At 67.8% G+C, this 57,671-nt stretch carries 47 protein-coding genes and 2 tRNA genes (2 of these 49 cut by a window edge); 31 read left to right on the top strand and 18 right to left on the bottom strand.

Translation table 11 applies throughout. The features are described 5' to 3' along the window. Positions 1-2,285: the 3' portion of a DNA internalization-related competence protein ComEC/Rec2 gene (locus WC815_11385; protein ID MFA5909371.1), read on the top strand. Its footprint begins 211 nt before the window's first position; the window shows 2,285 of its 2,496 coding nt (coding positions 212-2,496); its start codon lies off the left edge, out of view; it ends in the stop codon at positions 2,283-2,285. A gap of 50 nt (positions 2,286-2,335) precedes the next feature. Here the strand turns inward: WC815_11385 and mazG are convergent, their stop codons facing one another. Continuing rightward, positions 2,336-3,190, bottom strand: a complete 855-nt coding sequence (gene mazG / locus WC815_11380) for a nucleoside triphosphate pyrophosphohydrolase (protein MFA5909370.1) — start codon at positions 3,188-3,190, stop codon at positions 2,336-2,338. 29 nt (positions 3,191-3,219) lie between these two features. Here mazG and WC815_11375 point away from each other — a divergent pair, with 29 nt between their 5' ends. From WC815_11375 to WC815_11335, 9 genes are all read left to right on the top strand, one after another. Continuing rightward, a complete protein-coding gene (locus WC815_11375; protein ID MFA5909369.1) occupies positions 3,220-4,011 on the top strand; it encodes an MBL fold metallo-hydrolase in 792 nt (263 codons plus the stop codon). After that, the gene (locus WC815_11370; GenBank protein MFA5909368.1) at positions 4,002-4,940 is read left to right on the top strand and encodes a bifunctional riboflavin kinase/FAD synthetase; all 939 of its coding nucleotides are present in this window, start codon (positions 4,002-4,004) and stop codon (positions 4,938-4,940) included. Before WC815_11375 ends, WC815_11370 begins: the two co-directional genes overlap by 10 nt. A 5-nt stretch (positions 4,941-4,945) precedes the next feature. After that, positions 4,946-5,218 carry a hypothetical protein gene (locus tag WC815_11365; protein ID MFA5909367.1) on the top strand — a complete coding sequence of 91 codons (273 nt, stop codon included), beginning with the start codon at positions 4,946-4,948 and terminating at the stop codon, positions 5,216-5,218. Positions 5,219-5,225: 7 nt separating this feature from the next. Continuing rightward, entirely contained in the window at positions 5,226-6,638 is a 1,413-nt protein-coding gene (cysS, locus tag WC815_11360) for a cysteine--tRNA ligase (protein MFA5909366.1), read from the top strand. Positions 6,639-6,677: 39 nt separating this feature from the next. Next, entirely contained in the window at positions 6,678-7,997 is a 1,320-nt protein-coding gene (locus tag WC815_11355) for an acetyl ornithine aminotransferase family protein (protein MFA5909365.1), read from the top strand. Between the two features lie 82 nt (positions 7,998-8,079). Beyond that, the gene (locus tag WC815_11350) at positions 8,080-8,448 is read left to right on the top strand and encodes a YraN family protein (GenBank protein ID MFA5909364.1); all 369 of its coding nucleotides are present in this window, start codon (positions 8,080-8,082) and stop codon (positions 8,446-8,448) included. Next, the gene (locus WC815_11345; protein ID MFA5909363.1) at positions 8,442-9,464 is read left to right on the top strand and encodes a hypothetical protein; all 1,023 of its coding nucleotides are present in this window, start codon (positions 8,442-8,444) and stop codon (positions 9,462-9,464) included. The genes WC815_11350 and WC815_11345 overlap by 7 nt, the downstream gene beginning before the upstream one ends. 91 nt (positions 9,465-9,555) lie before the next feature. Continuing rightward, positions 9,556-9,630 (top strand) — tRNA-Gly (locus tag WC815_11340). A gap of 165 nt (positions 9,631-9,795) precedes the next feature. After that, positions 9,796-9,869: transfer RNA gene (locus tag WC815_11335), tRNA-Cys, on the top strand. 226 nt (positions 9,870-10,095) lie between these two features. On the opposite strand, the gene WC815_11330 is transcribed toward WC815_11335, so the two are convergent. Then, a complete protein-coding gene (locus WC815_11330) occupies positions 10,096-11,277 on the bottom strand; it encodes a hypothetical protein (protein MFA5909362.1) in 1,182 nt (393 codons plus the stop codon). A 167-nt stretch (positions 11,278-11,444) separates the two neighbouring features. Here WC815_11330 and WC815_11325 point away from each other — a divergent pair, with 167 nt between their 5' ends. Beyond that, positions 11,445-11,939, top strand: a complete 495-nt coding sequence (locus tag WC815_11325; GenBank protein MFA5909361.1) for a hypothetical protein — start codon at positions 11,445-11,447, stop codon at positions 11,937-11,939. Between the two features lie 191 nt (positions 11,940-12,130). Beyond that, positions 12,131-12,982 (top strand): tetratricopeptide repeat protein, encoded by an 852-nt coding sequence (locus WC815_11320; GenBank protein MFA5909360.1) that lies wholly within the window; start codon positions 12,131-12,133, stop codon positions 12,980-12,982. A 10-nt stretch (positions 12,983-12,992) separates the two neighbouring features. On the opposite strand, the gene WC815_11315 is transcribed toward WC815_11320, so the two are convergent. The 5 genes from WC815_11315 to WC815_11295 form a co-directional block, all read right to left on the bottom strand. Then, positions 12,993-13,217: a hypothetical protein gene (locus tag WC815_11315; protein MFA5909359.1), complete on the bottom strand. Its 225-nt coding sequence runs from the start codon at positions 13,215-13,217 to the stop codon at positions 12,993-12,995. Positions 13,218-13,470: 253 nt separating this feature from the next. Further along, positions 13,471-14,718, bottom strand: a complete 1,248-nt coding sequence (locus WC815_11310) for a type II toxin-antitoxin system HipA family toxin (GenBank protein MFA5909358.1) — start codon at positions 14,716-14,718, stop codon at positions 13,471-13,473. Positions 14,719-15,126: 408 nt separating this feature from the next. Beyond that, the gene (locus WC815_11305; protein MFA5909357.1) at positions 15,127-16,074 is read right to left on the bottom strand and encodes a hypothetical protein; all 948 of its coding nucleotides are present in this window, start codon (positions 16,072-16,074) and stop codon (positions 15,127-15,129) included. A gap of 92 nt (positions 16,075-16,166) precedes the next feature. Then, positions 16,167-17,471: a HipA domain-containing protein gene (locus WC815_11300; protein ID MFA5909356.1), complete on the bottom strand. Its 1,305-nt coding sequence runs from the start codon at positions 17,469-17,471 to the stop codon at positions 16,167-16,169. Next, the gene (locus WC815_11295) at positions 17,468-17,824 is read right to left on the bottom strand and encodes a helix-turn-helix domain-containing protein (protein MFA5909355.1); all 357 of its coding nucleotides are present in this window, start codon (positions 17,822-17,824) and stop codon (positions 17,468-17,470) included. The genes WC815_11300 and WC815_11295 overlap by 4 nt, the downstream gene beginning before the upstream one ends. Positions 17,825-17,836: 12 nt before the next feature. On the opposite strand from WC815_11295, the gene WC815_11290 reads away from it, so the two are divergent. Beyond that, positions 17,837-20,425: an ABC transporter permease gene (locus WC815_11290; GenBank protein MFA5909354.1), complete on the top strand. Its 2,589-nt coding sequence runs from the start codon at positions 17,837-17,839 to the stop codon at positions 20,423-20,425. 3 nt (positions 20,426-20,428) lie between these two features. Here WC815_11290 and WC815_11285 read toward each other — a convergent pair whose 3' ends face one another. Then, positions 20,429-21,415 (bottom strand): aldo/keto reductase, encoded by a 987-nt coding sequence (locus WC815_11285; GenBank protein MFA5909353.1) that lies wholly within the window; start codon positions 21,413-21,415, stop codon positions 20,429-20,431. 21 nt (positions 21,416-21,436) lie between these two features. Beyond that, positions 21,437-23,602 carry a M20/M25/M40 family metallo-hydrolase gene (locus WC815_11280; GenBank protein MFA5909352.1) on the bottom strand — a complete coding sequence of 722 codons (2,166 nt, stop codon included), beginning with the start codon at positions 23,600-23,602 and terminating at the stop codon, positions 21,437-21,439. Positions 23,603-23,736: 134 nt separating this feature from the next. Between WC815_11280 and WC815_11275 the strand changes: the two genes are divergently transcribed. Then, positions 23,737-24,558, top strand: a complete 822-nt coding sequence (locus WC815_11275; GenBank protein MFA5909351.1) for an SPFH domain-containing protein — start codon at positions 23,737-23,739, stop codon at positions 24,556-24,558. Positions 24,559-24,580: 22 nt separating this feature from the next. Here WC815_11275 and WC815_11270 read toward each other — a convergent pair whose 3' ends face one another. Together WC815_11270 and WC815_11265 are read right to left on the bottom strand one after the other, a co-directional pair. Further along, positions 24,581-27,055 carry a helicase-related protein gene (locus tag WC815_11270; protein ID MFA5909350.1) on the bottom strand — a complete coding sequence of 825 codons (2,475 nt, stop codon included), beginning with the start codon at positions 27,053-27,055 and terminating at the stop codon, positions 24,581-24,583. Between the two features lie 99 nt (positions 27,056-27,154). Beyond that, positions 27,155-28,138: an acetamidase/formamidase family protein gene (locus WC815_11265; protein MFA5909349.1), complete on the bottom strand. Its 984-nt coding sequence runs from the start codon at positions 28,136-28,138 to the stop codon at positions 27,155-27,157. Between the two features lie 39 nt (positions 28,139-28,177). Between WC815_11265 and WC815_11260 the strand changes: the two genes are divergently transcribed. Next, a complete protein-coding gene (locus tag WC815_11260; GenBank protein ID MFA5909348.1) occupies positions 28,178-28,984 on the top strand; it encodes a hypothetical protein in 807 nt (268 codons plus the stop codon). A gap of 70 nt (positions 28,985-29,054) precedes the next feature. Next, positions 29,055-31,523 (top strand): HAD-IC family P-type ATPase, encoded by a 2,469-nt coding sequence (locus WC815_11255; protein ID MFA5909347.1) that lies wholly within the window; start codon positions 29,055-29,057, stop codon positions 31,521-31,523. Positions 31,524-31,562: 39 nt separating this feature from the next. Here WC815_11255 and WC815_11250 read toward each other — a convergent pair whose 3' ends face one another. Continuing rightward, a complete protein-coding gene (locus WC815_11250) occupies positions 31,563-32,504 on the bottom strand; it encodes a ribose-phosphate pyrophosphokinase (protein MFA5909346.1) in 942 nt (313 codons plus the stop codon). A 118-nt stretch (positions 32,505-32,622) separates the two neighbouring features. Between WC815_11250 and WC815_11245 the strand changes: the two genes are divergently transcribed. The 11 genes from WC815_11245 to WC815_11195 all read left to right on the top strand — a co-directional run bounded on the left by WC815_11245 (position 32,623) and on the right by WC815_11195 (position 44,102). After that, a complete protein-coding gene (locus WC815_11245; protein ID MFA5909345.1) occupies positions 32,623-33,336 on the top strand; it encodes a phosphoribosyltransferase family protein in 714 nt (237 codons plus the stop codon). After that, the gene (locus tag WC815_11240) at positions 33,333-34,400 is read left to right on the top strand and encodes a hypothetical protein (protein ID MFA5909344.1); all 1,068 of its coding nucleotides are present in this window, start codon (positions 33,333-33,335) and stop codon (positions 34,398-34,400) included. Before WC815_11245 ends, WC815_11240 begins: the two co-directional genes overlap by 4 nt. Before the next feature lie 73 nt (positions 34,401-34,473). Further along, positions 34,474-36,090, top strand: coding sequence for a chaperonin GroEL (groL, locus tag WC815_11235; protein MFA5909343.1), 1,617 nt, complete (start codon positions 34,474-34,476; stop codon positions 36,088-36,090). Between the two features lie 124 nt (positions 36,091-36,214). Beyond that, complete coding sequence (locus WC815_11230) at positions 36,215-36,904, top strand: phosphoribosyltransferase (GenBank protein MFA5909342.1); 690 nt, start codon at positions 36,215-36,217, stop codon at positions 36,902-36,904. Beyond that, positions 36,904-38,226: an erythromycin esterase family protein gene (locus WC815_11225; GenBank protein MFA5909341.1), complete on the top strand. Its 1,323-nt coding sequence runs from the start codon at positions 36,904-36,906 to the stop codon at positions 38,224-38,226. Before WC815_11230 ends, WC815_11225 begins: the two co-directional genes overlap by 1 nt. Before the next feature lies 1 nt (position 38,227). Beyond that, entirely contained in the window at positions 38,228-38,887 is a 660-nt protein-coding gene (locus WC815_11220) for a dienelactone hydrolase family protein (protein ID MFA5909340.1), read from the top strand. Positions 38,888-38,896: 9 nt separating this feature from the next. Then, positions 38,897-40,693 (top strand): acetate--CoA ligase, encoded by a 1,797-nt coding sequence (gene acsA / locus WC815_11215; GenBank protein ID MFA5909339.1) that lies wholly within the window; start codon positions 38,897-38,899, stop codon positions 40,691-40,693. Then, positions 40,690-41,685 (top strand): pyruvate dehydrogenase (acetyl-transferring) E1 component subunit alpha, encoded by a 996-nt coding sequence (gene pdhA / locus WC815_11210; protein ID MFA5909338.1) that lies wholly within the window; start codon positions 40,690-40,692, stop codon positions 41,683-41,685. Before acsA ends, pdhA begins: the two co-directional genes overlap by 4 nt. Further along, positions 41,678-42,682 carry an alpha-ketoacid dehydrogenase subunit beta gene (locus WC815_11205; GenBank protein ID MFA5909337.1) on the top strand — a complete coding sequence of 335 codons (1,005 nt, stop codon included), beginning with the start codon at positions 41,678-41,680 and terminating at the stop codon, positions 42,680-42,682. The genes pdhA and WC815_11205 overlap by 8 nt, the downstream gene beginning before the upstream one ends. Next, entirely contained in the window at positions 42,679-43,788 is a 1,110-nt protein-coding gene (locus tag WC815_11200) for a dihydrolipoamide acetyltransferase family protein (protein MFA5909336.1), read from the top strand. The genes WC815_11205 and WC815_11200 overlap by 4 nt, the downstream gene beginning before the upstream one ends. Further along, positions 43,785-44,102, top strand: a complete 318-nt coding sequence (locus tag WC815_11195; GenBank protein ID MFA5909335.1) for a phosphopantetheine-binding protein — start codon at positions 43,785-43,787, stop codon at positions 44,100-44,102. Before WC815_11200 ends, WC815_11195 begins: the two co-directional genes overlap by 4 nt. Here WC815_11195 and WC815_11190 read toward each other — a convergent pair. Further along, entirely contained in the window at positions 44,029-46,023 is a 1,995-nt protein-coding gene (locus tag WC815_11190) for a hypothetical protein (protein ID MFA5909334.1), read from the bottom strand. The two genes, WC815_11195 and WC815_11190, sit on opposite strands and share 74 nt — an antisense overlap. A 135-nt stretch (positions 46,024-46,158) precedes the next feature. On the opposite strand from WC815_11190, the gene WC815_11185 reads away from it, so the two are divergent. Next, on the top strand, positions 46,159-46,866 hold the full coding sequence (locus tag WC815_11185) for a hypothetical protein (protein MFA5909333.1): 708 nt from the start codon (positions 46,159-46,161) through the stop codon (positions 46,864-46,866). A 106-nt stretch (positions 46,867-46,972) separates the two neighbouring features. Here WC815_11185 and WC815_11180 read toward each other — a convergent pair whose 3' ends face one another. Further along, positions 46,973-47,866: a dienelactone hydrolase family protein gene (locus WC815_11180; protein MFA5909332.1), complete on the bottom strand. Its 894-nt coding sequence runs from the start codon at positions 47,864-47,866 to the stop codon at positions 46,973-46,975. Between the two features lie 89 nt (positions 47,867-47,955). Between WC815_11180 and WC815_11175 the strand changes: the two genes are divergently transcribed. Next, on the top strand, positions 47,956-49,452 hold the full coding sequence (locus tag WC815_11175; protein MFA5909331.1) for a fibronectin type III domain-containing protein: 1,497 nt from the start codon (positions 47,956-47,958) through the stop codon (positions 49,450-49,452). A 53-nt stretch (positions 49,453-49,505) separates the two neighbouring features. On the opposite strand, the gene WC815_11170 is transcribed toward WC815_11175, so the two are convergent. The 4 genes from WC815_11170 to WC815_11155 all read right to left on the bottom strand — a co-directional run bounded on the left by WC815_11170 (position 49,506) and on the right by WC815_11155 (position 53,562). Further along, positions 49,506-50,744, bottom strand: a complete 1,239-nt coding sequence (locus WC815_11170) for a PQQ-binding-like beta-propeller repeat protein (protein ID MFA5909330.1) — start codon at positions 50,742-50,744, stop codon at positions 49,506-49,508. Further along, a complete protein-coding gene (locus WC815_11165; protein ID MFA5909329.1) occupies positions 50,741-51,412 on the bottom strand; it encodes a peroxiredoxin in 672 nt (223 codons plus the stop codon). Before WC815_11165 ends, WC815_11170 begins: the two co-directional genes overlap by 4 nt. Positions 51,413-51,512: 100 nt before the next feature. Further along, positions 51,513-52,784 (bottom strand): hypothetical protein, encoded by a 1,272-nt coding sequence (locus tag WC815_11160; GenBank protein ID MFA5909328.1) that lies wholly within the window; start codon positions 52,782-52,784, stop codon positions 51,513-51,515. A 13-nt stretch (positions 52,785-52,797) separates the two neighbouring features. Next, on the bottom strand, positions 52,798-53,562 hold the full coding sequence (locus WC815_11155) for a hypothetical protein (GenBank protein MFA5909327.1): 765 nt from the start codon (positions 53,560-53,562) through the stop codon (positions 52,798-52,800). Positions 53,563-53,748: 186 nt separating this feature from the next. Here WC815_11155 and WC815_11150 point away from each other — a divergent pair, with 186 nt between their 5' ends. Beyond that, the gene (locus WC815_11150) at positions 53,749-56,700 is read left to right on the top strand and encodes an MHYT domain-containing protein (protein ID MFA5909326.1); all 2,952 of its coding nucleotides are present in this window, start codon (positions 53,749-53,751) and stop codon (positions 56,698-56,700) included. Next, positions 56,697-57,671, top strand: the 5' portion of a protein-coding gene (locus WC815_11145) for an ATP-binding protein (GenBank protein MFA5909325.1). 1,551 nt of this gene lie beyond the right edge of the window; the window shows 975 of its 2,526 coding nt (coding positions 1-975); its start codon is at positions 56,697-56,699; its stop codon lies beyond the right edge, outside the window. The genes WC815_11150 and WC815_11145 overlap by 4 nt, the downstream gene beginning before the upstream one ends.

The following is a 57,671-nucleotide window of genomic DNA, read 5'->3' as shown; positions in this document are numbered from 1 at the left end:
CGCACGATGCCGCGTTGCATCCGCCCCTTCGAACGTTGCTGGAAGAGCGCCTGGGCGGGTTCGCCATCGAAGGTGTTGATGCCCCCCGCAACGACACGCCCATCGTCGTGGAGGGGACGCTCTCCGCGGACGCCGCCCGGACCGAAGCCGGGGCGCTGCTGCGGCTGCAGGTGGAGCGGGTCTGGATTGGCCCATGCCCGGAGCCGGCGCCTGGCGGTGTGTCGCTCACGGTGTCTGGCGTGCTCGCCGCCGGCGCCGTGGAGCAATGGCGCGCCGGCCGCCGCCTCAAGGTACCGGCCCTGTTGCGTCGTCCCGCGCGTTACCTCGACGCCGGTGTTCCCGATCAGGAGCGGCTGCTGGCGAGGCGCGGGATGTCGCTGGTGGGTTCGATCAAGAGCGCCGCGCTCGTCGAGGTGACCGGCCGCGGCCACTGGTTCGGTGAAGCCGCCGCGTCGATGCGAGCCGCGGTGCGCGGCGCGATGACGCGGCACGTGGCGGTTCGCGATCCGCAATCGGCCGCCGTGGCGACGGCGATCCTGATTGGCGATCGCGGGTCGCTCGATGCGGACGTGGAGCGCCGCCTGCAGGAGGCGGGCACGTACCACGTGATTGCCATCTCCGGCGGCAACATCGCGATCCTGGCCGGGCTGATCCTCGCCGTGCTGTGGTGGCTGGGGATCCGCGGCGGCTGGGCGGCCGGCGCGGCGGTGGCACTGCTGGCGTGGTACGCGTTTGTCGCGGGCGGCGGACCATCGGTGACCCGCGCCACCGTGATGGCGGCCATTTACCTGTCGCTGCGCGTCATCGATCAACGCACCGCGCCGGCGCACGCGCTGGCGCTCACGGCGGCGGCCGTGCTGCTGGTGACGCCGCTGGCGGTGGCGGATGTCGGCTTCTGGCTGACGTTCGGCGCCACTGCAGCTATTGTGGCCGGCGCCTCGCGAATGACCTGGTTGGCGCTGCCGGGCTGGTGTCGCGGCCCGGTCCTGCTGATCGCCGCTTCCGCCTGCGTCGAGGTCGTGCTGATGCCGATCGGCGCGCTCGTGTTCCAGCGCGTCACGCTGGCGGGGCTGGTGCTGAATCTCGTCGCCGTGCCGTGCATGGCGGTCGTGCAGGTGGCGTCGATGGTCACGGCGGCACTGGATGCCGTCGGCGCCAACGGCCCCGCGCAGGTCGCCGGCTGGGTCACGCACCTGTCGGTGCGCGGACTGGTCGACAGCGCGGCGCTCGTGGCGTGGGCGCCGTGGCTCACGTGGCGCGTGCCTTCACCGTCCCTCTTAGTGATCACCGCGTACTACGCGTGTCTAGGGATCTGGCTTGTCACAATCCTTTACCACGAAGCACACGAAGGGAAACACGAACGTGTCCGTCGTGGTGGCTCTTCGTGTGCTTCGTGGTCCGCCTTTGTTCTGTTCATCTGGATCGCGGTCGCGCCGCCAACGCTGGCAACCACGTTCGGCGATGGCCGCCTGCACCTGACGATGATGGATGTGGGGCAGGGGGATGCCATGCTTGTGACGCTGCCCAATGGCCGCACGTTGATGATCGACGCCGGCGGCGTGTCGCTGCGCGGCGACTTCGACATCGGCGACCGCGTCCTCGGCCCGGCCCTGCGCGCGAAAGGCATTGTCGGTCTCGACTACCTGGCCATCACGCATGGCGATCCGGATCACATCGGCGGCGCGGTGTCGCTGGCAACGGACTTCGCGCCCAGCGAAGTGTGGGCCGGGACGTTCGTCGCCAATCACGAGCCGACGCTGAAGCTGCAGGCGGTCACGGGCCGCCGTCGCGCGACGTGGCGATGGCTGCAGAAGGGCGATCGCCTCGATCTGGGCGGCGTCGAGCTGCGCGTTCACCACCCGCCGTTGCCCGACTGGGAGCGGCAGAAGGTGAGAAATGACGACTCGCTCGTCATCGAGCTGCGCTACGGCCAGGTGTCGATGCTGCTGACCGGCGACATCGGCAGGGAGGTGGAGCAGGCGCTGATCCCGACGCTGGACCTGCTTCCGATCGTCGTCCTGAAGTCCCCGCACCACGGCAGCGGCACCTCGAGCTCACCGGAGTTCATCACCGCGGTGCAGCCGGACGTGGTGGTCATCAGCAGCGGCCGCGGCAATCCGTACGGCCACCCCGTGCCGTATGTGCTGGAGCGCTACCACTCCGCCGGCGCGCAGATCTTCAGGACGGATCAGGAGGGGCAGATTGAAGTGACAACCGATGGCACGTCACTAGCCATATCGACGTTCACTGGGCGGAATGTAGGGGCACTTTTGAGAACGAGGTAGCAGAGAGTGCGGTCCATTAGCTCATCTCATCCCTTTTCTCAAAAGGGCCCCTACATTCCGCCCTGTCTCTTGGTGGTGGTCTTGGCAATCTGCCAATGCGCCTCGAGCTGTTCCAGTGTCAGGTCGCGCATGCGCTGGCCCTTCGCGGTGACCTGCCGCTCGACATCGTCGAACCGCTTCTGGAACTTGTCGTTCGCCACGCGCAGCGCGGCTTCGGGCTCGACGCCCAGCTTCCTGGCAAGGTTCGCCACCGCGAACAGCAGATCGCCGAGTTCCTCCTCGGCCTCCGGCGACTTCGGGCCCAGCGTCTCGACCGCCTCGCGCAGCTCGCGCGTCTCTTCGTCGATCTTGTCGAGCACGTCGTCCGGTTTCACCCAGTCGAAGCCGACCGTGGCGGCGCGCGTGCTCAGCTCGTAGGCCCGCAGCAGCGACGGCATCGAGCGGGGAATACCGCTCAGCAGCGTCTTGTCGGGCTCGCCGGCGTCGCCACGTTCCTTCTTCTTGATGTCTTCCCACTGCTCCTTGACCTCGCGCGGGGTCAGGCTGGCCAGGCCCACCTCCGCTGAAGCTACGGTGGGCAAGCCGTCGGCGTCGAACACGTGCGGATGCCGCCGCACCAGCTTGTCGGCGATGGCCTGGAGGGAATCCGCGATCGAGAAGCGCCCTTCCTCCTCGCAAATCTGCGCCAGGAACACCGCCTCGAACAGGAAGTCGCCGAGCTCGGCCTTCAGCTCGTCGTAATCGTCGCGGTCGAGCGCGTCGAGCAGCTCGTAGGTTTCGCCCAGCACGAACGGCCGCAGCGTCTTCACCGTCTGCTGCCGATCCCACGCGCAGCCGTGCTCGGAGCGCAGCGTGCGCATGATGCCCACCAGTTGCTGAAAGCGCGCGCCGGCCAGTTCGCTCATGGCCCGTATGCTAACATTCCGTCTCTTAGATGAAGGCGAGTGTCACCTTCCTTGGGAGCGGCACGTCACACGGTGTGCCGATGATTGGCTGCACCTGCGAGGTGTGCCTGTCCACCGATCCGCGCGATCGACGGTCGCGCCCGTCGATCCACATTCGCGTGGACGGCGGGCCCTCGATCCTCGTCGACACCTCGACCGATCTGCGCCAGCAGGTGCTGGCCAACCGCATCGCCCGCGTCGACGCCATCCTGTTCACCCACAGCCACGCCGACCACGTCATGGGCCTGGACGACGTGCGGCGGTTCAACGTGATGCAGGGCGGATCGATCCCGGCCTATGCGGACGAGCGGACCGCCGGCGACCTGCGGCGGACCTTCTCCTACATCTTCAACCCGTCCACCGAAAAGGGCGGCGGCATCCCGCAGATCGCGCTGACGGCCATCACCGGGCCCTTCAACATCGGCGCCATTCGCATCCAGCCGGTGCCGCTGTTCCATGGGTCGCGGCCCATTCTCGGCTATCGGGTGGGAACGTTCGCCTACCTGACCGACTGCAACCGGCTGCCGGACGAAGCCTGGCCGCTGCTCGACGGGCTCGACGTGCTGGTGCTCGACGCCCTGCGCCACAAGGCGCATCCGACCCACTTCACCGTGGCCGAGGCGCTCGCTGTGGTCGAGCGCATCAAGCCACGCCACACCTATTTCACGCACATGTGCCACAAGCTGCCGCACGCCGCGACCAACGCGTCGCTGCCGGCCGCCGTGGAGCTGGCCTATGATGGCCTCGTGGTGCCGATCGACGCCGGGGACGCATGGACGTAATCCATTTCCCGGACGACCCGCGGCCCATCACCTGGCGGTCGCCGGTGCTCGCGCTCGGCAACTTCGACGGCCTGCATCGCGGGCACGTCAAGATCATCGAGCGCATCCAGCGCGGCGCCTCCGAGCGCGGCGGCACCAGCGTCGTGCTCACCTTCGACCCGCATCCCCCGCGCGTGCTGCGCCCCGACAAGGCCCCGCTCCTGCTGATGACCAAGGCCCAGAAGCTCGATGCGCTGGCCCGGGCCGGCGTGCAGGGCGCCGCCGTGGTGCGCTTCACGCACGAGATGTCGCAGTGGGAGCCCGACGCCTTCGTCCGCACCGTGCTGGTGGAGTGGTTGCGCGTCGCCGAGGTGTGGGTGGGCGCCGACTTCCTGTTCGGCCGCAATCGCAGCGGCAACTTCACGCTGCTGAAGTCGCTCGGCGCGCAGCACGGTTTCCGCGCCGAGAAGATCGATCCGGTCCGCTACAAGGACTTCGTGGTCTCGAGCACGCGGATCCGGCGGCTGGTGAGCGAGGGGCGGGTGGACGAGGCGGGCGCGCTGCTCGGCCACCACTACGCGCTGGACGGCGTGGTCGTGGAAGGCGCCAGGCGCGGGCGCGACATGGGCTTTCCGACCGCCAACCTGTCGACCGGCAACGAGCTGCTGCCGCCCAACGGCGTCTACGCCACCGCCGTCACGGTGGAGGGGGCGGTCTATCCCAGCGTGACCAACATCGGCCAGCGGCCAACCTTCGGCGACCAGTTGGCCACCACCATCGAGGCCCACCTGATTGGCCGGTCGATGGACCTCTACGGCAAGACCGTCAGGCTGGCGTTCGTGCAGCGGCTGCGGGACGAGCGCAAGTTCCCCGACATCGAGGCGCTCCAGGACCAGATCGCGGCGGATGTTCGCCGTGCGGCGCGATTGTTCGATAGACTATCGGTCTGAGTCGCATGTCCCCCAAAGCGTTCACGTTCAAACTGACTGTTCCCAAGGACCCCCAGGTCGTCGCCATCGTGGCCGACGTCGCCGCACACGCCGTGACGTATGCGGAATTGAACGCCGAGGCGGGCGCCGGCTTCGTGGAGCGCGTGCGCGCCGCCGCGGCCGCGGCCATGCAGGCGCCCGGCGGGCCGGCCTCGTGCCACATCGAGGTGACGAGCGACGCCACGTCGCTGACCTTCACCATCGGGACGGAATCGGTCTCCGCCCATCACTCGACGTAAGCGTCCCATGCGCCTGTACAACACCCTCACGCGCCAGGTTGAGCCGTTTGTCCCGGTCCGCGACAACACCGTCCGCATGTACACCTGCGGCCTCACGGTCTACGCCCGCGGCCACATCGGCAACTTCCGCACCTTCGTCAGCGTGGACGTGCTGCGCCGCGCGCTGAAGTACGTGGGCGGCTTCCAGATGCACCACGTCATGAACTTCACCGACGTCGACGACAAGACCATTGTCGGCGCCGAGAAGGCCGGCCTGCCGCTGCGCGAGTACACCGATCAGTACATCAAGGCGTTTCGCGAAGACGCGCTGGCGCTCGGCATCGAGCCGGTGGAAGAGACCCCGCGCGCCACCGACCCCGAGAACCTGCAGGCGATGGCCGACATGATCCACCAACTGGGTGAGCGCGGCCACACCTACCAGACCGACGGCTCGACCTACTTCAAAATCTCGTCGCTGCCCAGCTACGGCAAGCTGGCGCGGCTCGATCACGAGGGCATCCAGTCGGGCGCCCGTGTCGACTCCGACGAGTACGACAAGGAAAGCGCGCGCGACTTCGTGCTGTGGAAGGCGACCAAGCCCGGCGAGCCGACCTGGGACTGCGGCTGCGGCCCGGGCCGGCCCGGCTGGCACATCGAGTGCTCGGCCATGGCGCTAAGGCTGCTCGGCGAGGCGCCCATCGACATCCACACCGGCGGCGTCGACCTGGTGTTCCCGCACCACGAGAACGAGATCGCGCAGAGCGAAGGCGCCACCGGCAAGGAGTTCTCGAAGTTCTGGTTCCACATCGAGCACCTGCTCGTGGACAACCAGAAAATGTCGAAGTCGGTCGGCAACGTCTACACCGTGCAGGACGTGCTCGATCGCGGCTTCCGCCTGTCGGCGCTGCGCTACATCCTGCTGTCGGCGTACTACCGCAAGCAGTTGAACTTCACCTGGATCGGCCTCGAGCAGGCGGAAGAGGCGCTGCGGCGCATCACCGACTTCCTGGGACGCGTCGGCGGGCTCTCGGGAGGCGGCGCGCATGCGGAAGTGGCCGCCCGGGTCACCGCCGCGGTCGAGGCGTTCGACGCCGCGCTCAGCGACGACCTCAACACCGCGGCCGGCCTCGGCGAGGTGTTCGACCTGATCCGCGCGCTCAACATCGCGATGGACGCGAAGCAAGTGGGGGAGGCCGACGCACCGGGGATCACGGCGGCGTTCGATCACTTCGATGCGGTGCTCGGCGTGCTGTCGCTGCGTCATGCGGAAGAAGCGATGCCGCCGATCCCGCAGGACGAGATCGATGCCGGCATCCAGGCTCGCCAGGATGCCCGCCGCCGCCGCGACTTCGCGGCAGCCGACCGCATCCGCCAGGAATTGCTCGACAAGGGGGTCATCCTCGAAGACGGCCCGAAGGGCACGCGCTGGAAGCGTAAGTAACTCCGGCTCCCGGTTCCCGGTTCCCGGTATGATCAGACCATGGACTCGCCGCTGATCAAGACCGCCCTGCCGGGACCCAAGGCCAAAGCCATCATCGAGCGAGACGGCAAGGTCGTCTCGACCTCCTACACCCGTGGCTATCCCTTCGTGATGGCCCGCGGCGCCGGCGCCACGGTCGAAGACGTGGACGGCAATCTCTTCCTCGATTGCGCCGCCGGCATCGCCGTCAACTCCACCGGGCACTCCCACCCCGCCGTGGTCGCGGCCATCGTCGATCAGGCATCGAAGTTCCTGCACATGTCGGGGACCGATTTCTACTACGAGGGGCAGGTCGCGATCGGCGAGGCGTTCAACGAGATTGCGCCGTTCAGCGGGCCGAAGCGGTCCTTCTTCTCCAACTCGGGCACCGAGGCCATGGAAGCGGCGATCAAGCTGGCGCGGTATTCGACCGGGCGCTACGGGATGATCGCGTTCCTCGGCAGCTTTCACGGCCGCACGCTCGGCTCGCTGGCCCTGACGTCGAGCAGGTCGATCCAGCGCAAGGGCTTCGGGCCCATGCAGGCCGGCACGTTCCACACGCCGTACGGCAATTGCTACCGCTGCCCGGTGGGTCTCAAGCCCGAGTCGTGCCAGTCGGAGTGCCTCGACTTCCTGGAGCACGAGGTGCTGGTGCACCTGATCTCGCCAGACGAGGTCGCCGGCGTCGTCGTCGAGCCAATCCAGGGGGAGGGCGGCTATGTCGTGCCCCCGGCGAAGTTCCACCAGCGGCTGCGGGACCTCACCAGGAAGCACGGCATCCTGTTGATTGCCGACGAAGTGCAATCGGGCATGGGCCGCACGGGGAAGATGTTCGCCATGGAGCATTTCGGCGTCGAGCCGGACATGATCACCGTGGCCAAGGGCGTGGCCTCTGGGCTGCCGCTGGGTGTGACCACCGCGCGGGCCGACGTGATGGACTGGCCGCCCGGCACGCACGCCAGCACGTTTGGCGGCAACCCGGTGTCGTGCGCCGCGGCGCTGGCCACCATCACGCTGCTGAAAGACTCGCTGATGAAGAACGCGGCCGAGGTCGGCGCGTTCATGATGGACCGCCTGAAGGAAGTGCAGCAGAAGCACGCCATCATCGGCGACGTCCGCGGGCGCGGGCTGATGATCGGCATTGAACTGGTGAAGGATCGCGTCACCAAGGAGCGGGCGATCGCCGAACGCGACAAGGTGGTGGAGGCCTGCTTCGCGCGCGGCCTGCTGGTGCTGGGCGCCGGCAAGAACGCGATTCGCCTGTCGCCGCCGCTGGTGCTGACCAAGGCCCAGGCGGCGACGGCCGTGGACATCCTCGACCAGGCGCTCTCCACGGTGTAGGGCACCCCTTTAGGGGTGCCGCGGAGGCCGGGGGTGCCGCGGAGGCCGGGAGCGCCGGAACGGCCCTTGCTCCGCGTCTCGTATGACCTTTGCGCGACAGCGGCTGGGCCTCGAAGGCGAGCAAATGGCGGCCACCGAGCTCGAGCGCCTCGGGTATCAAATTCTCGACCGCCGCTACCGTTCCCGTTTCGGCGAGATCGACCTCATCGCCCGCGACGGCGGCACGGTAGTATTTGTGGAAGTGAAGACCAAGACCGATAGCAGATTTGGCGATCCGGTCGAGATGGTGACCTCGCAGAAACAGCGACGCCTGGTCTCGATGGCCGAGGAATACGTTTCGAACCACGCCCTCCACCACACTCCCTGCCGCTTCGACGTGGTGGCCATCGATGCCTCGATCGCGCCGGCGAAGATCACCGTCTACCAGGACGCGTTCAGGCCCGGATGGTAACCACCGAACTCAGGCGCGACCCGGTCACCGGCCGTTCGGTGGTGATCGAACTCGAGCCGCAGAAGCGCCCGGACGACTTCCTCCGGGAGCCCGTGCGCCTCGAGGTTGCGCCCTCGGCGTGCCCGTTCTGCGAGGGCAGGGAAGGCGACACCGGGCCGGAGTTGCTGGCGTGGCGGGAGGGCGGTCCGGCCAACACGCCGGGGTGGTCGGTGCGGGTGGTGGCCAACCGCTATCCCATGCTCAGGATCGAGGGCCGCGAGGAGCGCCGCATGGACGGGGTGTTCGAGACCCGCGACGGCCTCGGCGCGCACGAAGTGGTGATCGAGACACCGATCCACGATCAGCCGTTGCATCACCTGGGCGCGGACCGGTTGTGGCGGGTGCTGTGGGCGTGGCGGACGCGACTGCAGGATCTGAAGCGGGACGCAAGATTTGCCGCGGCGGTGGTGTTCAAGAACCACGGGCGGGCAGCAGGTTCCCGCCTGGACCACGCCCACTCCCAAATCGCGGCGTACCCGATCGTTCCCGCTGCCCTCAACGAGAAGGTCCGAGGGGCCGCGGATCACCTGGTCCACACTGGCCGTTGCATTTTTTGCGACATCACCGCGCAGGAATTACAGGATCGCCGTCGCGTGGTGTCGGACACCTTGCCAGTAATTGCGATCGCGCCGTTCGCGTCCCGGGTGCCGTTTGAGACCTGGCTGGTGCCGCGCGACCATGCGCCGCGGTTCGAGGAGGCGTCGGACGCGGTGCTCGAGGCCGCGGCGGCGGTGCTCAAGGACGTGATGGCCAGGGTGGATTGGGCGCTGGAGCGGCCGGCCTATAACCTGGTGCTGCACACGGCGCCGTTCGGCGGCGGGGCGGACCAGGCGTTTCACTGGCACCTGGAGGTCATTCCGCGCGTGACCCGCTGGAGCGGGGTGGACTGGGGTAGTGGCATCCCCCGCAACCCGGTGTCCCCGGAGGAGGCGGCCAGGGTCCTGAGAGGGGCAAATCCGGGGGGCCTGACCCCTTAACCCCCGTAGGGGCGGGTCTTTAGACCCGTCTGGAGGCTCGGATTGCTTGCCTGACTACTACCCATCTGTTAGAGTAAGTTGTTCTCGGCGAGCGGGAATAACTCAGTGGTAGAGTGCGACCTTGCCAAGGTCGAAGTCGCGGGTTCGAATCCCGTTTCCCGCTCCAACTTTTGCTTTGGATCCTTGGCAAAAGTTGTCTCGCCGAAGCTCGCGTAGCGAGCGAAGGCGGACCACACGGTTGGCAAGCGATTACTGACTGATGTCCCCAATCGTCGAATGACCCCCCAGTCGACCCCACGCACCATTCTCAACTAGCATTAGCTTTCCGAGCGGCGCCGTCGCCAAGTGGTAAGGCAGAGGTCTGCAAAACCTCCATCCCCGGTTCAAATCCGGGCGGCGCCTCCAACCTTCGCTCAGGAATGTAGGCGAAGGTTGTCCCGCCATAGCTCGCCAAGAGGTGCGCGAGCGAAGGCGGACCGCGCCGCACTTCCCTGAGCTTCGGTTGGTAAACGAAATCCCCTGAATGCAGGCGACGGTGGTTCCGCCATAGCTCGCCAAGAGGTGCGCGAGCGAAGCCGGACCGCGGCGTCGCCGGCGCGCTTCGCGTGGCAGTCCGGTCCATGCCGGCGCCTCACGCTTGCGCAACGGTAACGGCGATCGACAGATAGCTCAGTTCAGGCAGTATCCCCTCCGCCTCATCAAACACCCTGAGTCCCTTTGTACCTTGCGGCACGATCAGCCCCTCCGGGGAAAGCTCCCAGGGCTTGCCGTTGGCCGCCACGCTGTCGAGCAGGTGCAGTTGGCGTTCGCTGACGGCGATGTAGCGGCCTGACCGGAGCGGCAGGTGACCCTCCCGGAACGTGCTCTTGGTCGTGGACACGCGCATCGACTGTCCCCTGAATAACCACTCGCTCACGTCCGAAGCTTGCATGGCGCCGAGGATCAAGTCGAGATCAGCCAAGGCGGTCGCCGCATAGGCCGGCATCGCGAAAGCGAGGGCAACTGGTGCGCTGACCTTGCGCGCGAGGTCGAGGAATGTGCTCCAGCGGCTGCTCTTCTTCTGCAGGAAGAAGTTCCACCTCCAGAGGCCGTCGCCCCCCGGGAGCTTCACGGCCTTGGACTGTCCCCACGCCGTACTCGGATCGAACTTGAGTTCCTGGACGCTGGGCAGTTTCCCCTTCGCATCCGGATACAGCCCGGCAATCGTCGTCCAGGCGAGCCTTTCGGCCAGATCGGGCAGCGGCTGGTTCTGCACCAGATCGATGCGAAGCGACCCGCCCTTGAGGTTGTCGAACTTGGTCCGATCGGCGATCGAGGGCCTGACGCGTTGAACATCGATCGTGACAGTGGTGTCGCCCTTGTCGACCAATCCGTCCTTGCCCATCCTGGTGACAGGCTGAAAGCCTGACTTGTCATCGTAGAAAACGAAAGCCGCCTGCGAACTCGAGTTGGCAATCGTGGTTGTCTTGACGATGTCCTGGGAGGACGCCATGGTGGCGGGCTTGGCACTGCCGCCCGTGACTTTGGTCTTCGTGCCGATGGCGTCGGACGCATTCTGTCCGCCCGCCGGCATCTGGCTGATGACGGTGGGCAGGCCGTCCGGGAGACTCTCGAGGGGCTCCCGAGCCGTGGACGTCCAGAAAGCCATGGTCGCGGCGTCGAGATAGGACTCCTCGGGTGGGACTTTCGCTTGACCGTCGGCGGTGGCATCGGCCTGTGGCGGCCTGGATATGCAGGCCGCCGACGACAGTAACGACAGCCCGGCCGCGCCGTGTAGCCCGGTGTTCAGGAGATCACGCCTGGATAACCGCATCTCTTCCCCCCAATTCTGTGCCCCGTAGGCTCGCGCACGTAACTTGTCGCGTACTCTCGGTGCCCCCGTCAATGCAGGCAGGGCGAATGGAACCTCCGAAGCCGTCCTGCCGTCTCCTCCGTATCATCGACCAGCTGTCACCAAGGCAATCGCCCAATGCCAACGCCATGTCGCAGGCACGGCGGCTGGCGGCCGAGAGCGCGCGCTACAACCTCGGCCGCGTCCACCGCACCACCAACCTGCCCGACTCGGCGCTTGTGTATCTGCAGGCGGCGTCGGCGTCGAGCATGAAATTCGACGCCCCGCGCGCGTCAGCACCGGTGGACGGCGCCGAGACCGTCGTCATCCGCTTCCGCGAAACCGGCCGCCCCACGATCGTGACGGCCCGTCGCGGTGCGAACGTGCCGGCATCAGGGCAAGTGTGGGTCCATGCGGCCACCGGGGCGATCGTCAAGACCGAGTTCAAGTTGTCGGATTTGTCGACCGATGGGGTGTTCGTTGTCGAGTTCGCGGTTGACGAGCGGTCGGGACTGCGCTTTCCCGCGAAGATGACCGAGCACTATACGAGCCCGGGTGAAGAGGTTCGCGCCACCGCGCAGTACAGCAACGTGCGGCGGTTCAACGTTTCGACCAACGAGACGCTGCGAAAGCCGCCAGGTTAGCCGCGGTCAGGTGTCTTGCTGCGTGCCTGTGCCTGCTTGTCTTGATCGAGACAGACTGGGGCTCGGTCTCTTCGTCAATTCTCCAGCTTGGGAACTCCGCGCTTCTCCTGAGCTACGGTTGGCAGGCCGTGTCGCTGAGATTTCGAGCTTCGGGTGGCAGGCCCTGTCACCTAACCTGTAGAATCCCGGCCATGCCATTCAGAGACATTCGTCTTGCCGCATTGGCGTCGATCATCGCAGCGATCACCCTGGGGCCGGCGCTCGATGCGAGCCAGGCAGGCGTGCAACCGGTGCAATACCGATCACCCGAGGGCGTCGAGTATCGCTCGCTTCCCGATACCGACGCCGTCAGGACGGCGCGAGCCGCTCTCGACGCCAACCCGAAAGACATTGCTCGCATCATCGACCTCGGCGTGGCCCAGTCCGGTGCGCGGCAGTTTCGCGAAGCGATCGCGACGTTCACGCGCGGTCTCGAGATCGAGCCGAACAACGCTTTGCTCCTCCGATGGCGCGGGCATCGCTATCTTTCCGTGCGTGAATTCGATCGCGCGTTCGCCGATCTCACGCGCGGCGGAAAAATCGACGGCACGATCTACGGCATCTGGTATCACCTCGGGGTCGTCCAGTACCTGCGCGGGGACTTTGCCGATGCGGCCGCCTCGTTCGCCAAGGCGCAGCCAATCGCACCGGACGCCGGCGAACTCGCGGGTTCCACGGACTGGTTGTGGATGTCGCTCAGCCGGGCCGGACGGGGCGCGGAAGCGAAGGCGATGCTCGACGGTCGGCCGGAGAAGGCGGTGACCAACGCGTACACGCGGCGCCTGCAGCTCTATCGTGGCGAGATCGGTCCGGAAGCCGTGATTGCAGCGGCGGATACTGACGAAGTGCAGGTCGCCACGCTCGCCTACGGCCTTGGCAACTGGTACCTCGTGCGGGGCGACAAGGCGCAGGCGCGCAGGTGGTTCGAGCGATCGATCCAGTCGGGCGGTTGGCCCGGGTTCGGCTTCATCGTCTCGGAGGTGGAACTCCGCCGGCTTCGGTGAAGTCACACAATCAGCCATGGGGCGGAGCCCCCGACGGTGCGGCATCAGGTGAGGGTTTCGGCGTCTTCCACCACTCCTTGCGCTCGCGCCGCGGGCCGTGTTGCTTCCAATTGCCCCCACCGCGACCAAAGCCGCCGAACAGGATCCGGCACAGCGCCAGCAGGCCGAGCGCTTCCCAGAAGCCGAGCTGACGCAGGCCGAACAGGCCGGGCACCAGCCAGTTCCATAGCCACATGACGATCGCGCCGCCGATGAAGATGAAAAACAGGAACCCGAAGAAGGTTCCATGCGAAGGTTGTCCACCGTAGCTGGCTCAGAATGCAGGCCAGCGAAGGTGGACCGCGCCGCACTTCCCTGAGCTTCGGTTGGTAAACCAACTCCCCTGGATGCATGGCGAAGGTTGTCCCGCCATAGCTCGCCAGAGGGTGCGCGAGCGAAGGCGGACCACACAACTCCGCTCAGGAAACCGTGGCCGACTCAGGATTGTGCTAGACCATCTTCGTTAGACGCTGGGCTCGTGCAGTGATTAGAGCAGCGTAGGCGCCCAACGCCCCATTATCCAGGCCGGGTAGTGCGTCCGCGATGCGCGGAGCGGTCGATTGCGTGGCGTCAGCGAGTTGCTTGACGCGCCGACGGACGAAGGGAGCTGTCATTCCGATCTCCGTTGCGAAGGCCTCCCACGTGCCGCCGTCGATCTCTTCCAGCGTGGCCCGCTTTGCGATCTTCATGGCGAGCTTCGGTGACAGATCGGTGTAGGCAATCGTCGAGAGCAGGTCGTAGAGCGGAGCGAGGCTGACGGTCCCGGCGTCGTAGAGCAGGCTGAAGTTCTTTCCGTGGGCGTCGGCGTTTCCGACAACAAGGTTGAAGATCGCCGCGTCGAGGAGCGTCAGTGTGGCAATGGCCGGGCGAGTGGTCGCGCGGCGGAGCAGTTCGAAACTGGTCTTGAACGTAGGGCCGCCTTCGGCCGCGTATTTGTGTTCTGGCGGGATGCCAAGCGCCTGGCAGAAATCCTCTTGATGCAGCCGGTGCGCCCGGCCAGCCCCATCGAGGCGTCGATCGTATCGGGTGATGAGCAGGTATGGCCGGCCGAGCGTGGTGCGCGGTTCGACGGGCGCGGCGGGGAGGCCGAGCGCGGCCGCCAACTGCATCACGAGGGCTTCGTTCTCCGTGGTGGTGGGGAAGCGCGCGATCGGTGGCTTCAGGATATGCGTCGTCGGTTGCCCGGGTGCCGGCAACGCAACCCTGCCATCAACGAGGACGACGGGAAGTTTTGATTGAGCGCCGGCAAGAGACAGGCGCAGTCCCTCACGTCCTGCGAGCAGCGGTCGCGTCGGGAGTGTATCGAGGATCGCGACGACTTCGTCATCATTGAGGGCTCGCGGCTGTCCGCTCGGATCACCGGCGGGCGGTGTGTCGCCCTCAGGCCAGATGGTCAAGGCTCCAGCCACATCTCCGCCAAGGGCTTCGAGCAGGCCAAAGTCATTGCCCTTCGAGATCCCAAGCGCGCCAGCGACCGCGTCACGCTGCGCCTCCTCCGGCAAGAGTCCTGCGAAGAACGGACGACAGTCGCGCCGTTTGAACGGTTCCGCTCTCTTGGGCAACGAGAAGGACACGGCGGGACGGGACGAGTCGGCGAGCCAGTCCGGCGCGTAGGCGAAACTCATCTCGCCGTGCTGATTGACTCGGAGAGAGCCGACGATCGCGCCGTCCCACCAGACCGACAGCGTCCGAGTCATGAGCCGTTACTGTTCGGCGGCTTGGGCGGATGCGTGATCTTCAGGCGGCAGCCCAGAGCGTCCAGTACGGCCAACGTCTTCCCGAGATGGACTGACGGCTTACCGCGCTCCAATTCGATCACGAAACGCACGCCTACCCGTGCGGCCGCGGCCAACTGATCTTGGCGAAGGCCTTGAGAGATCCGTGCGAGGCGGACGACGGCTCCGATTTGTTCAGTGGTCACGGTGGATCTTCCCGATCGGGAAGATTATGCACCTTTTGTGGGCAGAAGTCGATTGATATTCCCGATCGGGAAGATCGTCTCGAGAACCAGGTATAACCCGCGTCGGTATTCCCGATCGGGAAGATGCGCTGGCATGGATGTAAGTATTGCAGTGGAAGGACTTACCTCGACGATTGCTCTACCACTACCACCATAGACCGACCCGGACGCCGACGGTGTCGCGCGAAATCATCGGCCACACAAACGCCCGCTGCTCCGCCTCGGGGTAGACGACCGTCGTCCTGTGCACGAGTGCCCCCGCGACAAGTCCGAGGCCCGCGCCAAGAGCGCCGGCCATGATTGGAGCGTCCGCGCATTCTTCCCGTGCCGGGCCCGTGCATGCGGCTATTGCGCCCGCGACCGCACCCACACCGGCCCCGGTGAGCACAGCCATGCGGAATGGATGGTGGCGCACGGCGATTTGGCGAACGGTCTCCCGCGTGAAACGCTTCTCGCCGGCGCCGGTGTCGATTGTGATCTCATCTGCCGTGAGCCGGGTCAGGCGACCGGTGGTCCTGGCCCCCGACGGGTCCTCGACCCGGAGTTGATCGTCGAGGTTGACCCGGAGGGAAAGGTTCTCGAGCAGGCTGTTTGGAGCACCGCCGGCAACGCGCGACGGGGGAACGGAAGCGCGGCCCTCTGGTGCACGAAATACAGTCCTCATCCGAGGGATGAGAGCCCCCATCACCAGGCCGACGCCCGCGCCGATGGGGGTGGCGCCGAGCGACCCGAGGATGGCGCAGTCCCCGCCGCCATCGTGCGAGCAGACGGCCACCGCGCCAAGGACCGCGAATACCCCGGCCCCAACGAGGGCGGCCCGGCGAAACGAGTGGCCGCGCACGGCGACCTCGCGAACGGTGTCGCTCGTGAAACGCCTCTCGCCGGCTTCGGTCTGGATCGCGAATTCCTCGCGCGTGATGCGCGTGAGGCGCCCAGTGGTCCTGACTCCCGCTTGATCCTCAACCCGAACCTGATCGCCGAGGTTGACCCGTAGCGCCAGGTCTTCGACAGACGGGAGTCCCTGAGCCGAACCTGGAGACGGCGCCAGCAGCAGGAGGGCAAACAACGCGACAACCGTTCGGCGGATCCTCACTGGTTCCCTTCGCTTCATTCGTCGGTCTTACGAGCAATTGACCTGTGAGAATCCTACACCCGCTTGCGGGTAAGGGCTGACGGAGCACCCGGTCAATCCGTTCGCAGTTCGAGCCGATGCACTCTCCGGATCTTCTCGATCACGTCGCCGCCCAGCTTCGCCTTGGCCGCGAACTCCTGCCAGCGGACAACTGCAGCCCGAACTTCCTCGTAGAGCGTGTCGGCGCGCCCGCGCTTTAGTCCCGCGCTCTTCGCCACGGCGCGCACGTCTCCCATCGCAAACCCATCGCGCTTGCCGTTGACCGTCATCTGGTGCGTCGCCGTCCAGTCTCCCGACGGGTTGTAGCTGTAGGTGACGTCGAATGCCGGCGCCAGCATCCACCGCCCATCCCGGTCCATCAGGAACGCGATGTTCTTGACGTGGTCGTCCTGGTTGCGCGCGACGATGTTGAAGAGCATGCGGCGGAATTGTTCCTCCACCGCGGCCATCGGGAGCTCGAGTTGGCGGATCGCCAACAACGCCTGCTCGTACGAGTAGGCGCCAGGTTGGTTGTAGTCGAAGTGGGCGAGGGCGCCGAGCGACTGCATGTGCAGCTTGCCGCCGTCCGCCAGGCGGTCGAAGCGCCTGGTCATGAAGTGACGACGGCCGTGCTCCTCGAGGAGGCGGCACTCGCTCATCGTGATGCCCGCCGCGCCCGCCATCAGCGAGTAGGCGTATTCGATGGCGCCGTAGCCCTGCGGATCCTCGAGTTCCTTGTCCCTGTTGCCGGCGACGCCATCGAACTTCAGCAGCCAGTAGGTGAAGCCGGACCCGGCGTCCACCTGACCCGAGCGCACCTCGTTGGTTTTGCGATTCCACGCGATCACCGCCTTGGCCCGCGCGCCGCCAGCCGAGGTGCCGACCTTCAGGATGTCGGCCAGCGCCTTCTTGCGGCCCGCGGCCGACAGCTTGCCCTTGAGGTTGCGCCGCTCGGTCAGGATGTCGGAGGCCAGCGTGACCAGCGCGTCGATGTCGATCTTCGTGGCCTTGCGTGGCTTAGGCCCCAGGACCGGAGCAAATTCCAGCGCGCCCATGCCGCGGGCACCCGTGTAGCAGAGGCGTTCGATCGGACTGAAGCTGTCGGGCGTGCGCCCGGTCGTGGCGAGCCACGCATCGATCAGCGCGTTGCCGAAGCGGTCGGGGAGGGAGTCGGCGAGCAGGCCTGGCAAGCCGTGGAACGTGCGGCGTGGAAGTTCCGGAAATTCGTAGACCCGGCGGCTGAGCGGCAGCATCAGCGGCGCGACCTCGATGCCGCTGTCCGCGAACTCCGCGGTGTACTGGAATGCCGCGTGGCCGTGCTGGTCGTCCATCGACACGGCTCCGATGGTGCGTCCCCAGAGGCGGACTTCGGCAATCACGAGCCGTCACCCCAGGTCCACTTCCGCGGCCGGCTGGCGGGGGGCTGGCGTGGCGCCGAGGCGCGCTGGCGGGCGCGGCCGGCCAGCTTCAACTGTTCGACCGGTCCGGGCCTGGCCGGCGGGACGAGCGCGTCAAGGCGGTCGATGAGCCCGAGCACGCGACAGACACGCACCAGTCCAGACAACCGCGACGCCACTTCGCCCGACTCCAGACGCTCGACCGTGCGCTTGGAGACTCCCGCCTCCAGGGCCAGCGCCGCTTGGGTGAGGTTGCCCGCCAGCCGCGCGGCCGCCAGCCGGCTGCCCAGTTCCTGGAGGATGGCCTCATCGGAGAGCTGTTTAGAAATCCTCATAACTCGTCAAACATGACGAATTGTAGCATATATATGACTCAGATCGTCAAATATGGCGAATTGTTAGGATGTCATGGCGGCCCTGCCGCCCGGCCAGGCGCGGAACCTTCGAGCCCGCCTTGCCGTCTCCTCCGTATCATCGACCAGCTGTCACGCGATCTCAGGTACGCCGTGCGGCGCCTCATTCACGACTGGAGGTTCACGGCGTCGGCCGTCCTGATCCTGGGCCTTGGCGTCGGTGCCAACACCGCCATCTTCAGCCTCGTGAACACCGTGCTCTTTCGCACGCAGCCAGGGGTCCAGGCCGACGGGCTGGTGAACATCTATCAGAACGTCGGTGAGGAAGGGCGTCCGGAGGCCAACTCGTACCCGGCTTATCTGGACATGGCCGCGTACACGGACGTCTTCGCCGGCACCGCCGCGGCGTCGTTCCCAACCGGCGTGGACTACAAGGCCGACGGTGGCGTGCGCACGGCGCTCGGTGCGTTCACGACCTCCACCTACTTGTCGGTCATCGGCCTGCGCCCGTCGCTGGGCCGCTGGTTCGACGCCTCCGAAGAGACGCCCGGCGCGGAGATTGTGGCCGTGCTCGGTCACCAGACGTGGAGGACGCGGTTCGGCGCGAGTCCATCGGTCATTGGCCGCACCATTCGCGTCAACGGCGCACCGGTCATCATCATCGGGGTCGCTCCCGAGGGCCACAACAACTCCTTCAACGCCGGCATCGTCACCGACTTCTGGCTGCCCATCTCGTCGATCGCAACGCTGGGAGGTCCGCCGCGCATCCTTCAGCGGCGGCCCGACGAAATGGGCTTCCTGGTGAAGGCGCGGCTGCGCGACGGCGTGACGGTGGCACAGGCCAGAGCCGCCATGGACGGATTGGGCAAGCGACTGGCGGCGGAGTACCCGGCCGAGGACCCCGGCCGCGGCATCAGCGTGTTCGCGGCCGCCGACGTTCGCGTCCACCCCCAGGCGGATCCGGTGCTGGCGGCGGGAGGCTCCGTGCTGCTCATCGTGGTGGCGCTGGTGCTGGCGATCGCGTGCAGCAACCTCGCCACCTTGTTGCTCGTGCGAGGGGCGTCGCGCGCGAAGGAAGTGTCGGTGCGGCTCGCGCTGGGCGCGACCCGTGGCCAGATTGTTCGCCACCTCATGGCCGAGAGTCTCCTGGTCGCCCTCGCCGGCGGCGTTGCGGGCTGCCTCCTGGCGTGGTGGGCGGTTAACGCATTGGGTGCGATCAACCTGCCGATCATCGTTGACCTGACGCTCGACTACCGTGTGTTCGCCTTCGCGCTCGCGGCCTCGCTGGCGAGTGGATTGGCGTTCGGCCTGGCGCCGGCACTCAGGGCCACGAGGCCCGACGTGCTGCCCAGCCTGAAAGAGGAGGGCGACGGCGTCTCGCCGGATCATCGCTGGCTCAGCCTGAAGAACGCGCTCATCGTGTTCCAGGTGGTCGTGTCGTTCGTGCTCCTGGCTGGCACCGGCCTCTTCGTGCGGATGCTGATCGAGATGAGGACGCAGGACCTTGGCTATGCCATCGACGGCGTCGCTTACCTCCAGACCGACGCACGCTATGCCGGCTACACGCCGGCGCAAGCCACGGCGGTCTACGAGGATCTTCGACGACGGGTCGCTGCCGTCCCCGGCGTGGAGTCGGCGGTGCTGAGTCGAGGGCTGCCGATGGGCACGACCGGCTTCACGCTGGTCGTCGACGGAGCCGACGCCGCCGCCGGTCCGATCGTTAACCTGTCGTCGATCTGGGCCGGGCCCGGGTACTTCGAAACGCTTCGCATCCCGATTCTCCACGGCCGCGGCTTCGACCAGACCGACAGGAGGCAGACGCCCAGGGTCGCGGTGATCAACGAGACCATGGCCCGGCGCCATTTCGGGACGGTCTACGCGGTGGGACGCCGCTTCCGGTACGAGAACGACGCGAACTCGTGGCTCGAGGTCGTGGGTGTGGCACGAGACACCGGAACCGCCGACCTCGACGAGCCCTTGCCGCAGCCGCTCTTCTACGTTGCCTTTTCGCAGTCGGATCAGCCTCCGACGACGGTGCTGGCGCGGACATCGCTGGGTGCGCCCGGCCTGCTCAGTGCCATGCAGCGGGAACTCCGCGCGATTGACCCGGCCCTGCCGGTGATCGCCGCCGCGACCATGGAGCAGCGTCTGCAGGACTCTTTGTACGGACTCAGGGTCGCCACCACGTTCATGGGTGGACTCGGAGCGCTGGGATTGAGCCTGGCGAGCGTCGGGCTCTACGCGATTGTCGCGTTCTCGGTGTCGCGACGTTCGCGCGAGGTCGGCATCCGCATGGCGCTCGGCGCGCGCAAACAGCAAGTGGTCTGGGTCGTCGCCCGGGACGTCGCCATTCTGGTAGGCATCGGGACCGCGGTTGGCCTGGCTTTGTCGGTGATCGGGATCCAGGCCATCCGGGCTGGGGTGGGGCCGACGCCGGCCAACCTGCTATTCAGGCCGAGCGTCGATCCCGTCGCGTTGCTCTTGATCGCGGCGCTGATGGGAGCAACGGCGTTCGTGGCCGCCTGGTTACCGGCACGACGAGCGGCGAAGATGGATCCGCTCGTCGCGCTCCGGCACAGTTGAGTCCTAGCCGTTCAACATCTTCATCCCGGCTTCCGTATACCGCGTGCCCGCCGCCACTCCCGGCGGAAACAGCGCGTCGATCTCCCGCAGTTCCTCGTCGCTGATCACGATGGCAGCCGCGGCCGCGTTTTCCTCGAGGCGTTCCCGCCGCTTCGATCCCGGAATGGCGGTGACGTCATCGCCCTGCCGCAACACCCACGCGAGGGCGAGCTGGGCGGGCGTGCAGCCCTTGCGCGCGGCGAGTGCCGTCACGTGCGCGACCAGTTCGAGGTTGCGCGTGAAGTTCTCTCCCTGGAAGCGCGGGTTGTTGTGGCGCCAGTCGTCGGCGGGCAAGTCGGCCGGGGACTGAAACCTCCCGGTGAGGAAGCCGCGGCCCAGCGGGCTGTAGGCGACGAAGCCGATGCCCAGCTCACGGCAGGTCGGCAGAATCGCCTCCTCGGGGTCGCGCGTCCAGAGCGAGTATTCCGTCTGCAGCGCCGAGATCGGATGCACCGCGTTCGCGCGACGGATGGTGGCCGGACCCGCTTCCGACATGCCCAGGTACCGCACCTTGCCCTGGGTGACCAGGGCGGCCATGGCGCCAATGGTGTCTTCGATCGGCACCTTGGGATCCACGCGATGCTGGTAGTACAGGTCGATGGTGTCTACGCCCAGCCGCTTCAGCGACGCATCGCACGCCTGCTGCACGTATGCGGGTGCTCCGTTCACGCCGAGAAACGCCCCGTCCTCGGCGCGCATGTTGCCGAACTTGGTCGCCAGCACGACCTGGTCGCGCCGATCGTGGATGGCGCGGCCGAGCAGGCGCTCGTTCTCGAACGGGCCGTACATGTCGGCAGTGTCGAAGAAGTTGATCCCGAGGTCGATGGCGCGATGGATGGTCGCCATCGACTCCGCATCGTCCCGGCCCGCGTAGAACTCCGACATGCCCATGCAGCCGAGGCCGAGGGCGGATACGGTGAGGCCACCACGGCCCAGGTGACGTTGTTGCATGCTTTGGATTATGTCACCGCCTCACCGATCGCCGGCGGAAGCAACCGCCGCGACCAGCCTGGCCAGCATGTCGAGGTCCCGCAGGTCGAGCACCTCGCCTGGCGAGTGACTGTAGCGGCCCGGCCACGACAGGCCCTGGTTCGGCGCGCCCCAATAGGTGAAGCTCGAGCCGTCGGTGCCGCCCTGGGTGAGACCGATCTGCAGCGGAATACCGGCGGCCTGCGCCGCGCGAATCACGCGCGCCCGCTCGCGGTCCGGCGACACGCTCGAGTTCTCGATCGCGCGCAGCACGGGGCCTTTGCCCAGCGGGGCGTAGGCGAAATGCGGCGATTCGAGCGGCGTGTCTGACGACACGAACGTGTCGAGTGAGTAGATCCGGGTGGTGGTGCGGCCGAAGCGGCGCGCCATGGCGTTCGCCCCGCGCAGGCCGCCTTCTTCGTGCACCGACCACGTGAAGATCACCCGGCCGGGCAGCCGGCTGGGATCGATCTTGTTGATGGCACGCACGAGCGCCGTGGTCCCGGCGCGGTCGTCAAGCGCCCTCGACACGTAACGCGTGCGCCCCATGCGCAGTCCTTCCTTGTGGCTGGTGACCTGCATGCCGACCTTGACGCCACGTGCGGCCAGGCCGTCCGCATCCAGACCGAACCACGCCTGCAACGCACCAGGGTCTTTCCGATCAGCGGCCGCTCGAATCCGAAACACGCCGCGCAGCGGCGGGGGAGCGGTGGCGACGAGCGACTGCGCCTTCCATCGTGGGTCGATGTCGTTGCCCGATCCCGTGACGGTGCTGGGCGCGCCCTGCGGATCAAAATGAACCAGCGCCGTCTGGCCCTCCCAGGCCGACGCCACCGCGCCGCCTTGCGCGGTCAGTGCCACGGTGCCGTCGCGGGCGATCGACTCGATCACATACCCGACCTCGTCCATGTGCGCCATGAAGACCGTCGCGTTGCCCTGGGGCCCGGCCTCCACCATGATGTTGCCGATATCGTCCACGACCGCGCGCTCGCGCGCCCAGGCCGGCAGCGCCGCCAGCACCGCCCGGCGCACGGACCATTCGTGTCCTGACACGGCGGGGCGCTCGACGAGATCGGTGAGCGTGGCGGCCGGCTCCGCAAGCGTGGCGTCAACGTGGTTGGTTCGCAGCGGCGTCCGCGCCGGTGCCGCGATCCAGGCGGGGTTCGGGGCCATGGCCACGCCGGCAGCCTTCGCTGCAGCCTCGAGCAGCCACTGCGCCTCGCTCTCACGCACGACCTCCATGTGTGAGCCCGCTTGCTCCACCTTGGGCGCCAGCCACTTCACCGTCTTCAACCCGGCCGCCGCCAAGACGTTGCCGAAGTTAGAGAGCGAATCCGCAGCCCGGTCGGTCTCTGCCCGCGCCTCCTCGCCCGGCGCCAGGATCGTCACCTGATCGACGCGGTCCGCGCGGGCGACGAGCGACGACAGGCCCACCCATCCAGTTGCTTCTTGCGCACTCAGGACAAAGGTCGTGCGGCCAGGCGCCTTGCCCGCGCGCGTCGCCGCGGCCAGGGTGACGACCGCGGCGCATCCGGTGCGGCGACCGGCGTCGGGGCCGGCGACGCCGCCGGCCATGGGCCACGGCGGCAGGTGGCGTCCAACCGGATCGAGCAGTGCGATCCCGAGCTTCTCGACGTCCGCGCGCGACTCCGCGCCGACGTCGAGCCACAAGTCATCAGCGGTCACAAGCGCGGTTTCGCGGCGATGTTGTTGCGCAAAGTGGCCATTGGACCGGCCCACGACCCCCGCAACCGGGCCCGTGGCGGTCAACACCCGCACCTGCTGCGCCTCGAACTGCTGATCCCACAGTGGATGTCGCGACCCGCGGCCAATGCGATGGAGCCGCAAGTAGCCCTCGTCTGTGATCTGCGAGACGGCGTAGCTGGGGCGATCGAGCGCGCACGCGACGATGTGATGCGGTGAGCCCGAGCCGACCGTGGCGACCACGTTGCCCCACGGGTCGGCGGTCCAGTTGCCAAGTGCCGAGGCGAGCGCCGGGGCAACGCGCCCCTCGTAGCCTGTGGCCGCGTCCACGGCCACCCACGAGGCGATGGCGTCGAGATTGCGGTCGGCGCTTTGGGCGCTCAGCGACGAAGACCTGGGCGAGTGGAGACCGGCAACAAGAACGAGCGCGACGACGGCGCGCCGCACGTGGAGGGGGCTGCTCATGGTCGGACATCGTATCCGAGTCGCGCATCTTGCGGTCACATCCTTGCGCAACGCGGCTGTATTACCTCAACCCGGCGGGCGCTTCCTGATCAACACTGAACTGGACAACGCCGTGACCCAGCCAGGAAAATGCGATGAAAAAACTGATTGTATTGCCCGTACTCTTCCTCGTGGGGTTGGCCGTCGGCTGCAGAACAGTACAGCCCGATGCCGGCCACGAAGCGGTGCTCGTGCGCAAGCCCCTGTTCTTTGGCAGTGGCGGCGTGGACGAGACACCCGTGAAGACCGGCCTCAAGTATGTGGCGTTCACGACCACTGGTATCGACGTCAACATGCAGCCGTTGCGGATCGACGTTGAATTCAGTGACCTGATGACGACCGACGGCGTGCCGATCGATTTTCATTCCGTGCTGACCCTTCAAGTCACCGACAGCGTGAAGTTGGTGCGCGACTTCGGGCAGGACATCGTCGGCGACAAGCCCGGGTTCTGGGTGCGAAATCTCGATCAACCGTACCGGACGGCAGTCCGTGATGCCGTGAAGGCACACGGGATGAATGAGATGGCCATTCAAGCCACGGCCGCTGAAGCGGTCGACAAAGTGGTCACGGAACACCTGCTAACCATCATCAAGGACACAGGCGTGCCGGTGCGGGTGCTGGACATGTCGTTGGGTCGCGCCAACCCTCCCGATGCGATCCTGCACCAGCGCGTCGAGACGGCCGCGCAGGAGCAACGGATCAATACGGAAAAGCAGAAGAAGCTTGCCGAGGATCAGCGGAAGATGGCGGAGGAGAGCCGGGCGGCCGCCGACCAGGCGTACAACCAGAAGATGGGATTGAACTCCGAGCAGTACGTGGCCCTCCAAGCCATCCAGATGCAGCGCGAGGTGTGCTCAAAAGGCGGCTGCACGTTTCTCTACGGGGGCAATGCCGTCCCGCTGATCAACATGAAATAGCGCGCCTGCCGTTGCCCGTCGATCAACGGGTGGGGGCAGGCCGCACCACGATGGCGGCGACTGCGTGCAGACGACGGGTGGCGTCGAGTTGCGCGCCCAGGCGGCGAATCATGCCTCGCCAGTCGTGGTCCTCGGCCTTCTTGCCGAGCACCGCGCGCGCCAGGATCGGCCGCTGACAGATCGCCGCCGCCCAGTCCAGGCGCGTGTCGCCGTCGGCGTCGAGCGCGACCACCTCGAAGGCCGGGCCGTCCTTGTAGATGGCCACGAGCCCCTCGCCGAGGTCTCCACCGATTGCCATCTCGAACCGCACGACGCGGCCGAGCGGGCCTTCCTCGTAGTGGGCGAAGATGCCCTCGACGAGCGGATGGCCGGAGGCGTAGAAGTCGATGAACTCGTTGGCGACGGCTTCCTCCCGGTCGAACGTGCCGACGTAGCTCGCGCCCGCCGGAACGCCCGGCAAGCCGTCCACGCGGGAGCCGCTGCCGAGTTCGATCGAGAACACCCGGTGGCCTGGCGGATGTGCGATGGTGAACCCCAGGCCGATGGAGGCGGTGATGACCACCTCCTCATTCAGCGCGTCGAGTTCCTTGGGGACCCGCGCCAGGATGCCGGCGCCCATCCCGGCGCGATACGGATCGCGATGGAGCTGCTGGTAGGCCGCTTCGCGGATGCGCGTCCGGGCCGCCTGCGCTTCGGCGACGAGCGCCTCGAAGCGTTGGTCTGAAAGCGACGCGTCCGGATCGAGCGCGATCTCTTCGAGCGCGCCTTCGACGTGGGCGAGTTGCGGTTCGAGGCCGGCGAGCGGCTCGCGAAACAACCCCAGCGCTTCGAAGAGCCTCACCACATCGCGGCCAATGCCGCCGGGCGGTCGAAAGTAGACGACCTCCACCGGGATGCGGCGGCCGATCCGGTCGAGCCGGCCGATGCGCTGTTCCACCACCGACGGCTTCCATGGCAGGTCGAACAGCACGAGGCGGCGGCAGAACTCGAAGTTGCGGCCTTCACCGCCGCACTCGGTGGACACCAGCAGGCTGGGGCCGTCCAACTCGCGAAACCGCGCGACCTCGGTGTCACGGCGCGCCGACGAGAGTTCCTCGTGAAAGACGCCGGTCGCCAGTTGCGCGCGCTGGCTCAAGGCGGTGCGCAGCATCTCGAGCGTCTCGCGATGGGCAACGAAGACCAGCGTCTTCTCGCCGGCCTTGCGCCAGAGTGGCGCCTGCGAGACCAGCCACGCGACGCGGGCATCCTTGGCGTCCATGGCCTCGGCTTCTTTTCGCAGCGTGGCTTCGTCCGGGCCCAACACGGCGCTGAGTGCGGCGCCGGACGCGAGCGCGCGGCGGACGCGATCGACCTTGGCGCGTTCGGCGACGGCATTGGGTGCGACCGTGCTCCGCACCGTTTTCTCAACGGCGTCCCGCAACGTCGCGCTCTTGGGGTCGGTGAGCCCGATCGGGATCCCCACTCGCGGCGGCAGGCCGCCAATGTCGGCTCGGCGGGTTGAGCTGGTGCAGGCGGGCAGTGGCGTGCCTTGAGCGAGACGTGCCTCGAAGCTCGTGTCCTCCGGAAACTCTTCCGGACGCAGCAGCTGGAGCAGCCGAAAGAACCCGTGCGCGTCGTCTTCAAGTGGCGTGGCGCTCAGCAGCAGCACGTGACGGCCCAGGCCGGCGATGGGCGCGACGGCACGCCAGCCCGCTTCGCCTGGGTGCCCGGGCGGACGCCGGAGGTGCTGCGCTTCGTCCACCACGAGCAGGTCGATGCCCGCCTGGACCGCCTGCGCGGTCAGGTGCGGGCGGGCGATCAGCATCTCGAGCGAGATCACCGACCGGCGGTGGAGTTCGAAGGGGTTGAAGCCGTCACCAAAGTCGTGGGCCACGTCGCCGAGGCGCTCCGAGTCGAGCAGGGTGAACACCTGGTGATACTTGCGCCACAGTTCGCCGAGCCACTGGACGGTCAAGGTCTCCGGTGCCACCACGAGGCAGCGCGTGACCTTGCCGGCGTGGACGAGCTTGTTGAGGATGAGCGAGGCCTCGATGGTCTTGCCGAGGCCGACCTCGTCGGCGAGCAGCCAGCGCACGGGATCGGTCGCGGTGGCCCGCTCCGCCACGTGGAGCTGATGCGGGAACAGCCGGACGCGCCCGCCAAGGAACGATCCGAGGCCGTCGGCTTCGCGAATGGCCAGGAGATGCAGGATGTTCATCCGCGTGACGAAGTCTTCGACGTCGTCGATCTCGCCGAGTGCGAGGCGCTCGAGGAGCGCGCCCTCGAGTTCCAACGGCCACAGCGCGTGTGCCGGCTCCTTGCGCCCGTTCGCCAGCTGCAGGGTGCCGTCAGGCAGGCGGGCCGTGATCGTCGTTTCTTTTTGGGTAGCGGTGATGCGGACTGGGCGTCCCGGGCTCAGATCGACCGGGACCAGCACGTCGGCGCCGGCGGCCAGCCGAAGCGTGGTGCCCGAGCGTGGAAACTCCACGACCAGCGCGCGCGCCTCGATGGCGGTCACTCGTCCAATCCCCAGTTCGGGATTGAAGCGGTGGGTGAGATAGGACCCCGTGGTCCAGCTGGGTTTGTTGGTGTGAATCGTCAGGACTACGACGTTACCTCAACGGAGCCCGGCCAGCACCGACTTGCGGATCTTCGCCACCACGGTGAACCGGGGATCGACGACGTTGGCCACTTCGTATTCGAGGGTCTGGCCCATCAGCAGAGAGGCGCCGCGCTCCGACAGCTTGTAGTCGGCCATCAGCCAGCGGTGCATCTCGCTGGTGGCATGCTGCAGCGCTTCGATCAGCGAGCGCTCGCTGCCGAGCACCATTACGTGCGTGTCGTTCTCGAGCCGCGGCCAGGCAATGGTGGCCTTCTTCACGAGCTGCACCGAGAACTCGACATCCATCGACGTTTCGAGGCCGGTGCCGACGACCTCACCCTCACCTTGCAGTGCGTGGCCGTCGCCGATGAAGAGCAGCGCGCCGGGTTCGTTCACCGGCAGCATCACCTTCACGCCGGCGTTGAGGCCGGCGTAGTCCAGGTTGCCGCCGAACGCGCCGGGCGAGCTGGTGGTGATCGCCTCCTTGCGCGCGGGCGCCACGCCGATGCAGCCGAGCATCGGCCGGAGCTTGAGTTCGATGCCGCCGAGGTCGGTGCCGTCGAGCCGTGCCGTGCCCTTGGCCTTGTCGAGAAGCCAGCTCGCGCGCGGCGCCTGGCGCTCGGTGCGGGCGAGCAGCGCCGCCGGATCGACGGCGTAGGGCGCCAGCGCGCCTCCCGAGTAGGCCGTGGCGCGATTGAGCTCCAGCTTTTCGATCGACACAATGATCATGTCGCCCGGTTCGGCGCCTTCGATGAAGAACGGACCGGTCTGCGGGTTCGGGCCGGGCGCCACCGGCTTGCCGTTCCAGTCGGTGCCGCCGGCATCAATGGTCTTGGTCACGACGCGATCGCCCGGCTTGATCCGGAGTGCGGGTGGGTGCGCAAACGAGAACGTGTTGTAGAACCGCTCGGGCATGAAGGTGTGGGTGGTGGGCGTCTGCGCGCTGAGGGCGACGGACGCGAGGGTCACCACAACGGCGACGGCACGAGCGAGATTCATCTGGCCTCCGGAAGAAAATGAAATACTAGGATAGTGGAAGTGGACACGCAGATCGATCAGCTTTACCAGCTGCCGCTCGACCAGTTCACGCCTGCCCGCAACGCGCTCGCCAAGCATGCCGGCGCGAGGGCGCCCGAGATCAAGCGCCTCGAGAAACCCAACCTCGCCGCGTGGGCGGTCAACCAGCTGTTCTGGCGCGAGCGGCCGATCTACGACGAGCTGATCGACGCGTCACAGCAACTGCGCACTGCCTATCGGGAGCAGCTGGCCGGCCAGTCGCCGGATGTGCGCGGCGCCGAGGCCAACCATCGCGCGGCCGTGAAGCGCGCCACGCAGACCGCGCGCGAGATTCTCGAAGCCGACGGCGGCAAGGCCACGGCTGCCGTGATCGACGCAGTTCGCGAGACGCTCGACATCCTGCCTAGCAACGATCCGCCGGGACGAATGACCAGGCCGCTGAAGCGGACCGGATTCGAGGCGCTCGAGGGCTTCACGATTGCGGCGAAGCCCAGGCCTCAGCCGACAAAGCTGGAGCCGAAGACCGACGCCTCCAGGCCGCGTCCGACTGAAACCGAGAAACGGGCCAACGAGGCGGCCCGGCGTGAGCTCGACATGACACGGGAGCGGTTGCGGTTTGCCGAAGCGACCGAGCGCGAGGCCGAGGCCACGCTCGACCGCGCCCGCCGCGCCGTCGAACGCGCCGAGCGGACGCGTCAACGGATTGAGCGCGAACTGGCTGAGGCGTCGAAAACGGAGAAGGGCGTGCTGACGGAGCAAGCCACCGCCCAGGCCGCGTACGACAACGCCGTGGCCGAACGCGCGCGGCTGACGAAGAAGCTGCTGTAAATACACCACCCCCTTACGCAGAATGTCCGCGCGGTGCCGAAGCGTGCCTAAGATGATGGCGAGGGCACCTGTGACCGGACTGTCCACCGCCGACGCCACGGAGCGACGCGCCCGCGCCGGGCCCAACGCCCTGCCCGGACGCGTTCCCGATCCCCTATGGCGCCGCTTCCTCAGGCAGTTCGCCAGCCCGCTCATCTTCATCCTGCTGTTCGCCCTGACCTTCGACCTGGGCGTGTGGTTGTACGAGGGCCGCGGTGGCTGGCCGGCTGAGGCCATCGCCATCGGCCTCATCCTCGTCCTGAACGCCGCCCTGGGCCTTTACCAGGAACAGCGGTCCGAAGCGGCGCTGTCGCATCTGAAGGCACTCGCCGGCGCGCACGCGTGGGTGCTCCGCGACGACCGCCTGGTCCGCCTGCCAACGGAGGCGCTGGTCCCCGGCGACCGAGTGCGCCTCGATGCCGGTGATCGCGTGCCAGCTGACGGCGTGCTCGCGGATGCCCACGGCGTGATGCTCGACGAATCCGTCCTCACCGGTGAGTCGGCGCCCGTGGACAAGTCGGATCGGGACGAGGCCTTCAGTGGCACGCTGTTCGTGCGCGGCAAGGCGTTTCTCGACGTGTCGCGGACCGGTGCGGCCAGCGCGATGGGCCGGCTCGCGTCCATGCTCGCCGGCATCAAGGTGTCGAAGACGCCGCTGGAAGTGCGCGTCAACGCGCTCGGCGGCCAGATCGCGCGCTGGGTGCTGACGCTGGCCGCAGTGCTGGGCGTGGCCGGCGTGATGGCGGAAGGACCCGGGCGCGCATCGGAATTGATCATCTTCGCCGTGGCGCTGGCCGTGGCCGCGGTGCCGGAGGGCCTGCCGGCGGTGCTCACGGTGGCGCTGGCCCTCGGCGTGGAACGCATGGCCCGGCATCGCGCCGTGGTGCGCCGGCTGGCGGCGGTCGAGGCGCTCGGCTCGGTCACCGTCATCGCCACCGACAAGACCGGCACGCTGACCGAGGGCCGCATGGACGTGCGGTCGCTCGACGCGCCCGACCCGGCCCGGGCGCTGACGGCGGTGGTGCTCGCCAACGACGCGGACCTGGCCACCGGCGCTGGTGATCCGCTCGACCTCGGACTCTTGCGCTACGCGACGCTGCACGGCGTGGACGTGGTCCGCACCAGGCGCGAGCATCCGAAGGTGGACGAACGGCCGTTCGACAGCGCGTGGAAGTATGCCCGCGTCACCGTGCAGGAAGATGGGCGGCCGGTGAGCTTCCTGAAGGGCGCGCCCGAAGTGATCCTCGGCCGCTGCGTGCTGTCGGCCGCGGATCGCGAGTCGTGGGGCGAGAAAGCCGACGCGTATGCGCGCGAGGGCTATCGCGTGCTGGCGGTGGCCTGGGCCGACGGCGCCACCGAGGAATCACTGGCGCTGCTCGGCCTGGTGTTGTTCTGGGATCCGCCGCGGGCCGAAGTGCCCGACGCCATTCGCATCGCGCAAGCCGCCGGCATCCGCGTGATCATGATCACCGGCGACCACCCGGCCACGGCGCTCGCGGTCGCGCAACAGATCGGCATTCCCGGCGTGCGCGTCCTGACCGGAGAAGACCTCGCGGAATTCGGGGACGCCGCGTTGCAGGACGCGCTCGCCGAAACCAACGTCTTCGCGCGGGTTCGGGCCGAACAGAAGCTGCGGATCGTCGAGACCCTGCGCGCGCAAGGCCAGGTCGTGGCCATGACCGGCGACGGCGTCAACGACGCGCCGGCGCTCAAGCGCTCCGACGTCGGTGTGGCGATGGGGCAGCGCGGCTCCGACGTCACGCGCGAAGTCGCCGACCTCGTGCTCCTCGACGACAACTTCGCCACCATTGTCGGCGCAGTCGAAGAAGGCCGGGGCATCTACGAGAACATCCAGAAGTTCCTCCGCTTCCTGTTCACCACGAACCTGTCGGAAGTGCTGCTGGTGGCGGGCGGGGCGGTGGTGGCGTTCTCGCTCGAGCTGCGTGACGCGGCCGGCGGCCTGCTGCTGCCGCTCACCGCCGCGCAGATCCTCTGGATCAACCTGACGACCGACGGGCTTCCGGCGCTGGCGCTGGCGTTCGATCGCACGCCGGGCGTCATGCGAGACCGGCCCCGGCCCTCCCGGTCACCGCTCCTCGACCGTCCGTCGCTGCGGTTCATCGTCACCGCCGGCACTATGAAGGCGTTGCTCGCGCTCCTGGTGCTCGGCGTGGTGCCGCGGCTCGGTTACGACCTCGACCTGACGCGAGCGGCCGCGTTTCATTTCATGGCCATCGGGCAGTTGCTGCTGACGTATCCATCCAGGCACACGCGCAATTTCCCGCTGCCCAACCTCTACCTGCATGCGGCCGTGGCGGCGGGCATCGCCATCCAGGTGGGCGCGTCGTTCCTGCCGTTCACCGCCATCCTCCTCGGGAACGCGACCATCCCGGTGGAACTCTGGGCTCTCGTGTTCGGGGCGGCGGCGCTGGCGTGGGCTTTGGCCGAGGCGCTCTCCCGCTTGGCCTGGCGGTCCGAACCGTCCCGCCGGCCGGCCTGATCAAATGTCCGCAGCTGGCGAGGCTCGATGAATCGTGCGTCAGTCGGGCGTCCGCAGGTCGGCGAGCGATTCGTCGCGATGGTCGCGTCGAATGGCGTCGGCGATGAGGGGCGCCACACTGGAGACCTCAAGGTGCGGGACCTCCGGCGGTTCGATGGCCACCGTGTCGCCCGCGATTAACCGCTCGATGGGCAGGGTCCGCAGCAGGTCGCGCGCGTGGCCCACGACGAGCGCGTGGGTGACCGCGACCGTGATCGGGTCCGAGGCGCCGGCCGCGCGGAGGGCGTCGATCGCGGCCTTCAGCGTGGCGCCGGTGCTCAGCATGTCGTCGACGATGAGCGGCCGCCGGTTGCGCACCTCGCCAATCACACCATGCGTCTCGACCTCGTCACCGTCCAGCCGGGTTTTATGGATGAAGGCGATCGGCAGCTGTAGCAGGCGCCCGTAGGTACGCGCCCGCTTCACGGCGCCGAGGTCGGGCGCCACCACCACGGTGTTGTCGCGAATCGATGGCGCCGCGGCGCGCGCGAGGATTGGAATGGCGGTCAGGTGGTCGATGGGCAGGCCGAAGAACCCTTCCAGGGACGGTGTGTGGGCGTCGATGAGCATCAGCCGATCGAAGCGTGCGGTGCCGATAAGGTCGGCCGCGACGCGGGCGCCCAGCGATCGCCGCCCAGCGCGATGTTCCTGCCGGGCGTAGCCAAAGTAGGGAATGATCGCGGTCAGGCGGCGTGCGCCGGCACGGCGGCAGGCATCCGCGAGGAGCAGCAACTCCATCAGATGCTGCTCGACCGGCGGACTGGTGGATTGCACGATGAACACGTCGTCACCGCGCACCGATCCCCCGAGCTCCATCTGGGTTTCGCCGTCCGGGAAGCGCTGGCACTCGTAGACGGCCGGGGTGGTCAGCAGGATCTCGCAGACCTCGCCTCCCAAGCGCTGGCTGGCCGGCCCTGCAAATACGGTGGTCCGCTCATCCATGGGGATTCTGCTCCGCGTTTGCTAGTCAGTGCAGGACGCGCGCCAAGGTGGCGAGGCGCGGACTCTGCACTGGCAGGAGCCTTGCTTTCACTACGGGCGCAGCCGCAGGAGGCCTGCCATGCAATTCCAGAACCGTGAGGACGCCGCCGTGCGTCTGGTTGACCGACTGGCCGCCTACCGGGCCGAGCACCCGCTCGTCGTCGGCATACCGAGGGGGGCGGTCCCGATGGCGCGCATCATTGCCGACGCCCTCGGCGCCGACCTGGACGTGGTCCTGGTGCGGAAGCTGAGGGCCCCCGCACAGCCGGAACTCGCGATTGGCGCCGTGGATGAGTCGGGCGCGGTGCTGGAAGGCGAGTATTTCGGAAGTGCCTCCGCGAGCCAGGTGCGCGAGGAAGTCCGCACTCAACGGGAAATCCTCCGCAAGCGGCGGGAGCTCTATACCAAGGCGCAGCCGCCGCTCGATCCCGCCGGGAGGGTCGTCATCATCGTGGACGACGGCGTGGCCACCGGCTCATCCATGCTCGCGGCCATCCGCTCGATCCGGGCCCGCCGGCCGAAGAAGATCGTGGTCGCCCTGGGCGTGGCGCCGCCGTCTTCGCTCGACGCGCTTCGCGCCGAAGCGGATGATGTGATCTGCCTGCATGCGCCGGAACCGTTCCTCGCGGTGGGCCGGTTCTTCGAGGACTTTTCCGAGGTCACCGACGACATGGTGGTGGCGGCGTTGCAGCGGCCCCGTGCCACGGCGGACCAGGCAGCGGTGGGCGGAGCCGGTCACAGCACGGGCGCAAGGCCGGCTGGCATCCGCGGGCGAGGCCAAGGCCGAGCATGACTGTCGATCGCCTCTTCGCGAAGGCTGCCGTCGCGGCGGCGGTCGTTGGCGTCGTGTGTTGGGGCGGCGCTGCCAGCACGAGTGCCTCAGGCGCCGGTGGCCCGTTCCGGTGGCTCGAGCCCGAGGTCACGCTCACCAGTGCCGACCTCCGAGGACTCGACTGGGGCGGCGTCGTCAAGACGCTACCGTCGAGGAAGGGAGAACTGGCCGTGTTCACGGCCACGCGGCTCAACGCGTCGCCCGACGTGTTCGTGGAATGGACACGCCGGATTGAGGCCTTGAAGCGCGGCCCGGCCATCCCCGCGGTCGGTCGCTTCTCGGACCCGCCGAAGCTGGACGACCTCGACGGCCTCGTCCTCGATCGGCGCGACCTCGACGCGATTCGCCAGTGCCGGCCTGGCGACTGCAAGGTCAAGCTGTCCGCGGACGAGATCGAGGCCTTCCGCCCCGTTGTGGCCGAGGGCCGTGACGACGCGATCCACGTGGCGTTTCGGCGAATGCTGCTCGCGCGGCTGAATGCCTACCGTGCCGGTGGCCTCGAGACGGCGCCGGCTCCGGCCACCAGGAGCGACGCACCCAAGCCCTCAGACGTGTTCGCGGCGCTGGTCACCAACTCGCCGTACATCGGCCGGTCCGATCCGCGCCTGCTCGCCTGGCTGGAGAACCCGAACGACGTCAGCCGCGCGAACGTGGAATCCTTCTTCTACTGGTCGAAGGAGTACTACGCCTCCGGCAAGCCCGTCGTCAGCCTGATCCACGTGGGCATCACGCGCCAAACGCCCGGTGGTGAGGGGCCGGAAGTGCTGGTGGCCGGCAAGAATCTGTACTCGACGCGCTACATGAACGGCACGCTCACGCTGACCGCCCTGGTCCGCGACCCCGCCAGCGGCTCGCTCTATCTCACGTACGTCCACCGCACACAACTCGACATGCTGAACAGGTTCTTCGGCGGCATCGCGCGGGCGATCGTGCAGAGCCGGATCGTGGACGGCGGGCCGGAGTTGCTCCGAATCTTGCGAACCAGGGTTGAGGGCGGTCCGCCCCCTGCTGCGGACCGAGAATGAGGCCGGACGCTGGCCACTGGCCTTCAACTTGCTTTAGCGCGTAATCGAAGCGTCACCGGGGAGGGTTGGTTCCATGCCTCACAAGCAGTTGCTCTTCCGCTCGGAAGCCCGCGAGAAGGTGCTTCGCGGCGCCGCCGCCATTGCCGACGCCGTGCGCGTCACGCTGGGCCCGAAATCGCGTTGCGTGCTCATCGAGAAGAAGTGGGGCCAGCCGATTGTGTGCAACGACGGCGTCACCATCGCCAAGGAGTTCAGCCTGAAGGATCCCGTCGAGAATCTCGGCGCGCAGATCTTGCGCGGCGCCGCGGAGCGCACCGGCGATGCGGTGGGGGATGGCACCACGACATCGACCATCCTCGCGCACACCATCGTCGCGGATGGCATGCGGAACATAGCCGCCGGCGCCAGCGCGATCGATCTCAAGCGAGGGCTGGACCGCGGCGTTCGCGTCGCCATCGACGCCCTGCGTGCCCAGTCAAGGCCCGTTGTCAGCCTGCGCGAGAAGGAGCAAGTGGCGACGGTGTCGGCGCATAACGACGCCGCGATCGGCGAGCTGGTGGCCCGCGCCATCGAGAAGGTCGGCGCCGAAGGGGCGGTCACCGTCGAGGAAGCGAAAGGCACCGAAACGGCCATGGAAGTCGTGGAAGGCCTGCAGTTCGATCGCGGATTCCTGTCGCCCTATTTCGTGACCGACCCCGAGAAGATGGAGGTGGTGCTCGAGGACGCGCGGATCCTGCTGTACGAAGGCAAGATCAGCAACATCAAAGACTTCGTGCCCATCCTGGAGCCGATCGCCAAGCAAGGGGCGGCCCTCCTGGTGATTGCCGAAGACGTGGAAGGCGAAGCGCTGGCCACGCTCGTCGTCAACCGCCTGCGCGGCGTGCTGGCGAATGTTGCCGTGAAGGCGCCAGGCTTTGGCGATCGGCGAAAGGCCATGCTGCAGGACATTGCGATCGTCACCGGCGGCCAGCTGATCGCGGAGGAGCTGGGGATCAAGCTCGAGAACGTGACGCTGGAACACCTGGGCCGCGCGACGCGCGTCGTGGTCGATCGCGATCACACGACCATCGTCGGCGGCAAGGGCGACAAGCGCGCGATCGACGGCCGCTGCCAGGAATTGCGGCGGCAGATTGCCGACACGACGTCGGACTACGACCGGGAGAAACTCGAAGAACGGCTGGCCAAGCTGTCAGGCGGCGTCGCGGTGATTCGCGTCGGTGCGCCGGCCGAAGCGGAGATGAAGAGCCGGCACGAGGCCTTCGACGATGCGATCCACGCGACGCGGGCGGCCATTGCGGAAGGCGTCGTGCCGGGCGCCGGTCTCGCCCTGCTGCGGACCATCGCCGCGGTTGAAGCCGAAGCCGCTAAGGTGGATGGCGACGAGCGCGCCGGCGTGTTGATCCTGCGCCGGGCCCTGGAGACGCCGGCCCGCCAGATTGCCGACAACTCCGGCGCCGATGACGGCGTGGTGGTGGAGAAGATGCGCGGGGGAAGCGGCAACTTCGGCTTCGACGCGGCGACCGGCAAGTACGTGGACCTGGTGGAGGCCGGCATCATCGATCCCACGAAGGTCGTGCGGCTGGCACTCGAGAATGCCGCGTCCGCCGCCGGCGTGCTGCTTCTGACCGAGGCGACGATGACCGAGGTGCCCGAGCCAAGGCCGGAGCCGCCGGCGCTCGACGCCGGATGAGAACCGAGGGGTTGAAAAACCCTCGGACATGGGAAAGATTTCGCAGGTCCCGGGTTCGTTTCCGCCGCGCGCCTAGCGCGTGACCGGTACTCGAATTGCATCGAAATCACGCGGCAAGGCGGTCATGAACAAGCACTTTCCGGGATCCAGGCCGCGGTACGCCGATCGGCAGGAGGCCGGCAAGGCCCTCGCCACCGAACTCCAACGCTACGCCGATCGTGAGGATGTCGTAGTGCTCGGCCTGCCGCGCGGCGGCGTGCCGGTGGCCCACGAGGTCGCCCAATCCCTGCACGCGCCGCTCGACGTGTTCGTGGTCCGCAAGCTCGGCGTGCCCGGTCACGAAGAGCTGGCCATGGGCGCCATCGCCAGCGGCGGCGTCCGCGTGCTCAATGAAGACGTCGTGCGGTGGTACCAGCTCTCCGACACGACCATCGAGACCGTGGCCCGCGTCGAGGGCGCGGAGCTGGAGCGGCGTGAACGCGCGTATCGCGACGGCCGGGCGCCGGAGCCTCTGAAGGGACGCGTCGTCATCATCGTGGACGACGGCCTGGCGACGGGGTCGTCCATGCGGGCGGCGGTGCAGGCGGCCCGCGACCTGAAGCCGTCCCGCATCATCGTCGCCGTGCCGGTGGGCGCGTCCGAGACGTGCCGGGCCCTGGAGCAGGTCGCCGACGAGGTGGTGTGCGCGTACACACCGGACCCGTTCACGGCCGTTGGACTGTGGTACGACGACTTCTCGCAGACCACCGACGAGGAAGTGCGCCGGCTCCTCGCCGCGTCCGCAAGCCGCTCGGTCACGAAACGGAGCGCGTAATGCCTAATACGGTTGACGTCGTTCGCCGGCACGCCGTGCGCTTCGACGAGGACACCGCGGCCGAGAGGTTGATCGAGGTCATTCCGCCCGACGCGCCCGTGGTGCTGATTGGCGAGGCGTCGCACGGCACGCAGGAGTTCTATCGCATCCGCGCCGACCTGACGCGCGCGCTTATCGAGCAGCGCGGCTACACCATCGTCGCCGTCGAAGCGGACTGGCCCGACGCCTACCGCGCGAATCGATGGGTCCGCGGGCTGGGAGCGGACGACACCGCCGAAGCGGCCTTATCGGACTTCACGCGGTTCCCGCGCTGGATGTGGCGCAACCGCGAGGTCGTGCGGTTCTTGCGGTGGCTGCGAGCGGAAAACGCCGAGCGCGGCCCCGACACGCGCGCCGGCTTCTACGGGCTCGATCTTTATAGCCTCCATAGCTCGATGGCCTGCGTCATCGACTACCTGGACAAGGTGGACCCGCCCGCGGCGAACCAGGCGCGCCGCCAGTACGCGTGCTTCGACATGTTCGGCGAGGACCCGCAGGCCTACGGTTACGCCGCCGCGATCAACGTCAGCCGCTCCTGTGAAGACGAGGCCGTGAATCAGCTGCTGGACCTGCGGCGCCGCGGCCCGGACTACCTGAGTCTCGACGGGCGCGTGGCGGCCGACGATCTGTTTGCGGCGCAGCAGAACGCCAGCGTGGTCCGCGACGCGGAGGCGTACTACCGCTCGATGTTCCGCGGCCGCGCCGAGTCGTGGAACCTTCGCGACCGGCACATGATGTCAACCCTGGACGCGCTGCTGGCCTTCGACAAGGCGGCGGGCGGCCCTGGCAAGGCCGTGGTGTGGGCGCACAACTCCCACCTCGGTGACGCGCGGGCCACGGCCATGGCCTCGACCGGCGAACTCAACCTCGGCCAGCTCGTGCGCGAGCGGTTCGGCAAGCCGGCCTGCCTGATCGGCATGACGACGCACCGGGGGGCCGTGACGGCGGCCACGGAATGGGGTCAGCCAGCCGAGCACCGGCAGGTGCGTCCTTCGCTCGCCGGTTCCTATGAACGGCTGTTTCACGACACCGGTGTGCCGATGTTCCTGTTGCGGCTGCACGACCGGCACCTCGAGCCGGTGCTGGCGCCGGCGCGACTCGAGCGGGCCATTGGCGTGATCTACAAACCAGAAACCGAGCGGGGCAGTCATTACTTTTCCGCCCGCCTGCCCGCCCAGTTCGATGTCGTCGTGCACGTGGACGACACCCGCGCGCTCGAGCCGCTCGAGACGTGGGCACGTCACGAAGCCGATCTGCCGGAAACCTATCCGACTGGAGTCTGACGTGCCCAAGACGCTTCCCATCGAGATCCGCGTTGGCACCGACCTGATCGACGGCGACCTGGCGACGCCGCCGGGCGCGGCCGGCCTGGTCGTGTTCGCCCACGGCAGCGGGAGCAGCCGGTTCAGCAGCCGCAACCGCGCCGTCGCGCAGGTCCTGCAGCAGGGCGGCTTCGCGACGCTGATGATGGACCTGCTGACGCGCGAAGAGGACGCCGTTGATGTGCAGACCCGGGAATACCGGTTCGACATCGAGTTGCTGGGGCGCCGCGTGACCGCCGCCGTCGATTGGGCGCAGACCGAACCCGGCATCGCGGCGCTGCCAATCGGCTGCTTCGGCGCCAGCACGGGCGCCGCCGCCGCGCTGATTGCCGCGGCCGAGCGGCCGGAGTTCGTGCGCGCGGTGATTTCGCGCGGCGGCCGGCCGGACCTGGCCGGCGAGGCGCTCCCGCGCGTGCAGGCGCCGACGCTGCTGATTGTGGGCGGCCATGACGAGCCGGTGATCGATCTCAATCGCGCGGCGATGCTGCGCATGCGCGCGCCGGTGCAGCTGGAGATCGTGCCCGGCGCGACCCACCTGTTCGAGGAGCCCGGCACCCTCGAAGCCGTATCGCGGCTGGCCACCGACTGGTGCACGCGGTATCTCGTGAAGCCGCGGCCGTGAGACCGTGCCATGACCCAGGATCCCGCCGCGACAGGCGTCGACACCGGCACCCGGTGGCCGGCGATCATCAAGGATCCCGGGACTCGTAGTGGCGCCAACCTGCGCGACTACCGCAAGGCGTGGTCGGAGTTCTCCTGGGAAGAAGCGCGAGGATGGCTGGACGGCCTGCCCGGCGGCCGCGGGCTCAACATCGCGCACGAAGCCGTCGATCGGCATGCCGCCCACCTGCACCCGAACCGGCTCGCGCTCCGCTGGATTAGCCGCGCCGGCGAGCGGCGCGACTTCACCTACGACGACCTGCGCCGCCTGACCAGCCAGTTCGCCAACGTGTTGAGCCGGCTCGGAGTGGGGAAGGGCGACGTGGTGGCGACGCTCGCCGGACGGATCCCGGCGCAGTACGTGACCGCGCTCGGCACGCTCAAGAACGGCAGCGTCTACACGCCGCTGTTCTCGGCCTTTGGCCCCGACCCGATCGTGTCGCGCATGACCATCGCCAAGGCCCGCGTCCTGGTGACCACCGACACGCTGTACCGCAAGAAGGTGGAGCCGGTGCGCGCACAGATGCCCGCGCTCGAACACGTCGTCCTCGTGCGCGAGACGCCGGCGCCGCTGCCGCCCGCCACGTGGGATTTCAACGCGCTGGTTGAGGGCGCATCGCCCGAGTTCACCATTCCAGCCACGGACCGGCAAGACCTCGCGCTGCTGCACTTCACCAGCGGCACCACCGGCAAGCCCAAGGGCGCCATGCACGTGCACGACGCCGTGGTGGCGCACTTCGCCACCGCGCGCTTCGCCCTCGACTTCCACGATGGCGACCGCTACTGGTGCACGGCCGATCCGGGGTGGGTGACCGGGACGTCCTACGGCATCATCGCGCCACTGACGCACGGACTGACCATGGTGGTGGACGAAGCGGACTTCGATGCCGAACGGTGGTACCGCATCATCCGCGATGAGCGCATCACGGTGTGGTACACCGCGCCGACCGCCATCCGCATGTTGATGAAGTCGGGCGCCGCGCTGGCGCGACAGCATGACCTGCGGAGCCTGCGGTTTCTTGGCAGCGTCGGCGAGCCGCTCAATCCGGAAGGCGTGATGTGGGGTGTCGAGGCCTTCGATCGCCCGTTCCACGACAACTGGTGGCAGACCGAAACCGGCGGCATCATGATCGCCAACGTCGCGGCCCTGGATATTCGGCCGGGCTCGATGGGCCTCCCGCTCCCCGGCGTCGAGGCGGCCATCGTCAAGCGCGACGCGGAGGGCCTGGTCGTGGAGATCGACGAGCCCGGCGTGCAAGGCGAGCTGGCGCTGCGACCGGGGTGGCCGTCGATGTTCCGCGGCTATCTCGGCGACGACGAACGCTATCGCCGGTGCTTCGCCGGCGGGTTCTATCTCACCGGCGACCTCGCGCGCCGCGACGCCGACGGCTACTACTGGTTCATCGGGCGCGCCGACGATGTGATCAAGTCCGCTGGACACCTGATTGGCCCGTTCGAAGTGGAGAGCGCGCTGCTCGAGCACGAAGCCGTGGCCGAGGCCGGTGTCATCGGCAAGCCGGATCCCGTCGCCGGCGAAGTGGTGAAGGCGTTCGTGGCGTTGAAGCCCGGGTTCGAGCCGGACGAGGCCCTGCGCCGCTCGATTCAGGCGCTGGCCCGCAGCCGCCTCGGCGCCGTCGTCGCGCCGCGGGAGATCGCGTTTGTTGACGCGGTGCCGCGCACGCGGTCCGGCAAGATCATGCGCCGCCTCCTGAAGGCCCGTGAGCTGGGGCTGCCCGAGGGCGACACCTCCACACTGGAGCCGTCATGAGCACCCCACCACTGGAGCGGACGCACGGGCAGCGGCTGCTGCGCGAGATGATCCGCATCCGCCGGTTCGAAGAGGCCTGCGCCGAGCACTACAGCGCCGGACACATCCGCGGCTTCCTGCATCTCTACATCGGTGAGGAGGCGGTCGCCGTCGGCGTGATGCAGGGCCTGACCCCGGCCGACGCCATCGTCGCGACCTACCGCGAGCACGGGCACGCACTGGCGCGCGGGATCGGTGCCGACCCCTTGATGGCCGAGATGTTCGGCAAGCAGGAAGGCTGCAGCCGGGGCCGTGGCGGGTCGATGCACGTCTTCGACGCCGCGACCCGGTTCTATGGCGGCAACGCCATTGTCGGCGGCGGGCTGCCGCTCGCCGTGGGCCTCGCCCTGTCCGATCAGTTGTTGGGCCGCCGGCGGGTGACCGCCTGCTTCTTCGGCGACGGTGCGGTCGCCGAAGGGGAGTTCCACGAGTCGATGAACCTGGCCGCGCTGTGGAAGCTGCCGGTGCTGTTCGTGTGCGAGAACAACCTGTATGCGATGGGCACGCGCATCGAGCGGGCGCTGTCGCAGACCGACCTGCCGGCCAAGGCCCGGACCTACGGCATGCCCACGGCCTCCGCGGACGGCATGGACGTGACCGCCGTGGAAGACGCCGCCAGGTCGGCGGCCGAGCAGGTGCGGGCCGGCAACGGCCCGTTCTTCCTCGAGTGCCGGACCTATCGCTTCCGTGCCCACTCGATGTTCGATGCCGAGCTGTACCGCGACAAGGCCGAAGTTGAGGAGTGGAAGACGCGCGACCCCATCGCGTTACTGAAGGCCCGGCTCGAACAGGCCGGGCTGTTGGATGCGCGCGAGCTCACCGCCATCGAGGACGAGGTCCGCGGAGAAATCGCCAGGGCCGTCGCCTTTGCCGACGCCGGCACGTGGGAACCGGTGGAACACCTCACGCAGGACGTCTACACGCCGGCAGCACAGGAGGCGAACCGTGGCTAACGGGCCGACCAGGCGAATCACCTATCGGGATGCGATGCGCGAAGCGATTCGCGAGGCGCTGACGCGCGATCCCCGTGTCTTCCTGATGGGTGAGGACGTGGGCCGCTACGGCGGGGCCTATGCGGTCAGCAAGGGGCTGCTCGCGGAGTTCGGGCCGGAGCGCATTCGCGACACGCCGCTCTCCGAGTCCACGTTCGTCGGCGCCGGCATCGGCGCCGCGCTCGGCGGCTCGCGTCCGATCGTCGAGGTGATGACGGTGAACTTCAGCCTGCTCGCCCTCGATCAAATCGTGAACACCGCCGCCACCATCCGCCACATGTCCGGCGGCCAGTTCAGCGTCCCGGTGGTGATCCGGATGGCCACCGGCGCCGGCCGGCAACTGGCCGCGCAGCACGCCCACAGCCTCGAAGGCTGGTTGGCGCATGTGCCCGGGCTGCGGATCGTCGAGCCGGCCACGATCGAGGATGCGCGCGGCATGCTGTGGACCGCGCTGCAAGACCCGGACCCGGTGCTGATCTTCGAGCACCAGACGCTCTACAACTTGGAAGGCGACCTGCCCGCGGATGCCGGGCCCGTGGACATCGACCGCGCCGTCGTCCGCCGCCATGGCGGGGACGTCACGGTCATTACGTATGGCGCGATGCTGTACAAGTCCCTCGCCGCCGCCGCCACGCTGGCGGCCGACGGCGTCGAGTGCGAGGTCATCGACCTGCGGACGCTGCGGCCGCTCGACATGAACACGATATTCGAGTCGGTGCGCCGCACCCGGCGCGTCGCGATTGTGGACGAAGGCTGGCGCAGCGGCGGGCTGTCGGCCGAGATCGCGGCCCGGTTGGCCGAATCCGCGTTCTACGATCTCGATGCGCCGATCGCGCGCGTGTGCTCGGCCGAAGTGCCGATCCCGTATCCCAAGCACCTCGAAGACGCCGCGGTGCCTCAGGCGGCGGCCATCGTTGACGCGGTGCGCGCGCTTCTGCCGGCGCCGGCGCCGCGATGAGCGAATTCCGCATGCCGTCGCTCGGCGCCGACATGGAGGCGGGCACATTGGTGGAATGGACCAAGGCGCCCGGCGACACCGTGGCGCGCGGCGACATCGTGGCGGTGGTTGACACCGACAAAGGCGCGATCGAGATCGAGGTGTTCGAGCCGGGCACCATCGAGCGCTTGCTGGTCGAACCCGGGCAGAAGGTACCGGTGGGCACCGCGCTCGCGATCATCCGCGGCGCGAACGAGACGCCAGGGGCGGCCGCGCCGGCAGCGGTCGGTGCGCCTGCCGCCCCCGTGCGGACGCGCGTGTCGCCTGCCGCCAGAAAGGCCGCCGAACAGCTTCACGTCGACCTGGCCGGCGTGGTGGGCCAGGGGCCGGGTGGCGCCATCACCGTGGCCGATGTCGAACGGGCCGCGGCGGCGGGTCCGCCCGCCCCCAAGACCTCGACCCGCGCCGCCGGCATGCGCGCTGCCATTGGTGCGGCCATGGCGAGGTCGAAGCGCGAGATTCCACATCTCTACCTGTCCACTACTGTCGACGTGACCCAGCCGCTGGCCTGGTTGGGGCTGGCCAACCAGGCCCGGCCGGTTACCGAACGCCTGCTGCCGATCGTGCTGTTCCTGAAAGCGGTCGCCAACGCCGCGGTGGAGGTGCCGGCGGTCAACGGCACCTGGAACGAGAACGGGTTTGTCCCCGGTGCCGGCGTGCACATCGGTTGCGCGATCGCGCTCCGCGACGGCGGCCTCGTCGCGCCGGCGTTGCATGACGTGGACAAGAAGTCCCTCGGCGAGGCGGGCCGCGACCTGATGGACCTGGTGTCGCGCGCGCGCGCGGGCTCGCTGCGCAGTTCCGAGATGACGGATGCCACGATTACCTTGACGAATCTCGGCGACCTGGGTGTGGACGCCGCCTACGCGGTCATCTATCCGCCGCAGGTGGCGATTGTCGCGATCGGCCGCGTGGTGGAGCGGCCGTGGGTGGTGGCTGGGCGCGTCGAGCCGCGGTCGGTGGTCACGCTGTCGCTGTCGGCCGACCATCGCGCCGTCGATGGCCGGCAGGCCGGCGCCTTTCTGGCGGCCGTCGAGCGCGCCCTGCAGGCGCCGGAGGCCCTATGACGCCCGATCAGATCCGGGAGGCGTTCGTGCGGGCCCTCACCTCGGTGGCGCCGGAGATCGATCCGCTCAGCCTGCGGCCCGACGTGCCGTACCGGCAGGAGTGCGAGCTCGACTCGATGGACTTCCTGAACGTCGTCATTGCCCTGCGCCGGGACCTCGGCGTCGAGGTCCCGGAGGCAGACTATGCACGGCTGGCGACGGTGAACCAGGCGGTGGAGTACCTGGCGGGCCGGCTGGCGCCTAGCGCCGCGCCCCCGAGTACTCCAGCATCTGCTGCGTCAGATCCAGCGGATACGAAATCGTCACGTCCGTGATCTGGCCGTTGGCGCCCATCACCGGTGTCAGCTTCGGCATCACGAACCCCGTGTACGACGGCAGGTTCAGCTTGTCCACGCGCGCCACGATCTGGTCGCGCAGCTTCGCGTCGAAGTGCACGCCGTAGGTGGAGAAGAGCTTCTTCGCGCCGGCGTAGTCGCCCTCGGACTTGATGCGCTGTACGTCCGCCAGCAGCTGGCCGACGCCGTCGCGGAAGGCCTTCGCGTCCACCATCACCAGGTAGGTCTTGCCGTCGCGCGTGCGCTCCTCGATGGCCTTGGTGTTCGCCATCAGCCAGCGGACGATCATCTGCCGGTTGCGCATGTGGTCTTCCTCGATCTGCGTGCCCTCGCGCATCCGCCGCAACTGGACCAGCGCGTTGCGGGTGTAGGACTCGTACTCGGCGCGGACCATGGCGTCGTGATCGGCGGCGGGGACGACGCCGAGCTCCACCAGCTTCGGGTCGGCGATGAAGTACAGCCCGACGAGGTCGGCGCGGCCTTCTTCGAGGGCCGAGAACTCTTCCTTGATCAGCGCTTGCGGGTTGGCCTTGCCGTCGGCCTGTTTGCCCGAGGCGTGGCCGATCACTTCATGCATGTCGGTGGTCAACGAGCCGGCCTCTTCGGCATACTTCGCGGCGCGTTCGGTCTCGTCCGGCGCCCACGTGAACTCGCCGCGCATCGCGCCCGGCGTCGATCGCGCGTAGGCTTCGCTGACGTTCGACAGCGCCACCGACTTGCTGCCGTGCTTCTCGCGGATGGCCTGGTCGTTCGGCAGGTTGATGCCGACCGGTGTCACCGGGCCGGAGTCGCCGGTTTCCACCACGACGTCGATGGCGTTGGCGACAATGCCCTGAACGCTGGCCTTGCGGTACTTCGCTTCCCACGGCATGTGGTCCTCGAACCACTGCGCGTTGGCGGCGATGGTCTTGATGCGCGCCGTCTTCTCCTGATTGACGTAGAAGACGAGGGCCTCCCAGCCGCCCTTGATGCCGCGCGGGTCGAGGTAGACCTCGATGAAGCCGTTGATGGTATCAACCGGCGACGCCTGGTCCTGCACCCAGGCAATGTCGTAAGCCTCGCGGTCCTTCACTTCGCCGGTGCGATAGAACGTCGCCAGCGCCTCGAGCGCCTTCGCCATCGGCGGCTCCGCGAACGCCTTCGCCGCGTCGAGGTGCTTCACGATCTCGGTGATGTACTTCCCGTAACGGCCGTCGATGCGATAGACCTCTTCCACCAGTTTGCCGTTCGTCTTCACCAGGCGCGAGTTGAGCCCGTACTTCTCCTCGAAGCCCTTGAGGTCGGCCACCGTCACGCCATCGTAGAGGTTGTTGGCGCTGGCCTGCAGGATGTCCTTGCCGGCCCCCGGGGTCTTGTTGGTGACGATGGGATCGACCGCCGCGTCGAAGAACATGGGCTGGAGGCGCGCCACCGCGGCGTCGCCGGCGCCGGCGGCCTTGGCCGCCGCGGCGAACGCCTGCGGCGTGCAGGTCAGCACGAACTTGCGCGCCGTCAGGTTGTTGTAGGGGCCGTTGTTCAGCCAGAACAGCTTGGTGTAGCGCTGCACCTCGGCAAGGGTGGCGGCGTCCACGCCCTGCGGATGCGCGACGATCTGCTCGAGGATGCCGCGCATCTCGAGCGCGCTCTCGTGCTTCTGGTCGATGAAAATGTCGCGGCCCGCGATCGCCGCCTGATAGAGGTGCCAAATCAGCGTCTTCTGCTTGAGCGGCAGCGATGAAAAGCCGTCCGCATACAACTGCACCACCGACGCGTCGTCCACCCGCTCGAGCAGGTACTTGCGATCCGCGGGTGGGGGCGCCGGGGCCGTCGCCGCCGGCGTGGCGGCCGGGGCTGGGGCGGGGCTGGAACAGGCAGGGATGAAGGCGACAAGAGCCAGGGCGAGCGTATGACGCAGTCTCATGGGGCTAGCGTAGCGCACCTATGCGGGAGGTCGCTAGGACCCATAAGAAGCGGATATAGTGATGGCTCGGCCACGGTGGCCGCGCTCGAGCGGCCCGGCGTAACGGCCCTAAACTTCCAGTGAGAGGACACACCCATGCGTCTCGTCTACGGTTTCGCACTAGCAGTTGCTCTTTGTTCGCCTTCGCTCATCCGCGCCCAGGCGCCCGCGCAGCCGGAAGGCGCCGTGGCGGTGAAGGACGGCGGCATTTTCGCGAAGGGCTGGGCGGGCAAGATTGACGCGCAGGAAGAGAAGGCCGGCCAGGTCCTGAACAACGCGCGCCTCGCCGAAAAGGGTGGCGTGCTCGAGGTGCGGACCGGTCCCGCGGTCATCTACTGGAACCCCGCGAACAAGGCGGCCGGCAACTACACGGTGAAGGCCACGTTCACCGAATCCAACTACATGGGCCTGAACAATCACCCGCATCCCTACGGCATCGTCATCGGCGGCAACGACCTCGGCACCGCCGACCAGAGCTTCATCTACTGCTCCGCCTACGGCGACGGCACGTTCATCGTCCGCGGCATGGGCCCGGCGCCGTTCGCGGTGAGCTCGCGCAAGCCCGAGCCGAACGCGGCGATTGGCAAGGCGGCCGGGAAGGGTTCGGCCGTGAAGCAGGACATCGCCCTGACGGTGACCGCCGACAAGATCGAGTGCTCGGTGAACGGCACCGTGGTCGGCAGCTACCCCAAGGCCGCCGTCGTCGCCGCGGGCAAGCTCAAGTCCACCGACGGCGTCTACGGCATCCGCTTCGCGCACAACACGGAGGCCACGGTGACCGGCCTCACCTTGACCAAGCAGTAAGCGTCGCGCGTCCGCATGAAGCAAAAGGCCGGGTGGGGTTTGACCCACCCGGCCTTTTCCATTCCATGACGAGGTCCGGCTGAAGCCGGACACTACGTTAGGTCGCCTATCCGCGGACGTACTTGTTGAAGTGCGCGATGGTGCGGCTCCACGCCAGCTTGGCTGCCGCCGCGTCGTAGCGGGGCGTGGTGTCGTTGTTGAAGCCGTGCTGCGTCCCGGCGTAGATGTAGCCTTCGTAGCGGACGTTGTTGGCCTTGAGCGCGGCTTCCCACGCCGGCCAGCCGGCATTGATGCGCTCGTCCACGCCGGCGTAGTTGATCAGCATGGCGGCCTTGATTTTGGCCGTGTCTTCCACGGTCGGCTGGCCGCCATAGAAGGGCACGCCCGCGCTGAGGTCGGCGCCGAGGCGCGCGGCCAGCATGTTCACCACGCCGCCGCCGTAGCAGAAGCCGACCGCGCCAATCTTGCCGGTGCAGTCGGACCGCGACTTCAGCAAGGCCGACGCGGCGAGGAAGTCTTCACGCGTCTTCGGCTGTTCGAGCTTGGGGAACAACTCGCGGGCCTTCTCTTCGTCGCCGGGATAGCCGCCGAGCGGCGTGAGGGCGTCGGGGGCGAGGGCCATGAAGTTGTCGAGGGCGAGCCGCCGCGCGATGTCTTCGATGTGCGGGTTCAGGCCGCGGTTCTCGTGGACGACGACGATGCCCGGCAGTTTGCCGGTGGCGTTGGCCGGCCGGCAGAGGTACGCCTTGATCTTGCCGTAGCCGTTGGGCGAGGCAATCTCGACGTATTCGGTCTTCAGGCGCTTGTCGTCTTTCGGCACCTGCTGCGCCTCGGCGAACTTCGGGCTCAGCGAGTCGAGCAGCATGCCGGTGGTGACGCCGCCAATCGCGAACTTGGTGGCCCGATCGAGAAAGCCCCGGCGATCGATGGCGCCGTGCACGTACTGGTCGAAGATGAGAAGCAGTTCCTGGTCGAAATCCTGCGCGGTCTTGCGGTCCATGTAGGTCCTCCGGAGGGGGAAGCATACAATGCGACGTTCGGCTTTTAACGGATTTACCTTTTCCGCCGATGACCCGGTCAAACCCGTCAATGCGCCACATCACGCTCGGATTCCTAACTGGACTGTTGCTGACCGCCGCCACCGCGGACGCGGCGCCAACCATCGTGTCGGTGGCCACGGTGGCCGCAGCCACCGTCGGCGGCCGGGTGATCTACTCGTCGTCCCAGCTGATCGTGACGTGGTCACCGGCGGCAGGCGAGCAGGTCCACCATTTCGAAGTGGCCGCCAGGGAGGCCGTGCAGAACACGGCGGTGAGGGCCACCGCCGCGTCAACGGCCACCGGCCTCACGCTGACCGGATTGAAGGCGGCCACCGCCTACTCGGTCACCGTGCAGTCGTGTGCAAACGAGGCGTGTTCCGCATTCAGTTCTTCGGCGAGCGCGAGTGCCGACACCGATCCTGAGTACTGGCAGCTGCGGGGGGCGGGCAACACCGTCAGCGGGCTGACCAAGGCCGTGAGCGACGGCAACGCCCGGTTGAGCGCCACGCGGTTCGGTCCCGACGCGGGAGCTCTCGCCAATCGGGTGCAGCTGTACTACGGCCCCATGGCGTCCAACCGCCAGTCGCAACTGTCGGTCGCGGTCGCTTCGGGCCCGGCCGACGCCGCCAACCCGGATAGTTACCTCACCTTCACCAGCCGCGCGGGGTCGAGCGGCCTGATCGGGCCATCGACCGCAGCCGCGCTTGTGACCAACATGGCGACGGGGCAGGGCGTGCCGGTCGCGCGCGAGCGCGGCGGGTTCGTGCGCCTGTTCTTCGAGGCGCAGGGCGCCGACGGCCGCACGCGCGCGATGTGGATCGACAGCAAGGACGGCTACTACGGTCTCGATTTCAACGCCGGCGCCGAAACGACGTGCCGCACGGCGGCCGACTATTCCTCGGGCGGTGGTTGCGAGCCGACGGTGGCGATCGCCGTGGATGGCGACGTCAACGGCAACAGCCGCATCACCCACTCGCGCCAGTTCAAGGTCGCCTGGCCCACCCTTGACTCACCGCACTGGGACATGGCGGCCGGTTCGTTCATGGTGTTCACGTCGGATCGCGTCACCGGCTGTTCCGACTACCAGCAGAACCACGGCTACGCGGTGTGGGACGGCGCCAAGTGGGTGGTGCAGTATCGCGACAACGGCTGCCCGAAACTGTTCACGAGCGCGCAGGCCGCATTTCCGTTTCACAGCGGCGGCGCGCGGTATCGGCTCTACTACGGGGATCCGTCGATCAGCACGGGCCGCGGCACGTCGAACCTGCCGTTCCTCGGGCCGAAGAAGCTGATCTACGCCGACGGCTCGGTGAGCGGCTCGCCGACGGTCGTGGACTTCGAAGACTGGGAGGCGCAGACCTCGGCGAGGGACGTCGTGTTCCTGTGGCCGAACGGGGATCAGATGGACGCGGGCGCCGAAGGTTATATCGACGACTACCACTTCCTCACGCCGACGGGCGACCCGAACCTGCAGGTGATGTACATCACCATCACCGACGGGGCGATTGCTCCGATCTCGGTGGTGGCGGTGTTGCAGAACCCGTAGGTCCGCCTAAAGGCGGACGCCACATCCCGATGTAGCGTCCGGCTTTAGCCGGACTACTGCAAGCTCCAAAGCGAGATCGAGTTCACGTCCTTGACGAAGATGCGCTGCCCCGAGAGCACCGGCTGCGCCCACGTGGCGCTGTTCGCCACCGTGTAACGCTTCAGGATCTCGAACTGCTTGGGATTGGCGCGCGCCACGACCAGCTCCGCGTCGGCCTCGAGCGCGAACCACAGGTCGCCCGCCTTCACCAACGCCGCATTCTCGCCCTGGCGCGGCGCCGAGAGCCAATGCGTCTGGCCGGTGTTGGCATCCACCGCGAAGAACTGGCCGCTGTTCCGCGGTGAAAATCCGAACAGCGTGTTGCCAATCACCACGCCGGTGCTCATGTCCATGGTGACGTCGTTGTTCACCCACACATCCTCGGACGTCCACTCGCCGCCGCGGTTGATCAGGCGGAACGCGGTGACCGGCATGCCGAGCCCGGAGATGATCAGGGTCTGGCCGAACACGATGGGGGTCACGGCATTGCGCGTGGCGCGGACCGCATACGGCCGGCGCCACAGCAGGGCGCCGGTGGCCGCCGACACGCCGACCAGGTTGTCTTGCGTGAGCGTGATGATCTGGCGGGTGCCGGCCACGTCCACGGCCATCGGCGATCCGTAGGCCGGGCCGTCGCCGTTCCAGCTCCATTTCACCTCGCCGGTGCGCGCGTCGAACGCGGTCAGGGCGCCGCTGCCGTGGCCGCCGACGTGCACAATCGCCAGGCCGCGGTCGATCAACGGCGACATCGCCGTGTGATAGAGCGGCTCCACCGGCGGTGGCGGCGTCTGCCAGACCTGCGTGCCGGTGGCGGCGTCAAACGCCGTGACCATGCCGCTCATGCCCAGCGTGTAGAGCCGGCCGTCGGCAAAGGTGGGAGTGGATTTCGGCCCCGTGCCGTGCGTCCGCGTGGCCGCCGGGTTGGCTGTGAAGGTGGCGACGTACTTGGTTTCCCACACCGTCTTGCCGGAGGCCGCGTCGAGCGCGCGCATCACTTCGTGCTCGCCCTGCCGCGCGAAGGCGTAGACGCGATCCCCGACGATGATGGGGGCGGAGTAGCCGAGGCCGACCTCGACCTTCCACTTCAGGTTGAGCGCGTCGGGCCATGACGCCGGGGCCGCGAACGCGGTGGCGGCGCCGTCGCGATTGGCGCCGCGCCACTGCGGCCAGTCGGTGGAGGGACGTTGCGCGGCGGCGGGCGAGAGCCCGCACACCGCGAGGGTCACGACGCAACCGAGCAGCCGGGGAGTCATCCCTTTGGCTGCGGCACGATGCGCAGGTACGGCTTCAGCGCCTTCCATCCCTGCGGGTACGTCTTCCTGGCCTCTTCGTCGTTCACCGACCCGAGGATGATCACATCGTCGCCATTCTTCCAGTTCACCGGCGTGGCGACCTTGTACTTCGCGGTGAGCTGCATCGAGTCGATCACGCGCAGCACCTCGTCGAAGTTGCGGCCGGTGCTCATCGGGTAGGAGATCACCAGCTTGATCTTCTTGTCGGGGCCAATCACGTAGACGTTGCGCACCGTCTGGTTGTCGGCCGCGGTGCGGCCCTCGCAGGACTCGCCGGCGTCGGCGGGCAACATGCCGTACAGCTTGGCGACCTTCAGGTCGGTGTCGCCGATCATCGGGAAGTTGGGGGCCGTGCCCTGGGTTTCGGCGATGTCTTTCGCCCAGCCGTCGTGCCGATCAACCGGGTCGATGCTGAGGCCGATCACCTTGACGTGCCGCTTGTCGAACTCCGGCTTGATGCGCGCCATGTAGCCGAGTTCCGTGGTACAGACCGGCGTGAAGTCCTTGGGGTGCGAGAAGATCACGCCCCAGGAACTGCCGAGCCACTCGTGAAAGCGGATCGGACCGTCAGTGGTTTGTGCCTCGAAGTCGGGGGCATCCGTGCCAATCGCCAAGGGACCAGTGCTCATGCGTCGCTCTCCTGAGATTCTGAGAAAGGCTTCAAAAAGACCAAAGGCCTGAAGGCTACGATGCCCTCAGGCCTTGGCAGGTTACTCCAGTTCGCGGTGGCTAGAGTCCGCCGCCGGGCGGACGCGGCACGGCGGTGCGGGCGCCCGAGTCGCCGCTGGATCCGGACGAGCCGCCCGAATATCCCTGCGACGACACGCCGCTCGATCCGGTGTCGCTGCCGCCGTTGCTGCCGGACCATCCGGCGCTGGAGCCGTTACCGTTACCGCTCGTCCGCACCGGTGCCGGCTCGTTGTCGCGCGGCCGCACCTGCGTGTAGCCGCGGCCGTTGACGACGCGGCCCTCGGGCGCCGGCGTGGCGGTGCCAGTACCCGTCCCGTTGTCCACGATCACCCATCCGCCGCTGTTCGGGTAGTAGTAGCCGTAGCCGTAGCCGTTATACGGGTAGTAGTTCGAGTACGGCGAATAGTACCCGCACGACGAGTAGTAGCTGCGGTAGCCGTAGCCATAGCAATCGTCGTAGGCGCCGCCGAACATGATCGGCGACATGAACGGATCGTAGTAGCCGCCGCCCATCGAGATGCCGACGGGGGCTGAGGCCATGCCGCTGCCGAGGCGTTGGACGACGAAGCGCTCGGGATAGGCCAGGCCGATCATCAGGTCGATGACGTTCTCCGCCACGCCGGCGTCAGCCATGGCCACGAGGGTCTTCTTGTTGATCACGAAGCGGCCCTTGGCTTCGGCCACGGCCGCCTGCACGGCTTCCGCCGGCACCTTGCCGCTGGCCTCGATCACATCGTCCACGTTCCAGAGCGTGTCGGCCTCGGTCAACGCGCGGGTTGCTGAGACGACCACTTGCATGGCGAGTGAACCGTCGGCCAGCTTCTGGTCGAGGGCCCGCCGGTAGCGCTGGACGCGCACCGTCTTGTTCGGGCCGCCCTCCACGAACTGGACGTTGATCCACGACGGCCCGCTCATGAGGAACGCGATGCTCGTCACCTTGCGCGCCGGTTCGGCGCCGCAGGTGACGTCGGTGTAGCGGAACACGCGCTGGCCATCGCGCGACCACTCGGCGCGCTCGCTGCCCTTGCACTCGGCGTCGGTGATCGGCCGCGCCACGCCATCGGTCCGCAGGATTTCGGTGGCGCTGTTGATCTTGGCGACCACGGTGTCCAGCCGGACACCCGGGGTGTCGGGCGTGATGCAGAGGCGCGCGCCGGTGCCGGCCAGGTCGTCTTCGAGGCGCCAGCAGCCAAGCCAGTTGGCGAAGCGCGCGTCAACCTGGGCGGTGGCCGGTCGCGGCGGCGGGGCGGTCTGTTGGGCGTGCGCGACGCCGGCCGCCAGTGAGAACGCGAGAAGCAGTGTCGTTGTCATGGTCGGTCTCCGCTCAAAACACGAGGTGGAGTCCGGCGCCAAACCGGATTCCCCCGAGGTCCATCGGGTCGAAGTCAATGAAGTCGGCGCTGAGCTTGGCGTTGGCCCAGACGTAACGTCCCTCGAGCGACATGAACATCCGCTTGTAGACCTTGATGTCGGCGCCGCCGAACACGTGCGCGGTGGGCGTCCAGCCGTGCGACCGGAACGACTCGGTGAACACGCGGCTGTCGCTGAAGTCGACGAAGTCGCCGCGCTGCTGGAAGTCGTAGTTGACGAGCCCGCCGCCGGCGCCCACGTAGGGGACGATGGTGGACGGAATCCAGGCGAAGCGGCTGACGGCGCGCCCGCGGGGCAGCACCGCGAACTTGATCGCGGCAAACACGTTCGACTGGCGAAGCGAGGTGGTCTGCTGAATCGGCAGGTTGCGATTGTCCACGAACTTGCGGTACTCGGACGGGGTCGTGGACTTGGCCAGGTCGAAGCCGGCGATGAGGTCGAGGCGCGGCGTGAGGTTGACGCCGACTTCCGCGCCGAAGCCTGGCGCGTTGAACGACGACTTCTCGACCGTCAGTTGATCGGTGACGAAGTCGTAGATGTCGGACCCGGCGCTGGCAAACACCCATCCACCCCGCACGCCCACGCTGGCCCGAGGACGGCCGAGCATGAAGTCGGGGCTGGCTGGAGCCTGAAAACCGCCGGATGCCTGTGGGGTCGGGTTCTGTGCCGCCGCCGGGCCCGGCAGGGCGACCAGCGACAGGGTCGCACACACGCTCACCCAGAGACCGCGCAAACGCTGGCCGTTGTGAGTCATCGCTACTACCTCGGGGAGCCGGCGCCTGCTGGCGAAGGGCCTGCTTGCGCTCAGAGTAGCAGAAATTGACCGCCGCCGCCCTACCTCGGCCACAGGAATATGTCTGGCCTTGCACGCTTCCTGCGACAATGAATACTCCAGCCGCCCGCCATGAGCGACCTCACTCCCGGCGCCTCGCTAACCGGTTCCTACGACCCGCTCCTCGTAGTTCTCTCCCTTGTCATCGCCGTAGTGGCGTCGTATGTCTCTTTCGACCTGGCGGGACGCGTCACGGCCTCGACCGGGATCGCCCGTCTCTTGTGGCGCCTGGGCGGGGCGTCCACGATGGGCCTCGGCATCTGGAGCATGCACTTCACCGGCATGCTGGCCTTCACGCTGCCCGTGCCCATGGTCTATCGCCTCGACCTGGTCGCGGCCTCGATCGTCATTGCGATTGCGGCGTCGGCCCTGTCGTTGTGGCTGGTCTGCCGTCCGCTCCTCACGCGCTCCATGATCCTGGCCGGGGGCGTGGTGATGGGCCTGGCCATCGCGGCGATGCACTACACCGGCATGGCCGCCATGGACCTGCCCGCGAGGATTGAGTACTCGCCCCTCCTGTTCACGGCGTCGCTCCTGATCGCCGTCATCGCCTCAACGGCCGCGCTGGCGTTCGCCTACGCCTATCGCGACGACCTCGGGCCGCACCGCATGAAGCGCCGCGCCGCCTCCGCGCTCGCCATGGGCGGCGGCATTTGCGGCATGCATTTCGTCGGCATGCTGGCGGCCAGCTTCTACGTCATCGAATCCCCGGGGACCTGGACGCCCGGAGGCGGGCTTGATCCGCACGGGTTGTCCGGCACGCTGGTAATCGCCGCGATGGTGCTGCTGGGAACGACACTGGTGGCGGCCATGCTCGATCGCCGGTTGCTGGCCGCCGAAGGGTTCGCGCGCCAGCAGCAGCGCGTGTTCGACGTGGCGCTGTCGTCGTTGAGCGACTTCATCTACGTCTTCGATCGCGACGGCCGGTTCGTCTACTCCAACCAGGCGCTGCTCACGATGTTCGGGCTTGGTCTCGAACAAGTCGTGGGGAAGACCTTTGGCGACCTTCAATACCCCGCCGAGGTCGCGGCCAGGCTCGATGGTCAAATCCAGGAAGTCTTCCGCACCGGCCATGCGATCAGGGACGAGACGCCGCTCACCTTTGCGAACGGGACGTTTGGTGTGTACGAGTACATCTTCCACCCGGTGGCGACCGGCCACGGCCGCGTGGATTATGTCGCCGGGTCGTCCCGCGACATCACGGACCTTCGGCGGCGCGCCCAGGAAACGCAGAGACAGGCCCGCCAGCAGGCCGCGCTCGCCGCGCTCGGACAGCGGGCGCTGGCCGGCGCGAGCACCGCGCACCTGACGGACCTCGCGGTGCAGGCCGTGGCGACGACCCTCTCCGTTCCCGTGGCCGAAGTCCGGGCGCTCAGCGCGGAAGGCGGCACGCTCAGGATGGTGGCCGGCCCTGGTCCCTTCTCGGCGGACGACACGTTGTTCCTGCAGGCGATGGCCAACGTGCTGGCCGAGGCCATTCGCCGCGAACGCGCTGAAACCGAGGCCACGGCGGTGCGCGCGCGTCTCGAGCAGCAGGCCGAGTTGCTCGACAAGGCCCGGGACGCCATTCTGGTTCGCGACCTGTCACACCGCATCACCTATCTGAACAAGAGCGCCGAACGGGTGTTCGGGTGGAGCGCCGCGGAAGCACTCGGGCAATCGACGCTGGACTTGTTCGAGCCGGATTCAGGCACGCGTGACCACGCCCTCGAGACCCTCCACCTGCATGGGGAGTGGGTGGGTGAGCTCCGGAGGAAGACCAAGGCCGGCGAGACGCTGTTCATGGACTGCCGGTGGACCCTGGTCCGCAATGCCGGCGGCGACGCGCAAGCCGTGCTGATGATCGAGACCGACGTTACCGAGCGCCGCAAGCTGGAGCAGCAGTTCCTCCGGGCCCAACGCATGGAGAGCATCGGGACCCTGGCCGGCGGCATTGCGCACGATCTGAACAACGTGCTGGCGCCGATCATGATGAGCATCAGCCTGCTGCGCGAGGGCGAGGGCGACCCCGTCAAGCTGGAGATGCTCGACACCATCAATGCCAGCGCCCACCGCGGCGCTGACATGGTGAAGCAGGTCCTGTTGTTCGCCCGCGGCGTCGACGGCCAGCGGGTCCAGGTGCGTGTGGCGCCACTGATGCAGGATATCGAGAAGATCGTCAAGGACGCGTTTCCGAAGAACATCCAGGTAATCAACTCGAGCGAGGCCAACCTGCCGCTGGTCGCGGGCGACCCGACGCAGTTGCACCAGGTCCTCATCAACCTGTGTGTCAACGCGCGCGATGCCATGCCCGGCGGCGGCACGTTGAAAATGTCGGCCCGCCAGGTCACGCTCGACGCGCAGTACGCGGCGCTCGAAGGCGAGGTGGCGCCGGGCCCGTATGTCGAGATCACGGTCGCCGACACCGGTACCGGCATTTCGCCCGAATCGCTCGACAAGGTGTTCGAGCCGTTCTTTACCACCAAGGCAGTCGGCAAGGGCACCGGCCTTGGCCTGTCGACCTCGCTGGCGATCGTGCGGAGCCACGGCGGGTTCATCCGCGCCTATAGCGAGCCGGGCCTGGGCACGACCTTCCGGCTCTGCCTGCCGGTCAGCGAGGCGGCCGCGTCGGCGCCCGGGCCGGCCGAACACGCCGAGCTCCCGCGCGGCCAGGGCGAGTTGCTGCTGGTGGTGGATGACGAGGCAGCGGTGCGGCAGATCACGGGGCAGACGCTGGAGGCGTTCGGCTATCGCGTCGTCCTGGCGTCCGACGGCGCCGAGGCAGTCGCCGTGTATGCCATGCGCCGCCACGAGATCGCCGCGGTGATCATCGACATAATGATGCCGGTGATGGACGGGCCGGCGGCGATCCAGGCGTTGCTCGGGATGAACCCGCAGGTCCGGATCGTCGTGGCCAGCGGTCTCAATACCACCGGCCGCGTCGCCGGCGTCGCGGCCGCCGGCGTCTCGCTCTTTCTGCCCAAGCCGTACAGCGCCGATGCCTTGCTGAAGATCGTCCGCAAGGCGCTCCAGGAGCCGCGATGAGTCCTCTGCCGTCCGCGGATCAACGGGTCCAGCGGCTGAGTCGCGTCTATGCCGCGGCCAGTCGCATCAACTCACTGATCCTCCGCAGCCACGACATCCAGACGTTGTTCGACGAGGCGTGCCGGGTGGCGGTGGTGGAAGGCGGCCTGCGCATGGCGTGGGTGGGCCGGCTCGGTGACGATGGCCAGGCCCTGGTGCCGGTGGCGAGATACGGCGCGGACCTGGGCTACTTGGACGCCATCCGGGTGTCGGTGCTCGATGAACCCGCCGGTCGCGGTCCGTCGGGGGTGGCGTTTCGAACCGGCGCGCCGGCAGTGTGCAACGACACGTTGTCGGACCCGTCCTATGAGCTGTGGCGCGACGATGCCGCCGCCCGCGGCTACCGGTCGTCTGCCGCCTTCCCGCTCAAGGTCGATGACCGGCCGGTGGGCGTGCTCGGGATCTATTGCGATACGCCCGGGTTCTTCGATGACGAAGAGGTGCAGTTGTTCCAATCGCTCGCCGACAACCTGTCGTTCGCGCTCGCGGCCGAGCAGCGCGAGCAGCGGCGGCTGCAGGTCGAGACCGATCTGCGCGAGAGCGAGCTGAGCCTGCGCGGACTGGCGCGGCAACTGGAGCACGAACGGGGCCGCCTGGCGGCGGCGCAGGAGGTGGCAAAGGTCGGCAGTTGGGACACCGACCTGACGCAGGGCACGGTGATCTGGTCGCAGGAGACCTACCGGATCTTCGAAATCGGCGACGATCAGTTCGCCGGCACCCACGAGGCGTTCCTGTCGCACGTCCATCCTGACGACCGGCAGAAGGTGAACGACGCCTTAGGCCAGTCGTTCGATGCGCAGGGACCGGGCGAGGTGGCGCACCGGATCCTGCTGCCCGGCGACCGCGTCAAGTTCGTTGAAGAACGCTGGCAGGTGTACCGGGACGACGCCGGCCAGCCAATCCGCGCGCTCGGCACCTGCCAGGACGTGACG

The organism is Vicinamibacterales bacterium (genome assembly GCA_041659285.1).
GTDB lineage: Bacteria > Acidobacteriota > Vicinamibacteria > Vicinamibacterales > UBA2999 > 12-FULL-67-14b.
This window is presented reverse-complemented; position numbering and strand designations above follow the sequence as displayed.

Coding starts and splice junctions, on each gene's coding strand:
- WC815_11295 (MFA5909355.1), bottom strand. CDS start 17,824: ATGAGGATTTCTAAACAGCTCTCCGATGAGGCCATCCTCCAGGAACTG.
- WC815_11160 (MFA5909328.1), bottom strand. CDS start 52,784: ATGACAACGACACTGCTTCTCGCGTTCTCACTGGCGGCCGGCGTCGCG.
- WC815_11310 (MFA5909358.1), bottom strand. CDS start 14,718: ATGACTCGGACGCTGTCGGTCTGGTGGGACGGCGCGATCGTCGGCTCT.
- WC815_11345 (MFA5909363.1), top strand. CDS start 8,442: ATGGTAACCACCGAACTCAGGCGCGACCCGGTCACCGGCCGTTCGGTG.
- WC815_11180 (MFA5909332.1), bottom strand. CDS start 47,866: ATGGACCGCAAGACCGCGCAGGATTTCGACCAGGAACTGCTTCTCATC.
- acsA (MFA5909339.1), top strand. CDS start 38,897: ATGACCCAGGATCCCGCCGCGACAGGCGTCGACACCGGCACCCGGTGG.
- WC815_11365 (MFA5909367.1), top strand. CDS start 4,946: ATGTCCCCCAAAGCGTTCACGTTCAAACTGACTGTTCCCAAGGACCCC.
- WC815_11240 (MFA5909344.1), top strand. CDS start 33,333: ATGACTGTCGATCGCCTCTTCGCGAAGGCTGCCGTCGCGGCGGCGGTC.
- WC815_11325 (MFA5909361.1), top strand. CDS start 11,445: ATGTCGCAGGCACGGCGGCTGGCGGCCGAGAGCGCGCGCTACAACCTC.
- WC815_11225 (MFA5909341.1), top strand. CDS start 36,904: ATGCCTAATACGGTTGACGTCGTTCGCCGGCACGCCGTGCGCTTCGAC.
- pdhA (MFA5909338.1), top strand. CDS start 40,690: ATGAGCACCCCACCACTGGAGCGGACGCACGGGCAGCGGCTGCTGCGC.
- WC815_11150 (MFA5909326.1), top strand. CDS start 53,749: ATGAGCGACCTCACTCCCGGCGCCTCGCTAACCGGTTCCTACGACCCG.
- WC815_11370 (MFA5909368.1), top strand. CDS start 4,002: ATGGACGTAATCCATTTCCCGGACGACCCGCGGCCCATCACCTGGCGG.
- WC815_11230 (MFA5909342.1), top strand. CDS start 36,215: ATGAACAAGCACTTTCCGGGATCCAGGCCGCGGTACGCCGATCGGCAG.
- WC815_11290 (MFA5909354.1), top strand. CDS start 17,837: ATGACGAATTGTAGCATATATATGACTCAGATCGTCAAATATGGCGAA.
- WC815_11275 (MFA5909351.1), top strand. CDS start 23,737: ATGAAAAAACTGATTGTATTGCCCGTACTCTTCCTCGTGGGGTTGGCC.
- WC815_11250 (MFA5909346.1), bottom strand. CDS start 32,504: ATGGATGAGCGGACCACCGTATTTGCAGGGCCGGCCAGCCAGCGCTTG.
- WC815_11165 (MFA5909329.1), bottom strand. CDS start 51,412: ATGAGCACTGGTCCCTTGGCGATTGGCACGGATGCCCCCGACTTCGAG.
- WC815_11195 (MFA5909335.1), top strand. CDS start 43,785: ATGACGCCCGATCAGATCCGGGAGGCGTTCGTGCGGGCCCTCACCTCG.
- WC815_11200 (MFA5909336.1), top strand. CDS start 42,679: ATGAGCGAATTCCGCATGCCGTCGCTCGGCGCCGACATGGAGGCGGGC.
- WC815_11185 (MFA5909333.1), top strand. CDS start 46,159: ATGCGTCTCGTCTACGGTTTCGCACTAGCAGTTGCTCTTTGTTCGCCT.
- WC815_11350 (MFA5909364.1), top strand. CDS start 8,080: ATGACCTTTGCGCGACAGCGGCTGGGCCTCGAAGGCGAGCAAATGGCG.
- WC815_11285 (MFA5909353.1), bottom strand. CDS start 21,415: ATGCAACAACGTCACCTGGGCCGTGGTGGCCTCACCGTATCCGCCCTC.
- WC815_11190 (MFA5909334.1), bottom strand. CDS start 46,023: ATGAGACTGCGTCATACGCTCGCCCTGGCTCTTGTCGCCTTCATCCCT.
- WC815_11320 (MFA5909360.1), top strand. CDS start 12,131: ATGCCATTCAGAGACATTCGTCTTGCCGCATTGGCGTCGATCATCGCA.
- WC815_11375 (MFA5909369.1), top strand. CDS start 3,220: ATGAAGGCGAGTGTCACCTTCCTTGGGAGCGGCACGTCACACGGTGTG.
- WC815_11265 (MFA5909349.1), bottom strand. CDS start 28,138: ATGAATCTCGCTCGTGCCGTCGCCGTTGTGGTGACCCTCGCGTCCGTC.
- WC815_11355 (MFA5909365.1), top strand. CDS start 6,678: ATGGACTCGCCGCTGATCAAGACCGCCCTGCCGGGACCCAAGGCCAAA.
- WC815_11280 (MFA5909352.1), bottom strand. CDS start 23,602: ATGAGCAGCCCCCTCCACGTGCGGCGCGCCGTCGTCGCGCTCGTTCTT.
- WC815_11315 (MFA5909359.1), bottom strand. CDS start 13,217: ATGTGGCTATGGAACTGGCTGGTGCCCGGCCTGTTCGGCCTGCGTCAG.
- WC815_11245 (MFA5909345.1), top strand. CDS start 32,623: ATGCAATTCCAGAACCGTGAGGACGCCGCCGTGCGTCTGGTTGACCGA.
- cysS (MFA5909366.1), top strand. CDS start 5,226: ATGCGCCTGTACAACACCCTCACGCGCCAGGTTGAGCCGTTTGTCCCG.
- groL (MFA5909343.1), top strand. CDS start 34,474: ATGCCTCACAAGCAGTTGCTCTTCCGCTCGGAAGCCCGCGAGAAGGTG.
- mazG (MFA5909370.1), bottom strand. CDS start 3,190: ATGAGCGAACTGGCCGGCGCGCGCTTTCAGCAACTGGTGGGCATCATG.
- WC815_11175 (MFA5909331.1), top strand. CDS start 47,956: ATGCGCCACATCACGCTCGGATTCCTAACTGGACTGTTGCTGACCGCC.
- WC815_11330 (MFA5909362.1), bottom strand. CDS start 11,277: ATGCGGTTATCCAGGCGTGATCTCCTGAACACCGGGCTACACGGCGCG.
- WC815_11170 (MFA5909330.1), bottom strand. CDS start 50,744: ATGACTCCCCGGCTGCTCGGTTGCGTCGTGACCCTCGCGGTGTGCGGG.